The following is a 44,538-nucleotide window of genomic DNA, read 5'->3' on the forward strand; positions in this document are numbered from 1 at the left end:
CCGCGGCCACGTCGTCACCGAGTTGGAGGGTACGCATCCAGCGGCCCATGCCGAGGGTGACCGGCAGGAGCACGGCCAGGGCGAGGGCCAGCGTGTCCACCTGGTCCCAGGTGCGGCCGTTGAGGTTGCCGACCAGCCAGCCGACGGCCTCCTCCGCCTGGAACCGGCTGCCGCGCGCCACGAGGAAGTCGGTGGCGCTCGTGCAGATCCAGGACACGCCGATGCCGACGAGGATGATGCGGTACCCGGTGGTCCCGCCCTTCCACGCCAGCGCGTAGACGAGCAGCGCGGTCCCCAGGGCGCCCAGCAGTCCCAGCGTCGACAGCCCGAGACCGCCGGTCCAGCCGAGAACCACCGCCGCCACCACGGCCGTTCCGGCACCCTCGGTCAGTCCGATCATGTCGGGGCTGGCCAGCGCGTTGCGGGTCATCGTCTGGAACACGGCCCCCGAGACGCCGAACGCGATGCCGACCAGCAGCCCGGTCAGGGCGCGCGGCAGCCGCAGATCCTGGACGACGACGACCGTGCCGGGCTCGCCCGCGCCGCCCAGCGCCCTGACGACGTCCATGAGGGCCACGGGGTAGTCCCCGAGGGTGAGACCCCAGCAGAACAGCAGGAACGCGCCGGCGGCGACGAGCACCCCGGTCAGCACCAGACGCGGGCGCAGCATGCCGGACACCGGGGGGAAGGCCAGCCGGAACGGCCGGCCGTGCAGCGCGCGGTGCGGGGGAGCGGCGGGGAACGCCTGGGCGTCCGGGGGCCGTTCACCGTCCGGGGACCGGGTCGTGTCGTGCGGGGACCGGGTTGTTCCGTCCGGGGACTGTGCTGTGTCCGAAGATCGTGCGGGCACGCTCACACCTCCGCGAGCTTACGGCGGCGGACCAGGGCGATGAAGAACGGGCCGCCGAGGAAGGCGACGAGGACGCCGGCCTGGATCTCGGTGGGCCGGGCCAGCGTCCGGCCCAGGATGTCGGCGGACAGCAGCAGCACGGGCGCGAGCGCGGCGGACAGCGGCAGCAGCCAGCGGTGGTCGGGGCCGATCCCGGCGTACTGGGCGAGCACCCGCGCGATGTGCGGCACGACCAGACCGAGGAAGACCACGGGACCGATGACGGCGACCGACGCGCCGGTCAGCAGCATCACCGCGGTCACTCCCTGGAGGCGGACCAGGCCGAGCCGCCGGCCGAGCGAGGCGGCCACGTCGTCGCCGAGGGCCATGCTGTTCAGGGCGGGTGCGCAGGACAGGGCGAGGGCGGCGCCGACGGCGAGGAAGGGCAGGATGCGCAGCAGTTCGCCGGAGCCCTGGTCGGCCAGTGAGCCGGCCGACCAGAAGCGGTAGCGGTCCAGGGCGTCCTGGTCGGTCAGCACCACGGCACTGGTCAGCGACGACAGCAGCGAGGTGACGGCGACCCCGGCGAGCGCCAGCTTCACGGGCGTGGCCCCGGAGCGGCCGAGCCGCCCCAGGTAGAAGACCAGGACGCTCGCGGCGAGCGCACCGCCGAACGCGAACCACACGTAACCGTAGAGGGATCCGACGCCGAACACCGCGACCGCCAGCACGATCGCGAAGGACGCCCCGGCGCTGACCCCGAGGATGCCCGGGTCCGCGAGCGGGTTGCGGGTGAGGGCCTGCATCAGCGCGCCGGACAGACCGAGCGCGGCGCCCGTCGTCAGGCCCAACAGGGTGCGGGGCACCCGCACCGACCAGACGACGTTGTCGACGAGGCGGCTGGGCGGATCGCCCAGGACCGCGCGGACGACCTGGCCGAGCGGGACGTTCAGCGCGCCCAGTGCCACGGAGAGCAGGGACAGGGTGATGAGGAGGGCGACGACGAGTGTCACCAGTACCGCGGTGCGAAGCCTTCTGCCTGAAGCCACTTGCCGGTCTCCCTGTCGCGGTCCGGGGTCTCACCGGGGTGCCGTCGGGTCATCGCCCCTCGCGCGGACCCCTGTTGGCGGACCACCGGACGATCCTGTCAGCAGGTTAGGTGAGCATAACCTCAGCCACTGTGGCGTGGACCCGTGGTTCCAGAAGGGGTCTATCAAGTAAGGCAATGCTTACCTTACTATTCGAGCGGTCGCGGCTCCGCTGAGCCGTTCACACCGCACTGGGAGGCACGGGCAGCTGTGTCGGGCAACACGCGTTCTTCTGCACAGGCGACGGCGGCGGACCACTGGCGGCGGCGGTTCGCCGCACCGGTCCCGCAGCCCGCACTGCCGCTGGACTTTCCGCACCCGCCCCGCCAGGACGGGCCGGCGCCGCGCGCGCGGCGCACCGCCCCGCTGGGGGCGACCGCGAGCCGGACGGCCGGACTCGCCGCCCTCGTTGCCCTGTTGCACCGCTACGGCGGCGCGGCGGCGACCGGGACGGCGGTGGCGCACGAAGGGCTGCCGCTGCGCGTGGCGGTCGACGCCGACACCTCCTTCGCCGAACTCTGCGAACGAGTCGCGCGGACGTACGCCGAGGCCGCGGCCCACCGCCTGCCGACCGCCGACCTGTTGACACTCCTCGCCCCCGAACCCTTCCGCGGCGGCGGGCTGTTGTGCGCCACGGGCTTCGGCGGCGCGTCCTGGGACGAGGGCGGCCCGCTGGACCTGGCGCTGACCGTGACCGACGGACAGGTGTCGGCGGACTACCGGACCGACCTCTTCGAACCCGCCACCGTCGACCGGATCCTCGGCCACTACCGCACCCTCCTCACCGACGCCCTCGCCCGCCCGGCGACCCCGATAGCCGATCTGGACCTCCTCGACGAGGCCGAACGGCACCGGATCCTGCACGACTGGAACGACACCGCCCACGACGTGCCCGCGCTCACCTGGCCGCGGATGTTCGCCGACCAGGTCGCCGCCCGCCCGCACGAGGTGGCCCTCGTCCACGAGGACGTCCGCCTCACCTACGCCGAACTCGACGCCCGCGCGGCGCGGCTGGCGCACGCCCTGGTGGCCCGGGGCGCCGGTCCGGAGAGCGTGGTCGCCCTCGCCGTACCCCGCTCGGCCGACATGATCGTCGCGGAGGTCGCCGTCCTGAAGGCGGGCGCGGCCTATCTGCCCGTCGACACCGACTACCCGGCCGACCGCATCGCCTACATGCTCGACGACGCCCGGCCGGTCTGCCTCGTCACGACCGCCGAGGTCCTGCCCGACCTGCCCCCGGGCCTCGACCCGCTGGTCCTCGACGCCCCCGACACGATCGCCGAACTCGCCGCCCTCCCCGAGCGGGGTCCGTCGGCCGCCGACGGGCTGACGGCCGCGCACGCGGCCTACGTGATCTACACCTCCGGCTCCACCGGACGCCCCAAGGGCACCGTGCTCTCCCACGCGGGCGTGGCCAAACTGGTCGCCACCCAGCGCGAACGCTTCGGCATCGGCCCGCACAGCCGGGTCCTCCAGTTCGCCTCGCCCAGCTTCGACGTGGCGTTCTGGGACCTGTGCCTCGGACTGCTGTCCGGCGGGCGGCTGGTCGTCGTGCCCGCCGACCGCCGGGTGCCCGGCGCGGCGCTCGCCGACTACGCGAACGAGCACGGCGTCACCTTCATGATCCTGCCGCCCGCCCTGCTCGCCGCCCTGCCGGACGACGTACGGCTCCCGCCCCGGGCCACGCTGCTGGCCGGTACGGAGCGGGTCTCGCCCGAACTGGTCGGCCGGTACGCGCGCGGCCGGATGATGTTCAACGCCTACGGCCCGACCGAGGCCACCACCAACTCCACGCTGGGCCTGTGCGATCCGGACACCCCGCCCGGCACCATCGTGCCGATCGGCGTGCCCGACCCCGGGACCCGCGCCTACGTCCTCGACGACCGGCTGCGGCCGGTCCCCGCCGGCGTCACGGGAGAGCTCTACCTCGCCGGCGCCGGACTGGCCCGCGGCTACCTCGGCCGCCCCGCGCTGACCGCCGAACGCTTCGTCGCCGCTCCCACCGGCCTCGCCGCCGCCCCCGGCGAACGGCTCTACCGCACCGGCGACCTGGTGCGCTGGAAGGCGGACGGACGCCTGGAGTTCCACGGCCGGGTGGACAGCCAGGTCAAGATCCGCGGTTTCCGCGTCGAGCCCGGCGAGATCGAGTCCGTCCTGCGCTCCCACCCGGCCGTCGACCAGGCCGCGGTCGTCGTCCGCGAGGACCGACCCGGCGAACGGCGGCTCGCCGCCTACGTGGTGCCCTCGCTGGACGCCGGCCCGGAGGCCGACGCCGACGCCGGCGTCGCCGACTGGAAGGACCTGCACGAACTGCTGTACTCCGCGGCGGGTTCGGAGGGCTTCGAGGAGAACTTCGCGGGCTGGAACAGCATGTACGACGGGCTGCCCATCCCCCTCGCCGACATGCGCGAGTGGCGGGAGGCGACCCTCGACCGCATCCGCGCCCTGCGGCCCCGGCGCGTCCTGGAGATCGGCGTCGGCTCCGGCCTGCTGCTGTCCCGGCTCGCCCCGGACTGCGAGGCGTACGTGGGCACCGACCTGTCCGAGGAAGCCGTACGGGCCCTGGAGGCCCAGGTGTCGGCCACCCCCGGCCTCGCCGACCGGGTGACCCTGCTGGCCCGGCCCGCGCACGACCTCGGCGGACTGCCCGAGGGCCACTTCGACACGATCGTCGTCAACTCCGTCGTCCAGTACTTCCCCGGCGGCGACTACCTCACCGGCGTGCTGCGCGCCGCCGCCGCGCTGCTCGCGCCCGGCGGCGCCCTCTTCGTCGGCGACGTGCGCAACCTGCGGCTGCTGCGCACCCTGAGCGCCGCCGTCGAGAGCGGGCGGGTCCGGGACGAGGGCGACGCCGGGGAGACGGACAAGGAGGCCCTGCGCGCCGCCGTGGACCGGGCGCTCGCCTGGGAGGGCGAACTCCTGGTCGACCCCGACTACTTCACCACCCTGGACGGCCTCACCGCGGACGTCCGGATCAAACGCGGCACCCACCACAACGAACTCACCCGGTACCGCTACGACGTGGTGCTGCGGCCGGGGACCGACGCGCCCGCGGAGGTGCCCGAGTCGCCCTGGACCGCGCTCGGTTCGCTGCACGCCCTCGACCTGCTGCTCGCCGGGCACCCGGACCGGCTGCGGATCACCGGCATCCCCAACGCCCGGCTCGCCGGCGACCTGGCCGCGCTCGACGCCCTCGGGGACAGCAGCAGACCGGCCGGCGCGACCTACGGAGTGGACCCCGAGTCGCTCCACGAGAGCGCCGCCCGGCACGGCTACGAGGCGGTGCTCACCTGGCACGGGGACGCCGAGGACGGCAGCCTGGACGCCGTGTTCGCGCCCGCCGGGCACAGCCCCGCCGTCCCGTACCGACCCGGTGGCCGGCACCCGCTCACCAACCGCCCGGCTCCCTTCCGCAACGTCACCGCGCTGATGACGGCCCTGCGCCGGCACGCCGCCGCGTCCCTGCCCGACTACATGGTCCCGGCCGCCTTCGTCCCGCTGGACCGGCTGCCCGTCACGCCCAGCGGCAAGCTCGACGCCGCCGCCCTGCCCGTGCCGGACCTCACCAGGACCGGCGCCGGACGGGCCCCCGGCACGGACCGCGAACGGCTGCTGTGCGAGCTGTACGCACGGGCGCTGAAGGTGCCCTCGGTGGGCGTCGACGACGACTTCTTCGCCCTCGGCGGCGACAGCATCGTCGCCGTCCAGTTGCTCATCCTGGCCCGCCGGGCCGGCCTGGAGCTGACCCCGCGCGACGTCTTCCGCCACCGTACGGTCGCGGAGCTGGCCGGTGCCGCGCGCACCGCGGCGGCCGGCCCCGCCGACGACACCTCGTGGCAGCTCGGCGAGGGCGAACTCGCCTTCCTCCAGGGGGAGTCGGCCCTCACGATCGAGGAGGCGCTGCCCCTCGGCCCGCTCCAGGAGGGCTTCTTCTTCCACGCCCTGATGGACGGCGCCGAACACGACACGTATGTCGTGCAGCAGGTCGTCGAGCTGTCCGGACCGGTGGACGGCGCCCTGCTGCGCCGTGCGGCGCAGCGGCTCCTCGACCGGCACGCCCCGCTGCGGGCCTGCTTCCGGCAGACGTCCGACGGCCGTCCCGTCCAGCTCGTCGCCGCCGGTCTCGAACTGCCCTGGCGCGAGGTCGACCTGGCCGCGCGGGACGACCTCGCGGTCCGGCGCGCCCTCGCCGATGCCGTCGCCGCCGACGAACGGGCCCACCGCTTCGACCTCGCCCGGCCGCCGCTGGTCCGCTGCGCGCTGATCCGCTTCGGGGACGAGCGCAGCCGACTCGTCCTGACGTTCCATCACATCGTGGCGGACGGCTGGTCCCTGCCGGTCCTGCACCGCGAACTGCTCGCCCTGTACGGCGACGACCCGGCGCCGCTGCCCGAGGTCGCCCCCTACCGCGGCTACCTCCGCCGGATCGCGGGCGCCGACCGCGACGCCGCCCGGGCCGCCTGGCGGGCCGCCCTCGCCGGGGTCGAGGAGCCCACCCGGCTCATCGAGACCCCGGCGCCCGCCGGACCGGTGGAACCCGCGCAGATCCGGGTGGAGCTGTCCGAGCGGGTCACCGCCCGGCTCGCCGCCCGGGCCCGGGAGCGCGGGGTGACCCTCGGCACCCTCGTCCAGGGCGCCTGGGGCCTGCTCGTCAGTCGTATGACGGGACGTCAGGACGTGCTGTTCGGCACCACCGTGGCCGGACGGGACGCCGCCGTCGAGGGCATCGAGTCGATGATCGGGCTGTTCATCAACACGCTGCCCACCCGGCTGCGCTGGACCCCGGGCGACACCCTCGGCGGGCTGCTGGAGCGGCTCCAGGAGGAGCAGAGCGCCCTGCTCGACCACCAGCACCTCGGCCTCGCCGACATCCAGCGGGCCGCGGGGCACACCGGCGGCGGCGAACTCTTCGACACGCTCGTCGTGTTCGAGAACTACCCGGGCGGTGAGGGCGCCCCGGACATCACCGACCCCACCGGCACCGTCACCGTCGCCGGGCACGCCTTCCACGACGCCGTCCACTACCCCCTGGCCCTCGTCGTCAAGCCCGGCCGCCGTCTCGACCTGCGGCTCAAGCACCACGTCCGGCGCCTGGACGCCGAGGCGGCGCAGGCCCTCGCCGACCGGCTCACCCTCGTCCTGAACGCCCTGGCCGACGACCTGGACGCCCGGGTCGCCGACCTCGACCTCCTCACCCCGCGCGAGCGGGCCGGCGCCCACCCGGCGGGGGAGTCCCGGCAGGTCCCGTCCACCACGCTGGCCGCCGCGTTCGCCGCGCAGGCCGCCCACACCCCGGACGCCACCGCCGTCGTCCTCGACGGCGCGGCCGGCCTCACCTACGCCGAACTGGACGCACGGGCCGAGCGGTTGGCCGCTCTCCTGCGGGCCCGGGGCGCGGGCCGCGAGCGGTTCGTCGCGGTCGCCGTACCGCGCTCGGCCGAGCTGATGGTGGCGCTGCTGGGCGTCCTGAAGTCGGGCGCCGCCTACCTGCCCCTGGACCTGGACTACCCGGCCGAGCGGCTCGCGTACATGCTGGCCGACTCCGGGGCCACCACGGTGGTCACGACGGCCCCGGACGCGGGACGGCTGCCGTCGGTCGAGGGCCTCGACGTGATCGACGTGAGCGACGCGGGCGAGGGGAGAGCCACGACCGGCACGGACCAGGCCGCGGACGGCGCCCGGCCGCCCGGCCCCGCGGACCCGGCCCGCCCCGACGACCCCGCCTACCTGATCTACACCTCCGGCTCCACCGGCCGCCCCAAGGGCGTCGTCGTCACCCACCGCGCCATCACCAACCGGCTTGCCTGGATGCAGGGCGCCCACGGCCTCACCGCCGACGACCGGGTGCTCCAGAAGACGCCGTCCGGCTTCGACGTGAGCGTCTGGGAGTTCTTCTGGGCGCTGCGCGAGGGCGCCGCCGTCGTCCTCGCCGCGCCGGACGGACACCGCGACCCCGCCTATCTGGCCCGCCTGATCCGGGCCGAGGGCGTGACGACGATGCACTTCGTGCCGTCCATGCTGGAGGCGTTCCTCGCCTCCGACGAGGTCACCGCGGACCCCTCGTGGGCGGGCGGCCTGCGCCGGGTGTTCAGCAGCGGCGAGGTTCTGTCCGGGGCCGCGGCCCGCCGCTGGCACGACCTGACCGGCGTACCCCTGCACAACCTGTACGGCCCCACCGAGGCCGCCGTCGACGTGACGTACCACGCCTACGACGGCGCCCGCGACACCACCGTGCCCATCGGCCGGCCCGTGTGGAACACCGGCCTGCGCGTGCTCGACGCCCTCCTGCGCCCGGTCCCCGACGGAGTGCCCGGCGAGCTGTACCTCACCGGCGTCCAGTTGGCGCGCGGCTACCACCGGCGCCCCGCGCTGACCGCCGACCGGTTCGTCGCCGACCCGTACGCCGACGAGCCCGGCGCCCGCATGTACCGCACCGGTGACCTGGTGCGCCGCCGGTCCGACGGCACCCTCGACTACCTCGGCCGCACCGACCGGCAGGTCAAGCTGCGCGGCAACCGGGTCGAACTCGGCGAGATCGAGGCCGCGCTGACCCGTCACCCGGCCGTCGCCCGGGGCGCGGTCGTCGTCCGCGACCAGCGCCTGGTCGCCTACGCGGTCCCGGCCGCCGGATCCGCCGTCGACACCGCCGAACTGCGCTCCGCCCTCGCCGAGGCGCTGCCCGCGCCCCTGGTCCCGGAGGCGTACGTCGTCCTCGCCGACCTCCCGCTCACCCCCAGCGGCAAGCTCGACCAGGCCGCGCTGCCCGCCCCCGAAGCCGAGCGCGCCGCCCGCCGGGAGCCCGCGGGACCCCTGGAGCGGCGGCTCACCGAGATCTTCGCGGCCGTCCTCGGCATCGAGGACGCGGGCCCCGACGACGACTTCTTCCGGCTCGGCGGCGACAGCATCAGCTCCATCGGCGTCGCCGGCCGGGCCCGCGCGGCCGGCCTGGACCTCAGCCCGCGCGACGTGTTCACCCACCGCACCCCCGCCGCCCTGGCGACGGCGGCCGCGGCGGCGACCGCGGCGGCGACCGCGGTCCCGGCCCCCGCACAGGCCCCCGCGGCCCCCTTCACCCTCGGCGACGCCGAACAGGCCCGCGTCCGTGCCCTGGCCGCCCCGGCGGCGGTCGCCGACGTGTGGCCGCTGGCCCCCCTCCAGGAAGGCCTGTTCTTCCACTCGGCGTACGACGAGGGCGCCCTGGACGTCTACACCGTCCACGAGACCTTCGACTTCGCGACCCGGCTCGACACCGGACGGCTGCGCGCCGCCGTCCGCACCCTCCTCGCCCGCAACCCGGGCCTGCGGGCCGGCTTCACCAGCGAGGGCCTCGACCAGCCGGTCCAGTTCATCGTCGAGGACCCGGAGATCCCTCTCGAAGAGGTCGACCTCTCCCATCTCCCCACCGCCGAACAGGACCTGCGGCTGCGGGAGGCGACCGACGCCGAACGCGACCGCCGGTTCGACCTCTCGGCGCCCCCGCTGTTCCGGCTGCTGCTGCTGCGCCTCGGCGCGGAGCGCGGCGACCGGCTGGTCATCGGCCGGCACCTGATCCTCTGGGACGGCTGGTCGGCCTGGCTGTTCCTCGACGAACTGTTCGCGCTCTACGAGACGGGCGGGGACGCCGCCGGCCTGCCGTCCCCCGGCAGCTACCGCGACTACCTGAGCTGGCTGGAGCGGCAGGACGACACGGCCGCCACCGCCGCCTGGCGCACCGCCCTGGCGGGTCTCGACGAACCCACACTGCTGGCCCCGGCCGCCGCCGACGGCCTCGAACCGGTCATCCCCGACCGGCTCGACCTCCGGCTGTCCGCCGAGCTCGGCGACCGGCTGCGAGCGGCGGGCCGCGACCACGGCCTGACCCTCAACACCCTCCTCAACGCGGCCTGGGGGCTCACCCTCGCCTCCGCCACCGGGCGCCCCGACGTGGTGTTCGGCACCACCGTGGCCGGCCGTCCCAGCGAGGTCCCGGACGTCGGCGACATCATCGGGCTGTTCCTCAACACGGTCCCCACCCGCATCGCCTTCGACCCCGCCGAGCCGGTCCTCGCCCTGCTCCGCCGCATCCAGGGCGAACGCCTCGACCTCATGCCGTACGAACACCTCAGCCTCGGCGTGCTCCAGGCCGAGACCGGACACCGCAAGCTCTTCGACACCCTGTTCGTGCTGCGCAACAACGACACCGAGGAACGGCTGGCGGACCTGCGCACCCGGCACGGCGCCACCGCCGTCGCCAACGTCGACGCCACCCACTACCCGGCCAACCTCGTCATCACCCCGGGCCGCCGGATCGCCGTCACCCTCACGCACCGCCCCGACCTCGTGCCCGCCGACCGGGCACAGGCCCTGCTCGACCGGTTCGCGCTGCTCCTCGACCGCCTGAGCGCCGACCTCACGGCGCCCGTCGGCTCCCTCGACCCGCTGCTGCCCGCCGAACACGAGGCGCTGCGGCGGGAGTCGGCGGTGAGCCGGGTACCCGACCCCGAGGACACCGTCGCCGACCTGCTGGCCGCCCAGGCCCGACGCACACCGGACGAACGGGCCCTCGTCTTCGGCGAACGCACCCTGACGTACGCCGAACTCGACGCGGCCGTCAACCGTATGGCCCGGCTGCTGACCGACCGGGGCGCCGGCCCCGAGCGCGTCGTCGCCCTCGGCCTGCCGCGCTCCCTGGACATGGTCGTCGCGCTCTTCGCGGTACTGCGCACCGGCGCCGCCTACCTGCCTCTGGAACTGGACCATCCGGCCGACCGGCTGTCCCTGATGCTGGCCGACGCCCGCCCGCTCCTGCTGCTCACCACCACCGCCGTCTCCGCCACGCTGGACGGCGAGATGACCCGGGTCCTGCTCGACGCCCCGGACACCAGGAGCGAGCTGTCCCGGCGGTCCGACGCCCCGGTCCGGCTGCGGTTCAGCCTCGAACACCCCGCCTACGTCATCTACACCTCCGGCTCCACCGGCCGCCCCAAGGGCGTCGTCACCCCCTACCGGGGCCTGACGAACATGCAGCTCAACCACCAGAAGGAGATCTTCGAACCGGCCATCGCCGCGGCCGGCGGGCGGCGGCTGCGCATCGCGCACACCGTGTCCTTCGCCTTCGACATGTCGTGGGAGGAACTGCTCTGGCTGGTCGAGGGCCACGAGGTGCACGTCTGCGACGAGGAGTTGCGCCGTGACGCCGAGGCGCTGGTCGCCTACTGCGAGCGGCACCGCGTCGACGTCGTCAACGTCACCCCCACCTACGCCCGGCTGCTGATCGAGCAGGGCCTGCTGACCGGCCACGTGCCGCCGCTGGTACTGCTGGGCGGTGAGGCCGTCCCGGAGACGGTGTGGACGGCGCTGCGCGACACCGAGGGGACGTACGGCTACAACCTGTACGGGCCGACCGAGTACACCATCAACACCCTCGGCGGCGGCACCCTCGACAGCGACACCCCCACCGTCGGCCGCCCCATCCGGGGCACCCGCGCCCACCTCCTCGACGCCTGGCTGCGCCCGGTGCCCGACGGTGTGCCCGGTGAGCTCTACATCGCCGGCATCGGCCTGGCCCGCGGCTACCTCGGCCGGCCCGGACTGACCGCGGAACGCTTCGTCGCCGACCCGTTCGGGCGGCCCGGCGAGCGCATGTACCGCACCGGCGACCTGGTGCGCCGCAACCCCGACGGCAACCTCGACTTCCTCGGCCGCACCGACGACCAGGTCAAGATCCGCGGCTACCGCGTCGAACCCGGCGAGATCGAGACCGCCCTCAGCCGTCACCCGCTGGTCGCCCAGGCCGCCGTCGTGGTCCGCGACGAACGCCTCGTCGGCTATGTCGTGCCCTCCGGCACCGGCTCCGAGGAGCGCTCGGCGGCCGAGGCCGCGCAGGTCGGGGAGTGGCAGGAGATCTACTCCGACGAGTACGAGGAGATCGGCACCGCCGTCTTCACCGAGCGCTACGACGGCTGGGACAGCTCCTACGACGGCCGGCCCATCCCCTTCGAGGAGATGCATGAGTGGCGGGAGGCCACCCTCGCCCGGATCGGCGCCCTGCGCCCCCGCCGCATCCTCGAGATCGGCGTCGGCTCGGGCCTGTTGCTGTCGAGGCTCGCCCCGGACGCGGAGGCCTACTGGGCGACCGACTTCGCCGCCCCCGTCATCCGCAAGATCGGTGAGGAGGTGCGGCGCGACCCGGCGCTCGCCGCCAAGGTCGAACTGCGCTGCCGGCCGGCCGAGGACCTCGGCGGCCTGCCGACCGGCTACTTCGACACGATCGTCATCAACTCCGTCGTCCAGTACTTCCCGAGCATCGACCACCTCACCGCCGTCCTGCGCGGCGCCATGGACCTGCTCGCGCCCGGCGGCGCCCTGTTCGTCGGCGACGTCCGCAACCTGCGGCTGGCCCGCGCCTTCCACACCGAGATCCAGCGCGCCCGCGGCACCGACGAGGCCGACCTGGCGGCGGCGGTGGAGCGCGGCCTGCGGCTGGAGAAGGAACTCCTCGTCGACCCCGACTTCTTCACCACCCTCGGCTACGGCGCCGACCTGCGCACCAAGCGCGGCCACCACCACAACGAACTGACCCGGCACCGCTACGACGTCGTCCTGTACGCAGACGAACCGGACGTACGGCTGGACGAGGTGCCGGTGGTCGACTGGGCCACGGCCGACACCATCGGCGAGCTCGTGCGCGGGGACTGGTCCGGCGCCGCGAGCATCGGCGCCCTGCTCGGCGGCAACTGGTCCTCGACCGGCGGCACCGGCCGGCACCCGCGCGGCGAACGGCCCGCGGGCCTGCGCCTGACCGGGGTGCCGGACGGCCGTACCGCCGAGGCGGGCGTCGACCCCGAGCAGCTGCACGAACTCGGCGCGGCCGCCGGATACCGGGTGCTGACCACCTGGTCGGCGACGCCCGGCACGTTCGACGCGGTGTTCCTCGCCGCCGACGCCCCCGAACCGCGCCTCACCGGCGGCCTGTTCCGTACAGGCGGCGGCACCCGTCCCTACGCCAACGACCCCACCGCCGCCCGCGAGGCGAGCGCACTGGTCCGCCGGCTGCGCGAGGACCTGGGCCGTGAGCTGCCCGACTACATGGTCCCGGCTGCCTTCGTCACCGTCGACGGCCTGCCGATGAACGCCAACGGCAAGCTCGATGTGCGGGCCCTGCCCGACGCCGAGCCCGCCGTCGCCCTCGGAGGCGGACGCGGCCCGCGCACCCCGCGCGAGGAGGTGCTGTGCCGGCTGTTCGCGGAGGTGCTGGGGCTGCCCGAGGTCGGCGCCGAGGACAACTTCTTCGACCTGGGCGGCCACTCGCTGCTCGCCACCCGGCTGGTCAGCCGCGCCCGCACCGAACTGGGCGCCGAACTCGCCATCCGCGACCTCTTCGAGGCGCCCACCCCGGCGCTGCTCGCGGGCCGCGCGGACCTCGGCAAGCCCGCCCGCCCGCCGCTCACGGCCATCGGGCAGCGGCCCGCGCGCATCCCGCTGTCGGCCGCCCAGCGACGGCTGTGGCTGGCGGAACGCCTCACCGGTTCCCCGGCCGGGGATCACGGCGGCGGAGCGGCCTACAACTTCCCGCTCGTCCTGCGGCTGCGCGGACGCCTCGACGTGCCCGCGCTGCGCGCCGCGCTGCGCGACGTGACCGCCCGGCACGAGTCGCTGCGCACCCTGGTCGCCGAGCACGACGGCGTGCCGTTCCAGCGCATCCTGCCCGCCCACGAGGCCGAGCCCCCGTGCACGGTGACCGACTGCGCCGAGGACGACCTGCCCGCGCTGATCACGTCCGCCCAGCGCCGCCCATTCGACCTGGCGCGGGAACTCCCGGTGCGCGCCGAGGTGTTCCGGCTCTCGGCCGAGGAGCACGTGGTCGCGATCGTGCTGCACCACATCACCACCGACGAGTGGTCCGACCGGCCGTTCCTGGCCGACCTGAACACCGCGTACGCGGCCCGCGCGGCGGGTACCGTTCCCGACCTGGCCCCGCCGCCCGTGCAGTACGCCGACTACACCCTGTGGCAGGAGAGCCTCCTCGACCAGCTCGGCGAGCGGCAACTCGCCTACTGGAAGGAGGCGTTGCGCGGACTGCCGCAGGAGCTGGCACTCCCCCTGGACCGCACGCGCCCCGCGGAGCCCACCGGACGCGGCGGCACCGTCCGCCGTACCGTCCCCGGGGAGACCGGCCGGGCCCTGCGCGAGCTGTCCGCCGCCACCAGCACCAGCATGTTCATGCTGCTCCAGGCCGCCACCGCGGCACTGCTGCACCGGCTGGGCGCGGGCGACGACATCCCGCTCGGCGCCCCCATCGCGGGCCGCACCGACAGCGGACTCGACGACCTGGTCGGCTTCTTCGTCAACACCCTGGTCCTGCGCACCGACCTGTCCGGCCCGGACGGCACCGAACTCACCTTCCGCCAGCTCCTCGCCCGTGTACGGGAGTCGTCGCTGGCCGCGTTCGAGCACCAGGACATCCCCTTCGACCGGGTGGTGGAGGCCGTCAATCCGCCCCGGGCGGCCGGCCGCAACCCCCTCTTCCAGGTCATGCTCGGCTACCACCACCGCCCCGACGGCGACCCGGACACCCTGCTCGGCCTGCCCGCCGACTGGTACGACATGGACACCGGCACGGCCAAGTTCGACCTCGACTTCACCTTCGTCGACGAGTCCGACGCCTCCGGGCGCATCACGCTCCTGCTGGAGTACGCCACCGACCTGGCCGACCCCGGCACCGCGGCCCTGCTCGCCGAACGCCTCGCCCTCCTCCTGGAGCGGGCCGTCGGCGCCCCGGACGCCCCGCTCGCGGGCCTCGACATCCTGACGCCGGCCGAGCGGGCGCACGTGCTCGGCGCCTGGAACGACACCGCCCACCCGATCGAGACCCGCTCCGTCCCCGAGATCCTCGCCGACACGGCCCGCCGTCACCCCGAACGCACCGCCCTGGTCACCGGCCCGGCCGCTGCCCCGCGCCGGACCACCTTCCGCGGACTTCGGGCCCGGGTGGACGAACTGGCCGCGCGGCTGCGCGCCCACGGCGTCACACCCGGCGCGGTCGTGGGGCTCGCGCTGCCCCGGGACGAGATGGTGCCCGCCCTGCTCGGCGTCCTCGCCTCCGGCGCCGCCTACCTGCCCCTGGACCCGGCACTCCCGGCCGAACGGCTGCGGTTCACGCTCACCGACGCGGCACCCGTCTGCCTGCTCACCACCACCGCGCTCGCCGACCGGATCCCCGACTCCCCGGCCGTGCCGAGGCTGCTGCTCGACGCCCCGTGGCCGGCGGCCGCGCGGACCGCGGACGGCCCGCCGCCGCACCCCCGGCAGGCGGCCTACGTCATCTACACCTCCGGTTCCACCGGCCGCCCCAAGGGCGTCATCGGCACCCACCGCGGCCTGAGCAACCTCTACGGCTCCCATCTGCGCGACCTGATCGAACCGGCCGTCCGCGACACCGGACGCGACGCGCTGCGCGCCCTGCACGCGGCCTCCTTCACCTTCGACGGCTCCTGGGAACCGCTGCTGTGGCTGCTGGCCGGCCACGAACTGCACGTCGTCGACGAGGCGACCGTGACCGACCCGGCCGCCCTGCTGAACCGGCTCACCGACTCGGCGATCGACTTCGTCGACCTGACCCCCACCTATCTGCGCGAACTGCTCCACCACGGCTTCCTGGCCGCCGACGGCCCGCACGCCGTCCCGGCCGTCATCGCCGTCGGCGGCGAGGCCACCCCGCCCGCCCTGTGGCAGCGCCTCACCACCCTGCCCGGCACGTCCGCGCACGACCTGTACGGCCCCACCGAGTGCGCCGTCGACGCCTACGGCTGGCACCACGGCGACACCGACCGGGCCGCCCCGCTGGACAACATCCGCGCCCACGTCCTCGACGAGCGTCTGCGGCCCACCCCGGTCGGCGTGCCCGGCGAGCTGTACCTCGCGGGCGAGGGCCTGGCCCGCGGCTATCTGGGCCGCCCGGCGCTGACCGCGGAGCGCTTCGTCGCCGACCCGTTCGGGGCGCCCGGCGAGCGCATGTACCGCACCGGGGACCTGGCGCGCCGCCGGGGCGACGGCACACTCGTCTTCCTCGGCCGCGTCGACGACCAGGTCAAACTGCGCGGTTTCCGTATCGAGCCCGGTGAGATCGAGGCCGCGCTGACCGGCCACCCCACCGTCTCCGCCGCCGCCGTCGTGGTCCGCGAGGACCGGCCCGGCGCACCGCGACTGGTCGCGTACGTCGTCGCGGACCGCGCGAGCGCCGCGGAGCCCGACCCGGCCGCGCTGCGCGCGCACGCCGCGGCCGCGCTCCCGGAGCACATGGTGCCCGCCGCCTTCGTCGCCCTCGAGGCGCTGCCCCGTACCGTGAACGGCAAGCTCGACACGGCCGCGCTGCCCGCCCCCGACCCCACGGCGGCCGCCCCGACCACCGGCCGGCCGCCCCGCACCCCGCGCGAGGAACTGGTGTGCGCGCAGTTCGCCGCCGTCCTCGGCGTCGAACGCGTCGGACCCGACGACGACTTCTTCGCCCTCGGCGGCCACTCGCTCGTCGCGATGCGGCTGGTCAGCCGGATCCGTAAGGTCCTCGGCGCCGCCGGGGGCGGGGTGTCCCTGCGCACGGTGTTCGACGCGCCGACGCCGGCCCGGCTCGCCGCCCGCCTCGACGCGGACCGCGCCGAGATCCGGCCCGCGCTCCACGCCGGGCGCCCGCACCCCGAGCGGCTGCCGCTGTCCTTCGCCCAGCGGCGGCTGTGGCTGCTGCACCAGGTGGAGGGCCCGAACCCGGCCTACACCATCCCGTCCGTCTGGCGGCTCACCGGCGCCCTGGACCGGGCCGCCCTGGAAGCCGCCCTGAACGACGTCGTCGCCCGGCACGCGCCCCTGCGCACCGTGTTCCCGGCGGTGGACGGAGTGCCGTACCAGCACGTCCTGGATCCGGCTCGGGCCCGCGTCCGGCTCGTCACCGCACCCCTCGGGGAGCTCGCCGCGCAGGCCGCCCATCCCTTCGACCTCGCCGCCGAACTCCCGCTGCGCGCGGTGCTGTTCGAGGCGCCGACACGGACGCCGGGTGACGCCGTCGGTGTGGCGGGATCCGAGGAGCACGTCCTGCTCCTCCTGCTGCATCACATCGCCACCGACGAGTGGTCCGACCGGCCGCTGCTCGCCGACCTGGGCACCGCCTACGCGGCCCGCACGGCCGGCCGGGCCCCCGACTGGGCACCGCTGCCCGCGAGTTACGCCGACTACACCCTCTGGCAGAGGGACCTGCTGGCGCGGACCGGCGACGGCCTGCTCGCCCACTGGACCGAAGCCCTCCGCGGTCTCCCGGCCGAACTGACCCTGCCCACCGACCGGCCGCGGCCCGCCGAGTCCAGCGGACGCGGCGGCACCGTCGGCTTCACCGTCCCGCCCCGCCTGGAACGCGCCCTGCGGACCCTCGCCCGCGACCACGGCGTCAGCATGTTCATGGTCGCCCAGGCGGCCGTGGCCGCGCTGCTGCACCGGCTCGGGGCGGGCGACGACCTCCCGCTCGGCGCCCCGGTGTCAGGACGCGACGACGCGGCCCTCGAGGACCTCGTCGGCTTCTTCGTCAACTCCCTGGTCCTGCGCACCGACCTGTCCGGCGACCCCACCTTCGCCGACCTGCTCGCCCGGGTCCGGGAGACCGACCTGGCCGCCTACGAACACCAGGACCTCCCCTTCGAACGGCTGGTGGAGGCGCTCAACCCCGAACGTTCCCTGGCCCGTCACCCGTTGTTCCAGGTGATGGTCGTCCACCTCGCGGGCCGGGGCGACGGCCCCGCCCTGCCCGGACTGACGGCCCGCCGGGAGGACGTGGGCCAGGACACCGCCAAGTTCGACCTCAGCTTCGACTTCGTCGAGCAGGGCGACGGCGCCGGTATCCAGGGCTGGATCGAGTACAGCGCCGACCTCTTCGACGAGTCCACCGCCGAACTCCTCGCCCGGCGGCTCGAATCGCTCCTGGAGCAGGTCGCCGCCGACCCCGGCCGCCGCGTCGGCACCCTCGACGTCCTGCACGCCGACGAACACGCGCTCGTCCTCGACACGTGGAACGACACCGCACGGCCCGTCCCCGCTCTCACCCTGCCCGAACTGTTCCGCGCCCAGGCCGCCCGCACCCCCGGGGCCACCGCCGTCGTCTTCGAGGACACCGCCCTCACGTACGCCGAACTCGACCTGCGGGTGGAGCGGCTCGCCCACACCCTCGCCGCGCACGGGGCACGCGCCGAGGCCACCGTGGCCGTCGCGCTGCCGCGGTCCCTCGCCCTCGTGACGGCGCTGCTCGCGGTCCACCGCGCGGGCGCCGCCTACCTGCCCCTCGACACCGGCTACCCCGCCGACCGGCTCGCGTACACGCTCACCGACGCCCGCCCGGTCTGCCTGCTCACCACCGACGGCGTCACCCTCCCGGACACCGGCGTGCCCACCCTCACAGTGGACGCCGACGGGGCCCCCGACCGCCCGGCGCACGCGCCGCTGCCCACCGCCCACGACCCCCGCCACCCCGCCTACGTCATCTACACCTCCGGCTCCACCGGCCGCCCCAAGGGCGTCACGGTACCCCACGAGGGCATCACCAACCGGCTCCTGTGGATGCAGGACACCTACCGGCTCGACGCCGCCGACCGGGTCCTCCAGAAGACCCCGGCCGGGTTCGACGTCTCGGTCTGGGAGTTCTTCTGGCCGCTCGTCGCCGGCGCCGCCCTGGTCCTCGCCCGACCCGAGGGCCACCAGGACCCCGCCTACCTCGCCGCACTGATCCAGCGGCAGCACATCACCACGGCCCACTTCGTGCCGTCGATGCTGCGTGCCTTCCTGGACGAACCCGCCGCCGCCGGATGCACCGGGCTGCGCCGGGTGATGTGCAGCGGCGAGGCCCTGCCCGCCCCGCTGGCCGCCCGCTTCCACCGGGTGCTGCCGGGCAGCCGTCTGCACAACCTGTACGGCCCGACGGAGGCGTCCGTCGACGTCACCGCGCACGAGGTGCCCGCCGACCCGGTCACCGTGCCCATCGGCCGCCCGGTGTGGAACACCCGCACCTACGTCCTGGACGCCGCGCTGCGCCCCGTCCCGCCCGGTGTGGCCGGCGAACTGTACCTGGCGGGCGTCCAGTTGGCCCGCGGCTACCTGGGCCGCCCCGGCCTGACCGCCGAGCGGTTCGTCGCCGACCCGTACGCCGGCGGACCCGGCGTCCGGATGTACCGCACCGGCGACCTGGCCCGCTGGACCCGGGACGGCACACTGGAGTACCTCGGCCGCGCCGACGACCAGATCAAGCTGCGCGGTTTCCGGATCGAGCTCGGCGAGATCGAGACCGTCCTCGCGGACCATCCGTCCGTCGGCCACGCCACCGTCGTCCTGCGCGACACCCACCTCGTCGCGTACGTCGTCCCCGCCGGGGACGGAGCTCCGGCGGACGCGGCCGTGCTGCGCGCCCACGCCGCGGAGGTGCTGCCGGACCACATGGTCCCGGCCGCCGTGGTCACCCTCGACGCCCTCCCGCTCACCCCCAACGGCAAGCTGGACCGCCGGGCGCTGCCCGCCCCCGACTTCGCCGCCGAGGTGACCGGCACCCGGCCGCGCACGCCGTTGGAGGAGACCCTCGGCGCCCTCGTCGCGGACGTTCTCGGCCTCCAACGGGTCGGAGTCGAGGACGACTTCTTCTCCCTGGGCGGCGACAGCATCGTCGCCATGCAGCTGGTCGCCCGGGCCCGCGCCGCCGGGCTGGCGTTCAGCCCGCGTGACGTGTTCCGGCACAAGTCCGTGGCGGGCCTGGCCCGCGTGGCCACCACCACCGGCCCGGCCGGGGCCGACGGGGACCACGACGGCGTCCCGCTGCCCGGGCTCACCGACGACGAGCGCGCCGAACTCGCCGCCCTGCCCGCCGGAACGGAGGTCCTGCCCGTCTCCCCGCTCCAGGCCGGGCTGCTCTTCCACGCGGCCCTCGACTCCGGCGAGGAGGGCCCCGACGTGTACACCGTCCAGGTCTCCTACGACCTGGAAGGCCCCCTGGACGCCGACCGGTTGCGGGCCGCCGGACAGGCGGTGCTCGACGCGCACGAGAACCTGCGCAGCGGCTTCCGGCACCTGTCCTCCGGCCGGCCCGTCGCCGTCGTACCGCGCACCGCCGTACTGCCCTGGCGGCAGCTCGACCTCACCGGCCCGGACGCAGGCCCGGACACCGGCCCGGACGCAGGCCCCGACACCGGCCACGGCACCGGCCGGGCCGACGAACCCGACACCTGGACGCGGCTGCTCGGTCAGGAGCGGCGCCGCTTCGATCCCGAACGCCCGCCGCTGCTGAGGCTGTTGCTGGCGCGAGTCGGCCCGGACCGGCACCGGCTCGTGCTCTCGCACCAGCACCTCCTGCTGGACGGCTGGTCGCTGCCGCTGCTCACCGCCGAACTGTGGGCTCGCTACGAGGGCCGCACCCCGGCCGCCCCGGCCCCGTACCGCGCGCATCTGCGGCTGCTGGCCGCCCAGGACCCGGCCGCCTCGGCCGCCGCGTGGGCCGAGGCCCTCGGCACGCTCGCCGAGCCCACCCGGCTCGCGCCCGCCGACGCCGACCGCGCCGCCGCCGTGCCGCACACCCACACCGTCGAACTGGACGCCGAGCGCACGGCGGAGCTGGAGGCGTTCGCCCGGAGCCGGGGCGTCACCCTCAACACCCTCGTCCAGGCCGCCTGGGGTGTCCTGCTGGGCCGGCTCACCGGACGCGAGGACGTGGTGTTCGGCGCGACCGTCGCCGGCCGCTCGCCCGAACTGCCGGGGGCCGAGTCGATGATCGGCCTGTTCATCAACACCGTGCCCGTCCGGGTGCGGGTCCGCCCGCAGGAGAGCACGGCAGGCCTGCTGGACCGGCTCCAGGACGAGCAGTCCCGGCTCATCGCCCACCAGCACCTCGGCCTCGCCGACATCCAACGGGCCACCGGACTCGGCGAACTCTTCGACACCCTGGTGGTGTTCGAGTCCTACCCGGTGGCCGGGACGGAGGGCGAGGGGGGCGGCGCCCGGCCGCGGGTCACGGTCCGCGACCACGAGGACTCCACCCACTATCCGTTCGCGTGGGCCGTCGAGCCGGCCGAACGGCTGCGGCTGACCGCCGAGTTCCGACCCGAGCTGTTCACGCGGGCCACCGTACGGCGGATCACGACCGCCCTCACCTCCCTGCTCGCCGGTATGGCCGCCGACCCCGACCGTCCGGTCGGGCGCCTCGACCTGCTCGGCCCCGCCGACCGGGACACCGTCCTGCGGACCTGGAACGACACCACGCTGCCCGCCCCGGCGGACGAGCGGCCGGGCACCGTACCCACGCTGTTCGCCGCCCAGGTCGCCGCGTCCCCGGACGAGGTCGCCGTCACCGACTCCTCCGTGACCTGGACGTTCGCCGAACTCGACGCCCGCACGGACCGGTTGGCCCGGATCCTCGCCGGGCACGGCGCCGGCCCCGAGCGGATCGTGGCGCTCGCCCTGCCCCGCACCGCCGTCCACATCGCCGCGATCCTGGCGGTGATGAAGGCGGGCGCCGCCTATCTGCCGCTCGACCCCGACCTGCCCGGATCCCGGCTCACCGGCATGCTCGACGACGCCCGCCCGGTCCTGCTCCTCGCCACCGCGGATGCCGCCGCCGCGCTGCCCGCGACCGACGTCCCGACGCTGCTCCTCGACGCCGCGACACTCGCCGCCACGCAGGCCGCCACGCACGCCGACGCGCACGTCCCCGCCGCTGCCGGTGGCTTGCCGGAGGCGGAACCCACCGCACCCGCCCCCGACCACCCCGCCTACGTCATCTACACCTCCGGCTCGACCGGCCGCCCCAAGGGCGTCGTCGTCACCCAGCGCGGCATCGCCAACCTCTTCCACAGCCACCGCCACGACCTGCACGAAGTGGCCCGGCGCCGCACCGGACGCCGTCACCTGCGCGTCGGACACGCCTGGTCCTTCTCCTTCGACGCCTCCTGGCAGCCGCAGCTGTGGCTGCTGGACGGACACGCCCTGCACATCGCGGACGACGAGACCCGCCGCGACCCCGAACTCCTCACCGCCTTCGTCCGGGACCGGCGCATCGACTTCATCGAGGTCACCCCGTCGCTGCTGGCCCGGATGGCGGACAGCGGGCTGATCACCCCCGAGGGCGACTGCCCGCTCGCCGTGGTCGGCTTCGGCGGCGAGGCCGTACCCCAGGCGCTGTGGGCGCGGCTGGCCGCGCTGCCGGACACCGAGGCCTTCAACCTGTACGGCCCGACCGAGGCGACCGTCGACGCCCTCGTCGGCCGGGTCCGGGACAGCGCGGACCCGGTCGTCGGCCGCCCCGTCCACCACTCCCGCGCCTATGTGCTCGACACCGCGCTGCGCCCGGTACCGCCCGGCGTCACCGGCGAGCTGTACCTGTCGGGACCGGGCCTGGCCCGCGGCTACCTCGGCCGCCCGGAGCTGACCGCCGAGCGCTTCGTGGCCGACCCGTTCGGCGCCCCCGGCGCGCGCATGTACCGCACCGGCGACCTGGCCCGCTGGACGGAGGACGGCCTGCTGGAGTTCGCCGGCCGTACCGACGACCAGGTCAAGATCCGCGGTTACCGGGTCGAACTCGCCGAGATCGAGGCCGCGCTGGACACCCACCCGGCCGTCGCGCAGACGGTCGTCGTGGCCCGCGAACACCGGCCGGGCGTACGGCAACTCATCGCGTACGCCGTCGTCGCGGACGGCACCGAGGACCCGGCCGCCCTGCGCGCCCACGCCGCCGCCGCGCTGCCCGACTACATGGTCCCGGCCGCCGTTGTCGTCCTGGAGCGGCTGCCGCTGCTCGCCAACGGCAAGCTCGACCGGGCCGCCCTGCCCGCCCCGGACTTCACCGCCGCGGGCGGCGGCCGGGCCCCGGAGAACGAGGCCGAACGCACCCTGCGCGACCTGTTCGCGGACGCCCTCGGGCTGCCCGCCGAGGCGGTCGGCACGGACGACGACTTCTTCGCCTTCGGCGGCGACAGCATCGTCGCCATGCAGCTCGTCGCGCGGGCCAGGGCAGGCGGCCTGCGGGTCACCCCCCGTCAGGTCTTCCGGCACCGCACCGTCGCCGCGCTGGCCGCCGTCGCGGTCCCGCTCGGCGCCGGGGAACGGCACGCCGTCCACGACGACGGCACCGGCACCGTTCCGCTCACCCCGATCATGCGCGCCCTGCTCGAACGCGGCGGCCCGATCGCCGCCTACCACCAGGCGGCCCTGGTCCGCACCCCGGCCGACCTGACCGAACCCGGACTGCTGACCGTGCTCACGGCGCTCGCCGCCCGGCACGACCTGCTCCGCGCCCGCCTGGTCCGCGACCCCGAGGGCGCCCTCCTGGTACCCCCGGCGGGGGACACCGACGTCAGCTCCTGGCTCACCCGGGCCGACGTGCGCGGCGCGGACGAGGCCGGACTGCGCGCCGCCGTCTCCGCGCACGCCGGTACGGCCCGGGCCGGGCTGGACCCGGACGGCGGGGCGATGGTGCGGGCGGTCTGGTTCGACGCCGGACCCGGACACCCCGGACGGCTGCTGATCCTCGTCCACCACCTGGTGATCGACGGCGTCTCCTGGCGGGTCCTGCTGCCCGACCTCGCGACCGCCTGGGCCGCCGTCCGCACCGGCCGCCCCGCCGAACCGGCGCCCGTGGAGCTGTCGTTCGCCCGCTGGTCGAGGCTGCTCGGGACCCGGGCCTGCGATCCGGCCACGGAGGACGAGCTGCCGTGGTGGACCTCCACCCTGGCCGAGGGCGCCGACCTCCCGCTGGCGCGCCCGCTGGACCCCGCCCGGGACACGGTCGCCACCACCCGCTATCTCTCCCTGACCCTGCCCGCCGACCTGACCGGCCCCCTGCTGAGCCGCGTCCCTGCCGCCCTCGGCGCCACCGTCAACGACGTCCTGCTCACCGCTTTCGCCCTCGCGGTCGGCGACTGGCGGTCCCGGATCCCGGGCGCGCGGGGGCCGGGCGGACCCGTCCTGGTCGACCTGGAGGGCCATGGCCGTGAGGAGGAACTCGCGGGCGACGCCGACCTGTCACGCACGGTCGGCTGGTTCACCAGCGTGGTCCCGGTACGGCTCGACCCGGGCGACGCGGACCCGGCGGACGCCTTCGCGGGCGGCCCCGCGCTGGACACGGCCCTGGCCCGGATCCGCGCCCACCTCGCCGCGCTGCCCGCCTCCGGCATCGGGCACGGCCTGCTGCGCCACCTCAACCCCACGACCGGCCCCCGGCTCGCCCGGCTCGGGGAGCCGCAGATCGAGTTCAACTACATGGGCCGCTTCGAGCACCCCGAGGCCGCCGACTGGTCCTACGCCCCCGAGGACGACGCCGCCGACCTGGACGCGGATCCGGGCATGCCGATGTCCCACGCCCTCACCCTCAACGCCCTCACCGAGGACCGTCCCGGGGGGCCGGAGCTGAGCGCCCACTGGGCGTACGCGGCCGAACTCCTCACCGAGGACGCCGTACAGGACCTGGCACGGACCTGGTTCCGGGCACTGGAGGCGCTGGTCCACCGCGCGGCCGCGTCCCGCCCCTGACCACGACCCGACCCCTGACCACGACGCGACCCCCGACCAAGCCGACACCGACCGCGACCACCACGACCGGACCACGACCGCGACCACCGCGACCACCGCGACGACCACGATCACGACCACTGATCAGACCGGAAAGACAGGGACCCCGACATGAGCAACCCGTTCGAGAACCCCGACGGCGTCTACTCCGCCCTCGTCAACGACGAGGGCCAGTACAGCCTGTGGCCCGACTTCGTGGACGTCCCGGCCGGCTGGACGGTCGCGCACGGCCCGGCCGCCCGCCAGGAGTGCCTGGACCACATCGAGGCCAACTGGACGGACCTGCGGCCCAGGAGCCTCGTCGACGGCGCCTGAGCCAGGCGGGACACGACGGAGGGGGTGGCCCGCGCGGGCCACCCCCTCCGTCGTGCCGCGGGACCGGTCAGGACGCCGGCTGCTCCACCTTCGTCGCGGTCTTGCCGTCCACCGCCGCCGCGAGCTGCGGCACCATGCGGTCGATGACGTAGGGCAGGCTCAGCACGGTCGACAGCGACACCGCGTTGCCGTAGTCGCCGCTCTCCTGGATGAACACCTCACGGCCCTCCTTCACCACGTTCAGGTCGGAGTAGATCTTGTCGCTGTGCAGCTTGGTGACCGCCGTGGTGAGGTCCGGCACGATCCAGACGTCGACGTCCTGGTCGAGCAGGTCGAAGCGCTCCTTGCTGATGTTGGCGCCGAAGGTGTCCCCGATCACCTTGTCGAGGTCCTTCGGCAGCGAGAAGCCGAGGTCGGACAGGATCCGGGAGCGGGTGTCCTGGGTGCCGTAGACGAACGTGCCCTCGTACGGGGTCGCCATGACGGCCGTGGCCCCGGCGAAGGCCGGGTTGGCCTTCTTGGCCGCCGCGAACTCGCCCTCGACGCCCGACACCAGCGTCCTGGCCTCGGCCTCCTTGCCGAGCGCCTTGCCGATCTCCTCGGTCTGCTGCTGCCACGGCACGCCGTAGTCGTTGTACGCCTTCGGCTGGGCGACCACCGGCGCGAACTTCGACAGGCTCTCGTACTGGGCCTTGGTCAGTCCCGAGTACACGGCGAGGATGAGATCGGGCTTCAGGGCGGCGATCTTCTCCACCTGGGGGCCGGTGCCGGTGTCGGTGAGCACGGTGGGCGCCGCCGCGCCGCCCAGCTCGTCCTCGGCCCAGGGGCCGATGGCGCCCTTGTAGCCGCCGAGCCACTCGGTCGTGCCGACCGGCACCTTGCCCAGCGCGAGCACGGCGTCCTGGTCGGTGAGACCGACGGTGACGATCCGCCGCGGCTCGGACTTGATCGTCGTACTGCCGAACTTGTGGTCGAGGGTCACGGGGAAGGCGCCGGCGGCGGACGACGAGTCCGCCCCCTTCGCGCCGGCGGACGAGGAACCGGAGTCGGAGCCGGAGTCGCCGCAGCCGACCGCCGCGACGGCGAGCAGGACTACGGAGGCGAGCAGGCCGGACAGCCGTGAGGCTCTGGAGGCGCGGGGCATCGGATGATCCTTCTGTTCGTCGCGGTGCGGTCGGCGGGGGGTGGCGGGGTCCGGAGCGGGAGGAGGGCGGGCAGGGTCTCGTCAGGGGCCGTCCGGGGCGGGGGAGCGGCTGCCCGACCAGGCCTGCCACAGGGTGGCGTACGCGCCGTCGACGGTGAGCAGTTCCTCGTGGGTGCCGCTCTCCACGACCCGGCCGTCGCTCAGGACGACCACCCGGTCGGCGGTGGCGGCCTGGCTGAGCCGGTGCGCGACGACCAGCGCCGTACGGCCCCGCAGGGCCCGTTCGGCGGCCTCGTCGAGCTGGCGGGCACCCGAACTGCCCGCCTCCGCGGTCGCCTCGTCGAGGACCACGACCGGCGGGTCCGCCAACAGGAGCCGGGCCAGCGCCAGTTGCTGGGCACGGTCGGCGGTGAGCCGGTGTCCGCCGTCGCCGACGACCGTCTCCAGGCCCTCCGGGAGCGCCTCCGCCCAGCCGAGGGCGCCCACGGTGGCCAGCGCCTCCCGCAGCTCCTCGTCGTCCGCCTGCGGACGGGCCAGCCGCAGGTCGTCGGCGAGCGGCCCGGCGAAGACGTGCACCTCCTGGGTGACGAGCCCCACCAGGCGGCTGGACTCGTCCGGTTCGAGGCCGCCGATGTCGATGCGGCCGCTCTCCGGCCGGTGCAGCCCCGCCACCAGCTTCGCGAGCGTCGTCTTGCCCGCCCCGGTCGTACCGACCAGCGCGACGCGTTCCTTGGGCCGGATCTCCAGGTCGACGCCGTGCAGCACCGGACGGCCGGGCACATAGGCGTGGGAGACGGCGGTCAGCGTCACGGACGGGGCACCGGTGGCGGTCGGACGGTCGTCCGCGTGCTCGGCGGACGCGGGCACCGGTTCGTCCACCACCCCGACCAGCCGGGCCAGTCCCGCGGTCGCCGACTGGGCGTCGTCGAGCAGCACGAGCGCGGTGTTCACCGGCCCGAACAGGCTGTGGAAGTACAGCGCGGCGGCCGTGGCGGTGCCGACCGAGGCCGAGCCGGAGCGCACCAGCAGGAACCCGGTGACCAGGACGGCGCTGAGGCCCGCGTACTCGGCGATGTGCAGCCGGCTGTAGAAGCGCAGCACCAGCTGCACCCCGCGCATCGTCAGTTCCACCGACGCCCGCGAGCGGTCGGTGACCCGCCGGGTGTGGCCGGCCTGGAGCCGGTACGCCCGCACGGTCCGCGCCCCGCCGATGGTGTCCAGCAACTGCTGCTGCTGGGCCCCGGTGGCGATGCGCTCCTTGGCGTACAGGGGAACGGCGTTGCGCACGTACCACCGCGCTGTGTGCGCCTGGACGGGCAGGGCGACGAGCGCGGCCAGCAGGAACCGCCAGTCCAGCACGGCGAGCGCGCCCAGGGTCAGCACGATGGACAGCGCGGAGCGCGCCAGCTCGGGCAGGGCCCCGCGCACCGCGTCGGCGACCCGGGACACGTCCCGGGTGACCCGGGCGTTGAGGTCGCCGGAGCCCGCCTTCTCCAGCCGCTCCAGGGGCAGGGCGAGCGCCCGTTCCACGAACAGCTCGCGCAGCCGGGCGAGCACGGTCTCGCCGAGCCGGGACACCAGCGACATGCCCAGGGCGGTCGTGACGCCCTGCACCACGGCGACCCCGGTCAGCGCGAGGACCGGCAGGGTGAGCGCGTCGGGGGAGCGCCGCTCGGTGACCACGTCGACGATGTGACCGAGCAGCGGCTGGGTGAGCAGGCCGACGGAGGTGGCGAGCACCATCAGCCCGAACCCGGCCCAGGCCAGCCCTCGGTGCGGCCGCAGCAGCTCACGCACCGCGGCCCGGGTACGAGCGGGACTCGCCGTCGGCAACAGGGCGCGACCGGCCTCCACCCGGTTCCCCTCCGCCTGCCCGGCCACCTGCTCGGCCTGCGCCTGCCCGGACTCGACCTGGGTGGCTTGCGTCTGCCCCGCCCCCGGCCGTTCGGGCAGAGGGTGGCCGGGTCGGGAGCGCTCGGGTTCCGGCCGCTCGGGTTCCGGCCGCTCGGGTTCAGTGGTCACGCCAGCACCGCCGTCCGGTAGTTCGCGTCGGCCTGTACGAGGTCGGCGTGTGTGCCCTCGGCGCCGACCCGGCCGCCGCCGTCGAGGAGGACGACCCGGTCGGCGACGGCGAGCAGCGCCGGGCTGTTGGTCACCACGACCGTGGTGCGGCCGCGCCGGATCTCCCGCAGCCCCTCGGCGATGCGTGCCTCGGTCACCGCGTCGACGGCGGTCGTCGGGTCGTGCACGACCAGGACGGGCGGCTCGGCGCGCAGGGCGCGCGCCAGCAGCACCCGCTGGCGCTGACCGCCCGACAGGGACCGGCCGCCCTCTCCGACGCCGGTGGCGGCGCCGCGCGGCAGGGAACCGGCCACCTGGTCGGCGTGGGCGGCGGCCATGGCGCGCTCGGTCCGCGGATCCGCCGCTGCCTCGGGCCCGTCGTCCGTCGCGCCGTCGCCCGACTCCGCCTGCGGAGCCACGTTCGCGGCCAGTGAGCCGTCGAAGAGCACGGCGTCGTGGGCGGCCACCAGCACCGCCGCCCGCAGCCCCGCCGGATCGAGCCGGGTCAGCGGCACCCCGTCCAGCTCGACCGAACCCGACTCCGGGTCGGTCTCCCGGCCCAGACAGCGCAACAGGGCCTCGGCGGAGGCCGGATCCGTCACGGCGATGCCGGTCAGCCGGCCGGCCGGAACGTCGAGGTCGACGCCGTCCGGCCCGCCCAGCCGTACGCCGCGCAGCCGCAGTTCGCCGCGCACCGGTTCCGGCACCGGGTCCTCCCCGCCCAGCACGGCGGGATCGGCGCCGAGGACCTCCGCGACGCGGGCGGCCGAGGCCCGCCCCTGCGCCAGTTCGGCGTTGACCCAGGCGAAGGTCTCCAACGGCCCCAGCAGGAACAGCGCGAGACCCACCGCGGACACCAACTGTCCGAGCGTGAGCGAGCCGTCGAGCGCCAGCCGCCCGCCGACCAGCGCTATCAGCGCGATGAACCCGCCGGTCAGGGCCAGGACGAGCCCGGTCTGCCAGGACTCGGCACGGGCCGCGCGCAGGGTGGCCGCGAGGGAGGCGCGGCTGGTCCGGCGGTACCGCTCGACGGCTGCCTGCTGGGCGCCGAGCCCCTTCAGCACCCGGAGCCCTGCCACCAGGTCGGCGGCCACTCCCGAGGCGTGCGCGGCCCGGTCCTGCTCGGCCTCGCTGCGGCGCTCCAGCGGCTTGCTCAGCAGGTGCCCCAGCCACAGCAGCACCGGTGTGCCCAGCAGCACGATCAGCCCGAGCGGCACGGACGTCAGCAGCAGCCACACGGCGCTGACGGTGATGCCCGCGACCGCCCATGTCCCGCTCATCAGAGCCATGTTGACCGCGCCGACGCGCTTGGCGTCCTCGGTGGCGACATTGGCCAGCTCGCCGGGCAGCCGGCCGTCCTCGGCGCCGCCGCGGGCGTCGAGCACCCGGCGCACGATCGCCAGCCGAAGGGTGTGCGCGGCCTCTTCGGCACCGCGCTCACCGGCCCGCGCGCCCAGCCGGAAACTCCACGACAGCGCCACGTACATCACGGCCAGGACGACCAGCCAGAGAGCGAGCCGCCCGGCGTCCTGCCCGGCCACGGCCTGGTCGATGACGACGCCGATGAGCACCGGCACCAGGGCTTCCCCCAGTTGGTGCACACAGCCGAGCGCCGCACCGAGACCGACGCGCCGCGCCTGCCCCCGGACCGAGCGCGTCAGGACGTCCCGCCCCGACTGCTTCCCTGATCTCACCAGCCACCCTCCGGAGCCCCGGCCAACTTAGGCAAGGCTACTCTAAGTGAACGCGGCCGAGTCAATGGCCTGTCGGGCCCACCGCACCACGCCGCACCGCACCACGCCGCACCGCACCACGCCGCATCCCACCGCATCCCATCGCGCCACGCCGCACCGCGCCACGCCAAGCCACGCCGCACCGCCCGGAGCGCGCCCGCGCGCGACGCCGACGCGGCCCGGCCGGCACCGGTGTGCTTCAGTGGGGCGCCGTGACCGTCCCCGGCCGCGCCGCTCGCTCTTCGCTCTCCGGAAGGGACCGGACCCCGTGCACGTACTGATCCTGGGCGGGACAGCCGAGGCCCGTCGCCTCGCCGAACTGCTGGCGGCCGACGCCCTGCCCGGCCTGCGGGTGACGACCTCGCTGGCCGGACGGGTGACCGCGCCCCGGCTGCCGCCCGGCGAGGTACGCCTCGGCGGCTTCGGCGGGGCCGAGGGACTGGCCGCGTGGCTGGTCGAGCACGCGGTCGACGCGCTCGTGGACGCCACCCACCCCTTCGCCGCGGACATCAGCCGCAACGCGGCGAAGGCCGCGGACGGCACCGGCGTGCCGCTGCTGGCGCTGCGCCGCCCTGGCTGGGTCCCGGTGGCGGGCGACAGCTGGCACGAGGCCGGTTCCCTGGCGGAGGCCGCCGCACTGCTGCCCGCACTCGGCCGGCGGGTGTTCCTCACCACCGGGCGGACGGGGCTCGCCGCCTTCGCCGACCTGGACCACCTCTGGTTCCTCGTACGGTCCGTCGAAGCGCCCGGGACGCCGGCCCCCTCCCGCATCGAGGTGCTGCTCGACCGCGGCCCCTTCACGCTCGCCGGGGAGCGCGAACTGCTGGACCGTCACCGGATCGACGTCCTCGTGACCAAGGACAGCGGAGGGGCGGCCACCGCCCCGAAGCTGACGGCGGCCCGCGCGGCGGGGCTGCCCGTGGTCGTGGTGCGCCGGCCGCCGGTCCCGGCGGGCGTCCGGATCGTGGCGGACCCGGAACAGGCCCTGGTGCGGCTGAGGGCCCTGGGAGGCCGACGAGCGTTCCCGGACGCGGGCCGGGCGTGACGTGGGCCGGCGTGACGCGGGCCCACGTCACGGGGCCCGCTCGCCACCGCTGCCCCGGGCCCTCCCGGGCGGCGGCTCCGGCACCCGCGACGCCCGTCCGGCCTGGTTACCATGCTTCTTCGGACCTGACCGGACCGGTGAGGTCCGGCGCGACCGGACGGGCAGAGGGGAGAGAGTCATGCTGACCGAGGTCACCGCGACCCGCTACCTCGCTCCGCTGCGCGCGGGCGGCTCCGTGCCCGCCGTCGTCGAGGCCGACGACCTGGGCACCTACGTCGTGAAGTTGTCCACCCCGGGGAGCTGACCTGCGGCGATGCGGCTATCCCCATGGCTGACCTGCGAAGATGAATCTTTCAGCTTCTTTCACGGGCTTACCGTGTTATGCGCTCGATTCTCCCCACGCGCTCCCCAGCAGCGCGGATACCCCCCAGATTCTCCCCAAGGAGGTCGTCGCCACGGGCGGCGGTGACAAGTGGAATCACCGCCGCCCTGGGCACGCTGAGTGACTCCTGTTGGGCAGGGCGGTGCACCGAGTCAGCTTCCTGCGGGTCAGTTGTCCCGGAAGAGACCAGCGAGTGCGGTACTTCACTGCGCCGACGAGATCGCTGAGGAACCGTTCCCAGGCGGCCGCTGCCGCAAGGACGGTGAACGGGTTCAGAGTGGCACGCGGCTGCCGCCCACTGACCTCCCGTTCCGAGTGGATGCAGATCAGGTCCAGAGGACGCCTCACGTGCCACCTGGTCTCGGCGCAACCAGCGGCGAAACGCTCAACGGTCAGCATGAGAGATCACCGTAGGCGTGATCACGGCGGGGTGCGGGCAATTGAAGGAGATCGCTTGCCCGGCCCTGGCAGGCCACCTACGCTGACCATCTCCTTCCTCTGCGGAACGGCCCCCAAGATCTGACTCGTACTCCGCCCGGGGCGATGCCACAGCTGGGAAAGGGTAGTGAAGGCAAGGCATCCGGGGGGTCGGTTGTGAACGTTGGTGGGACGCTCCTCGGCGAGAAGATCACCAAGCGATACCCCCGTCGGGGCGATCTGCAGCTGGTCCGGTTGGCAGCGGCTGCGTCCTTCACCTGTTCGCGGTGCAGCAGAGCGAAGACAGCAAGCCTCGTTGCCGTGCAGGCCAACGCCCTGCTGTGCAATGGCTGTTACGGGCGTCTGATGGCGGAGCCCCCCTCACATGACCACAACCCACTTGGGAGGGCTGACCAGCCATCGCTCAATTCCGGGCCATCGTCGGCAGGAAGGGAAGTTGAGCCGCCTGCTGCTGGAGCGGAAGACGTCACCCGGATCAGGGTTGAAGACCCCGACGGCTGGCTGCCTCACACGGTTGTGGACACCGGCCTGACTTTGCAATGGACGTTTCATGTGCGCGCAGAGCATCTACTGAACGGCACCTGCCCCGTTCCGGCCGAGATGGCCAGCAGAGCCTCGCAGGCATCACTCGATATCGCCTTCGTGCATGTTGCCCGTCACCACAGTAGGGCGCTTGGCGAGCAGCAGACAGTCAAACTTCAGCGTCACAGCAAGCAGCCACTCCTTACGGGCATCTCTTGGCAATCCGTCATCCTTCCCGGGACGCGGGTCTCGGCGCGCTGGGACCGGTGGAAGAAGCTCCGTCTCGCCTACACCTCGCTGGGTCGCCCTGTTGTCGTCGCCGGCACCATGGTGCGTTACGCATACGATCCGCGGATCATGACCCGCGACCTCGCTGCCTTCGGTGCGCACGTGGATGGGATCGAGGAGCTGGTCTTGATTACGCTCCGTGAGCTTGGATACCTCGACGAGCAGGGCTGCGCCCTCCTTCCGCACCAAGCGTTGATCCGGAACACCATCGAGCGTCGGGCGCCAGAACAACCGTCAAAGAAGGAGATCCTTCGGGCGATCGAGCGGCTCCTGTCACGCGGGATCCTCACCTGGCAGCAGGGCAGCCTTGGTCGAGGCGGAATGCTCCACTATCCAACGCGTCGCGGCGAGAAGCCGGTCCAACTGCTCTGCTACGCCCCCACGCTGCGTGTGGCGGAACGCGAGGATCTTCGGGCTGTGGACGGACACGGCACGTACAGCGCGAGCGCTCATCGCGTTGCAGGACATCTGATGCGCATCGGTCACCTCGGGAAGGATGCGAGCGCGGAAGCGCGGGCTGCCTACCGGCAAGACCACCAGAGAGCCGGCCTTGCCGGTCCTCATGAGCTCCCGCGCGGCTACACCTACGTACGGGAGCATGAACGGGGAATGTAGGCCGCCGTGTCCGGTCACCTTCGCTTGTCAGTGAGCGTCTGGTTCACAGCACGAGCCAGCCTTCCACCGAGGGCGCTCCGGCCGGACGCGCCCCGCAGCACCCGGACGCGGCCTGATCGTTTCGGGATGACAAAGCCATCGGCGCCGACTTGTTCAGGTAATGGCTCTGCCGTTGGTGCTGCGAACCAGCCGAGCCCGGCGGCGGTTCGGCTCCTGTGCGAGGGAGGGCCTTTGTCAGAGGTCGTCCGTAGCATATGGGTACCCGGAGGAGGTGTTGTGGCCGTACCTGTCGCGCAGCAACGCAAATTGACCCAGCGTTCCGGCAATATCTGCGCCTTTCCCGAATGCGGCTTGCTGCTGACGGCTCAGGGGACGCCGGAGGACCCCGTTGTGGTGCTCGGCGAGATGGCCCACATCGTGGCGGAGAGCCCGAACGGTCCGCGGGGCGATTCGCCGCTGACGCCGGAGGAGCGCAATCGGTACGAGAATCTGATCTTGCTGTGCAATCAGCATCACCAGCTGATCGACTCCGAGGGTGCGCTAGCGAAGTACACGGTGGAGCGTCTGCACGCCATGAAGGAGACTCACGAACAGCGGATCGAGCGCAGGCTCGGGGGGCGTTCCAACGTGCCGTCGGAGCTGCCTCCGATGGTCAACGACACCGTGTACAGCAACGTGCTGCCGGTCACGCAGATGCCGCGCTACATCTACGGAGCCCCTTGCTCTGCCAGCCGGGATAGCGAGGTCCGGCCGGCCGCGACGTCTGCCGGGACGATGACGCCGTTCATCCTGCGTGATGGGCGGTTGTGGGCATTCCAGGACTTGCGTGACACCAGCAACCCTTTCTCTGACGTCGTGGCGTGCACGGAGACCGAGCGCTTCTCCACCAAGGAATGGTGGACGGATCCCGACCGGCTGGGGTGGTACGTCGCGCTGCTGAACCGGTCGCTGAACAAACTCACCGGACGTCTCGGACTACGGCTCGACCACGACCATCACCGCTACTACTTCGAACCGGAGGCTGCCGGCGTTGAACGCTCCGTGCCGTACCGGCCGTTGAATGCCAGCAGGGCGACCCGGAGCGTCGTATGGCAGCCCAAGAAGCGAGCGACCGGAGAGGCTCGCAACTACTGGCTTCATCGTGCTGTTTCGCTGCGCTTCTTCCTCATCGGTGACAACCAGTGGTGCCTGAGCGTCAGACCCGAGCTGCGTGTCACCTCCGACGGCTTCGAATCCATACAGGCCAAGTACATCGGGCGGCAGGTGACCCGGAAGAAGTCCCGCCTGTTCAACCACGACCTCCTGGGCGAAGTCCAGTTCTGGCGTGACTTCCTCGGCAGGAGCACTCCGCGGATCTTCTTCCCCTTCGGCACGGACAGGCAGAACCTGATCGTCTCGACATCGCTGAGCAGCGGGCAGGTGCGATGGCCGGGCATTCCCGCCGAGCACGACATGCCCTTCAAGAACGTCGAGTACGTGGACGACCTCTTCACCTGGGCCGAGGCAGAGGGCCTGAGCGAGGACGACGATCCCGACGACGAGGACGCGGAGGAAACGCTGCGATGACGGCACGCCCTGCTCCACCGAGTGTCTCGCCCACTGGCTCCCCGTCCCTCATCGCGAGCACCTACTTTCCCGAGCCGCTGCTGCACTTCGCCGACGACGGCCTGCACATCGACCCCAAGGCCGGCATCGCACGCTACGGACCCCGTTCCTGGACAGCATCAGGCCGCCACCCCACCCGGCTGCGCGTGGGGATGATCGGTACCGCCGAACTCGTCGAGGCCGCCCGTACCTGGATGAGCAGTCGCGCCGAGGGCGTACGCGGAGACGTGAACAACCCGGAGTTCCCCGGGTGGATGCCCGACCGCGGATTCTTCTCGTCGCTGGAGTTCGACGATGCGTGGAATGAAGAACTCGGGCAGACCGAACTGCGGCAGGTACTGGAGATCAAGTCGCAGAAGGACCGCTTCCACGCTGCCCTTGCCCTGTTCGAGACCAAGTTCCGGCAGTTGGCAGAGCGTGACAGCGTCCCCGACTACGTCGTCATCGCGCTGTCCGACCAGATCGTGACGCGCTGCGGCACGGCCGACTACACCAGCAAAGACACCGGCGCGGTCCATCGCGACCTGCGCCGCGCCCTCAAGGCGAGCGCCATGAAGTTCCGCATACCGACGCAGATCGTCCGCGCGCCCACGCTCGACGGGCGCGACCGGACACCACCCTCGCGCATCGCGTGGAACTTCTTCACCGCGATGTACTGCAAGGCGGGAGGCTATCCGTGGAGTCCGTACGGCCTCACGCCCGGGACCTGCTACGTCGGCATCGGCTTCTACCGGCCGCTGGGCAGCGCGGCTGCGACGATGCAGACCAGCCTCGTGCAGGCGTTTGACGAGCGAGGGGAAGGACTGGTTCTCCGGGGACACGAATTCGAATGGGATCCGCACAAGACCGGGAGCCGTTCGCCTCACCTGACGGCTGACGGCGCGCACCAGCTGATGGCCCTGGTACTCGACCGGTACGAAGCAGTCATGAAGCAGACCCCGGCTCGCATCGTGGTCCACAAGACCTCGCGCTACTGGCCGGACGAACGCGACGGCTTCCGCGCGGCGATCGAGTCCCGTGTGCGGCGCTACGACCTGATGGCGCTCGAGGTGCAGAGCCGGGTTCGCCTCATCACCACCTCGAAGTATCCCCCGCTGCGCGGAACCCGTTTCAGCTTCGGCGACTTGGACTACCTGTACACGACGGGTTACATATCCGCCCTCAACGAGTTCCACGGGATGCACGTTCCGGCGCCGCTCCAGGTCGCCGATCACGTGGGGCAGGACTCTTCGCGAGACGCTCTGCTGAGGGAAGTCCTCGCGCTCACCAAGCTCAACTGGAACTCAGCCGCATTGGGCGGACTCCTGCCGATCACGATCAAGTTCTCCGGGCTCGTCGGCGAGATCATGAGGGAGATCCCCGCTGACCGGGAGCCACTGCCTCAATTCAAGTTCTACATCTGAATGCACAGCTGCGGGTCTCCGGCAACGCCACCACCCACTCTCGTCAGCACTCTGCTCGCGAAGCGGCCGTACGACCTGCGGCATTCGGTGCTGTTCACCTGGCTGTGCGCGGACGCGACCCGGCCGGGGCCCCTGAGGGCGTCGCGGGCTGCGCGTCGTCGCCGAGGGCATCGGCGTGCACGCGAACTCCGCGCAGATCGCCGCCGCCGAGGGGGGACAGCGGCGTGGTTCTCCTGTCCCTGGACGCATGTGTCCTGTGGCCGGCGTGGCTCAGCAGTCAGTATTGCTCGGTCTCCACGAAACCCGCGTCCGCGTCGTCGTCCGCACCGAAGGCGGCGGCGGGCGGGTTGAATCCGGGCGGGCTGTCCTTCAGGGCCACGCCCATGCCGGCCAGCTTCGCCTTGACCTCGTCGATGGACTTCGCGCCGAAGTTGCGGATGTCCAGGAGGTCGGCCTCGGAGCGCGAGAGCAGTTCGCCCACGGAGTGGATGCCCTCGCGCTTGAGGCAGTTGTAGGAGCGGACCGTGAGCTTCAGCTCCTCGATCGGCAGCGCGATGCCGGCGGCAAGGGCGGCGTCCGTGGGGGACGGGCCCATGTCGATGCCCTCGGCGTCGATGTTGAGATCGCGGGCGAGACCGAACAGCTCGACCAGGGTCTTGCCGACAGAGGCCATGGCGTCACGGGGACGCATGGCCTGCTTCGTCTCGACGTCGACGATGAGCTTGTCGAAGTCGGTGCGCTGCTCGACACGCGTGGCCTCGACCTTGTACGTGACCTTGAGCACGGGGCTGTAGATGGAGTCGACCGGGATACGGCTGATCTCCTGGCCGACCTGCTTGTTCTGCACGGCGGAGACGTAGCCGCGGCCACGCTCGACGGTCAGCTCCATCTCCAGCTTGCCCTTGCTGTTGAGCGTGGCGAGGACGAGGTCGGGGTTGTGCACCTCGACACCGGCCGGGGGCGCGATGTCGGCGGCGGTGACCAGACCCAGGCCCTGCTTGCGCAGGTACATCACGACCGGCTCGTTGTGCTCCGAGGAGACGACCAGCTGCTTGATGTTGAGGATCAGGTCGGTGACGTCCTCCTTGACGCCCGGCACGGTGGTGAACTCGTGCAGGATGCCGTCGATGCGGATGGACGTGACCGCCGCACCCGGGATCGAGGACAGGAGGGCTGGCGGAGGGAGTTGCCGAGGGTGTAGCCGAAGCCCGGCTCCAGCGGCTCGATCACGAACCGGGAGCGGAACTCGTCGACGACCTCTTCGGTCAGGGACGGCCGCTGAGCAATCAGCACGAGGGGTCGCCTCCAGCGGTTTGGCGCCCGCTATGTGACGCCGTAGACCCCACGAAGGGTACGGGCGATACGGCCTGTCGGCTCGGGAACCCGTCCTGCGGAATGTGCAGCCGCAGCACGTCACCATGGCCGGTGAACCCAGTTCACCTTGTGCGCTGAGGAAGACTCGAGGGTGACAGCCTTGAAGGGGATCCATTGTGAAATAGGATGTCCTTCAATGTGGCTGTCTGGTCGCACCCGACGCCGATTGCTGCCCGAGGGAGCTTGACCAGTGCCACGACGAGTGACCGAAGACGAAGCCGTCCAGGCAATGCTTGACCGGGGAACACGTCCGCTGGAACCCTTCCCCGGCACTCAACTTCCCTGGAAATGCCGCTGCCTGACCTGCGGTGAGGTCAGTTCACCGCGCTACAACGACGTCGTCAACAAGGGGACCGGCGTCTGCGGCAAAACGTGCCGGTCACGCAAGATCGCGGCCCAACTCACCCGTGATGGGGCGACGGCTGCTGCTGTCATGCTCGATTGGGGCTGGGATGCACTGGAGGACTACCCGGGTGCCGGGAAACAGTGGGCCGCCAGGTGCGTCCACTGCGGCGTCATCAAGCCGAAGAAGCTGGCGCACGTCCAACGAGGCCGCGGCGGCTGCACCAGTTGCGCCGGACGCGACATCACCGACGAAGCGGCGCGACAGTTGATGGCCAAAGCGGACCTGCAGCCACTCGTCGACTATCCCGGCTCATTGCAGCCCTGGTTGTGCCGTTGTCTGCGCTGCGGACACATCGGAACCCCCACCTACGCCAAGGTCCGCACCCGCGGCCACCAATGCTGGTCGTGCCGCTCGGAAAAGATCGCCGATGCCCTGCGGCTCGACGAGGAGCAAGCCATCGCCAGCATGCTCGAGAAGGCACTCGACCCGCTCGTGGCCTATCCCGGCAGCACGGAACTCCCCTGGAAAGCCCGTTGCATGACCTGCGAAACGGTCCTCGACCCCGGGCCGACGCTGCACAACATCCGTGGCACGCAGGGTGGCTGCCCCACGTGTGCCGAGCGCGGCATCAATCCCGCCAAACCCGGCTACCTCTACCTTGTCGTCCACCACACCTACCAAGCCCTGAAGTGGGGTATCGCCAACACCGAACAACGCCTGTCCCAGCACCTCTCCCAGGGCTGGGAGTTGCACGCACGTTGGGACTTCGACCTCACCGGAGACGCGTGGGCCTTCGAGCGCCAGGTGAAAGCCTGGGTCCGAGGTCAAGGGATCCCGAGAGCACTGAAAGCCGACGAGATGAAATACCGAGGGCATACAGAGACCGCCTTCCTCTCCGATATCAGCCTTCAACTCGTCCAGAAATACATCGAGTCCTTGATAGGCCGCAGCCCAGACGTGCCGCCAAAGGCATAGCTCACTCACCGGCGCCATCCGCTGCGCCAGTACGCCATGCCTTGTAAGCCCTCCCGGATAGCGTGCCGATGGGCAGCCGCCGACCACCTCCATCAGATATCGAGCCCGCTCAGACGAGCCCGCCGCATTCTGGCCCGTTGGTAACCCGCCCCTGCGGAAATCCTCGGACGAACCGGTGCGGCGGCCGACCATGCCGCACTCGCCACCGAGCGCGCGGCGGCCGGCGGGGCATACGGATGCCCGGCACATGGACTACGTCGCGCCAGGGGTCGGGAGCCTGCCCGTTGCCCATGGGTAGGACGCCCATCCCTGACCGAGGACCGGGTTGCGGGCGCCTTCGTGTCCGTTGAGGCATTCGTTGAGAGCCCAGGTGGAGCGCTGGGGGTCGGCCGCCCGTTTGAGGAGCAGAGAGCTGGGTGTGGTGTCGGTGAGGGTCACCAGGCGTTCGAGTTCGTGGGCCGCGACGACCGTGGTCGGGATGTCGGCGGTGGGCAGGTCGAGGTGGGGCAGGTTGGCGTTGGCGACGGGGAACGGTTCAAGGGTGACGATCAGTGCCTGGCGTGGGCGGTCGGTCGGAATGCCAGCGAATGCCGGATGGTGCTGGTCGATCTGGGACGAGGTGGCGTTGACCTGGCGGAAGGCGCGGGTGAGTTTGCTGTCGGTCTCGGCGACTCCGAGTTCCAGGCCGAGACGTGCGTTCTCGGTCGGCATCATGGACTTGACCTCCACGAGCAGCACCAGGTCGTCGAAGACGACGATCCAGTCGACGCTTTGCAGTTCGTTGCGCTTGACCCGGTACGTGATCTCCGGGAGAACATCGGCGTCCGGTATCAGGCGGAGCTGGCGGCCGACGTATTCCTCGAAGAGGTAGCCGGTCTCCTGCAGGAAGTCGGGTCCGAAGTGCTCGCGTCCTGTGTGGTAGATGCCGGGCGGCGTCGCTTTGCGCCAGACCAGCTGGGGTGAGGGGCACAGCAGGCCGGGTCCGAAGCCGGTGACCGCGGGTCGGCCGAGCAGCGGGTTGTAGGTGAAGCGCCGCAGCTGGGCAGCTTTGCCGCCGGCCACCCTCGCGAGGTTCTGCGTGGTCCGTTTCTCGGCCGCTTTGACGGAGGCCACGTCGGTGGCGAAGTGCCGTTCGACGACACGCAGCACCGTCTCCCGGCCGACGACACGGTTGAACGTCTCCCCTTCCGAGCTGTCGAAGATCGCGGGATCGAAACGCCCGGCGTTGAACAGTGCACATCCCCACAGCAGCTGAGCGGTGCCGACGTAGTCGGGCAGCGGGCAGCCGAAGACTTCGGTGTCCCAGCCGGGGACCATGCAGCGGGGTTGCCGGTGCGCGGGGAATGGTGTGTGCAGGTACAGCGCGGCGGCACGGGCGAGAGTGGCGAACTCCGGGGCCTGGAAGGGCATCTGCTCGCCGCCCAGGCGCATCATGAAGTCCCGCAAGCGGATCGGATCCTCGTCGGTGCCGTGCAGGGTGGGTTCCTTCAGGCTGGAGTACGCGGCCAGGATCTCCAGCAGATCGCGCTCGGTGGCTTCGGAGCGCAGGTGCTCGGTGCCGTAGGCCAGGCTGACGCGGGCCGCGTCAGCCAGCGCCCAGGGTGTGTACTTCAGAGAGGGACTTTCCAGCCAGGGCTGTGGCCGCTCGGGCGTGCTGTAGCGTGCCGCCGCCGCGGCGATCAGGGGCAGCAGCGAGCTGGGACGATGACGCCGGATGCGCTGACGGTATTCGTCCTCCGTCACCAGCCGGTCATACAGGTACGCAGCCATCCCGCCATGATCCTCGCCGCAGATAGATTGTTCGAGCGGTTTCTCCTGGTCGGTACTGAACGCACGTATGTTCCGGGCAGCATCCGACTGACGCGGATTGCCCGCTCTCGCGCCCGGCGCAAGTCAGGCTGCCGTCGGCCCTCAGAGTTTTCTCTCGGACTGGGCGCCAGCGGGTGATCCTGGCCGTTCCTCTTGCCAGTCCTTGTCTCTGTGGGCCGCTCAGCGAAGGTCGGCTACTTGTCCGGCCGGGGGCCAGCACTGGCGTGGTAGAAGGCTCGCGCTTGCTTGACGCGGTCCCGGAAGGTGCCATGCTGCGCTCCCTCGACGTTCAGCGGGGGGTGCAGTTGGGAGATCAGTTCCTTCTCCAGCGGGACGGGGTCCGGGTGCTCGGTCCAAGTGAGGGTGAGGTGGTTGTGCATCCAGTGGGAAAGGCGCTGTTCGTCCTTGGGAACCAGGACGACGCGATCGGTCCAGGTGGTGCGGTAGCTCTCAACGGCCATGAGGAGTCCGGCCAGGGTTCGACGCAGGGTGGACCGTCCGGAGTCCTTCAGGTGGTTGGAGACTACGCGGGACCGCAGCCGGCGGGCCTTGCCCAGGTAGAGCAGCCGCAGTCCGGCATCGCCGGTATTGACCGGTCCGGGGAAGAAGTCAAGGACCTCGGGCGGCGCCCACCAGGCGTACACCCCTGCGCTCCTGGGCAGGGCGACGGCCGCGCGACCGAGGGGCTGAGGTGCGGAGAGTAGTTCGGCTGTGGCCCGCTGAACGGTCGCGTCGTCAAGCATGGGCGCACCCTAGACGCGGCTAAGCGGATCTGTCACCGCCTGCGGCATCACCCCGCAGCTTGATCAGGCAGGCGGCTCAGAGGGCATGCGAGTTCATTTCTTCGGCGCGGATAGCCGGCGTGGGGCGCCACAGGATCGTCCGCCGCCAGGGCCTGCACGGCGCGTCCGGAACCGGCGGGGACACGTGGCACAGGCCGGCCATGTGCGCAGTCCGCGGCGGTGGGAGGCCACGCCTCGCCGCCGCCCTGTGCAGAAGAAGCCTTTCGGGGGCAGCGCCCGCGGTGAACAGGTCCAGCAGGGCGGGCCAGTGACCGTCGGCGGCCCCGGCACGGGCACCATGTTGGTGGTGCCGGAAACCTACGTGATCACCATCGCCGCTTCTCACAGGCGATCCAGCCCTTCGTCCGGGCCAGTTGCTGGCGCGTTATCGCTAGCGGCTCCCGCCACCTCGTTATAGCGTTGTGAGTCAGCAGTCCGTGGTTCCGAAGTTCCGTTCGCCCGTGATCGCCATCACGGGCGTTCTTGCTGTTCAGCGCCTCTCCGGACCAGGGCGATCACCTCCCGTGCGTGCAAGGTGCACGCACGGTTTCCCTCGAAGGAGATAGTCATGGCCAAGGGCACTGTGAAGTGGTTCAACAGCGAGAAGGGCTTCGGTTTCATCGAGCAGGAGGGCGGCGGCCCCGATGTCTTCGCCCACTACTCCAACATCGCCGCCCAGGGTTTCCGTGAGCTGCAGGAGGGCCAGAAAGTCGAGTTCGACGTCACGCAGGGCCAGAAGGGCCCGCAGGCGGAGAACATCCGCCCCGTCTGATCGCGCCTCGGTAAGGGCCCGGCATCCCGGCTTCGGGACGCCGGGCCTTACCGTCTGTCGGAGTGGTCAGCGGGCGGGAGCCGATCGGCGTCTCGGATGGGTCCCCATGGAAATAAATTCGACAGCCCCTGCTGTTGAGTGTCGGCCACACTGGCTGCACGGGAGGGGCGGTGCCGGACCTGAAGCTCTACAACACGAACGGCGGCGTGACGGAGGTCGCGCCGCGTCTTGCTGATGCCGAAGCCGATGTGCAGAGCATCGTCGAGGGCAACATGGAGAAGTTCCTCGGGGTCCGGTTCCTGGCAAGCGAGTACAGCACCGGCCCGGTCCACGGTGGCCGGATCGACTCGCTGGGCCTCGACGAGAACGGGGCTCCCGTGGTCGTCGAGTACAAGCGCGGTGTGGACTCCGGCGTGATCAACCAGGGGCTGTTCTATCTCGGCTGGCTGATGGATCACCGGGCCGAGTTCCAGCACCTGGTCCGCGACCGACTCGGGGCCACGACCGCGGCCCAGGTGCTGTGGAGTGCACCCAGGTTGATCTGCGTCGCCGGCGACTTCACCCGCTACGACGTGCACGCCGTACGCGAGCACCGCCGCAGCATCGACCTGGTCCGCTACCGATTCTTCGGCAAGGACCTGATTGGTCTTGAGACCGTGGCTTCCGTCACCGGGCGCACGCCGGCCCCCAAGCAGGTTCGCCAGCGCGCGGCTGGGCTGCCGCCGGTACGCGCGCACAGTGGGGTGCTGGCGGAGCTGGCGGAGGCGGTCGACGAGGTCTTGCTCGGCCTTGGGGACGGCGTCAGCCGGGTGCAGCGCAAGCAGTACCGCGCGTATCAGCGCCTGCGGAACTTCGCCTGTGTCTGCCCGCCGCAGAAGACCAAGCTCCTCGTCTAACTAAAGGCCGATCCGAGGGATGTGGGCCTCGTGTCCGGTTTCACCCGGGACGTGACGGGGCTCGGTCACCACGGTACGGGCGACCTGGAGGTGCAGTTGCGGTCCGAGCGGGACGTGGAGCGGGCTGTGGACCTCTTCCGCGCGAGCTACGCGGCGGCGTAGCCGCCTCGTGCAGCTGTGACGCGGATGCTCGCGGGACTGCGCGGCTGTGGATGTTGTGGTGGCGGTGCCTTCCGACGTAGGGCAGGTAGTGGCGGTGGACCATCAATGATGCGGAGGATCGCCGGTTTGGCCAACCGGCGATCCTCGGCTATGTTGCGCCCCTCGGCCGCCGCAATTGATGCCCGGGCGTGAGCGACATGGCTGCTGAGCTTGAACTCGTGGTGTCGCGTGAGCTCGACGGCTGTCTGGCAGAAGCCAGACTCGGCCTCCAGCTCAGATGGTCACCGGTCCCAGCAGCCCTGGGGCAGGCACAGCACAACTCCCGCTCACTGGCAGAGTTCGGCTACTGACGCTGAAGCCACCACGCGCAGCCGACCACCAGGGCGCTACCCACCGCAGTGGCGGCGCCACGAATCAGCGAGAACAGGGCTGCCTTTCCGAGCCGCTGTGCTGTCTTCCTTGTCCTCATGTCGTTCCCCCTCCTGCGTACCGCCGGGCCGTCCTGGCGGTACGTCGAGCATCACCGCCTGTTTCGGGGCGCTGGACGGGTAGACGTCACCCCTGAACATGTCCGGATGAGTCCTTCCAACTTCGGCCGCGATGCCATGCTGTTGGACGGTTCTGGACGGCTTTGGACGAGGAGCGGATGTGGGGCGACCGGGAGTTCTGCGTAAACCCACACTGAGTGGTCGGGAGCACCGGGAGCTCAACGACGCTCTACACCGACTGCACCTCCAAGCGGGTCGTCCGAGTCTTACGACTATGGCCCAGGAGTTACGCGATGCGGGGGTATCGCGAAGTTCGATACACGATGCCTTCTGTAGCCCTCGGCTTCCACAATGGCATGTCGTGGACGCTCTCCTGGAGATCCTGGCGTCGCGCGCGCCGAGTCTTACGGCTGAGCAGCAGCTGGAGGCAATACACGCCTTGTGGCTCCGCGCTGCCGAGGCGGAGCAGTCCGCGCTCACATCCAGCAATCCTGTGGAGGGACGACAGGCGAAAGGGTGGGCCCTACTGCTCGACGTTGAGAGATTCGCTTCTCACAGCGACGCCGTACAGATGCAAATTCGGCAAGCGGTCTACGACTTCAGCGATGCCGTGTTGGCATCTGCTGGTGTCGACAAGGCGCACCGGCATCGAACGGATCGCGGGGATTCGCTGCTCGAACTGATCGATGGCAACTTTCCCTTGGTGCCAGTCCTGCGATCGCTGCTGCTTCGGGGTCCCATCCAGTTGCACGAGACCAACCGCATAATGCCAACTTCCATGCTCGTCAGGCTGCGAATCGTAGTTGCCATGGTGCGCTTCGAGATCGACTCGGTGACGGCGCACGGCTGGCCGAGCCAAGAACTGAACGATGCGACACGACTGCTGGACTCGTACTCCTTCCGCCAGGCTAT

18 protein-coding genes and 3 pseudogenes (1 of these 21 running past the window's edge) are annotated in these 44,538 nt (G+C 72.4%); 13 read left to right on the forward strand and 8 right to left on the reverse strand.

All coding sequences use genetic code 11. The features are described from left to right. Together AOQ37_RS30435 and AOQ37_RS30440 are read right to left on the reverse strand one after the other, a co-directional pair. Nucleotides 1-670, reverse strand: the 5' portion of a protein-coding gene (locus AOQ37_RS30435; RefSeq protein ID WP_234437051.1) for a FecCD family ABC transporter permease. It extends 326 nt beyond the left edge of the window; 670 of the gene's 996 nt are visible here — the first part of the coding sequence; its start codon is at nucleotides 668-670; its stop codon lies off the left edge, out of view. Nucleotides 671-852: 182 nt separating this feature from the next. Further along, nucleotides 853-1,878 (reverse strand): FecCD family ABC transporter permease, encoded by a 1,026-nt coding sequence (locus AOQ37_RS30440; protein ID WP_199825103.1) that lies wholly within the window; start codon nucleotides 1,876-1,878, stop codon nucleotides 853-855. Nucleotides 1,879-2,127: 249 nt separating this feature from the next. Between AOQ37_RS30440 and AOQ37_RS30445 the strand changes: the two genes are divergently transcribed. Beyond that, entirely contained in the window at nucleotides 2,128-24,432 is a 22,305-nt protein-coding gene (locus AOQ37_RS30445) for a non-ribosomal peptide synthetase (protein WP_062648989.1), read from the forward strand. A gap of 150 nt (nucleotides 24,433-24,582) precedes the next feature. After that, nucleotides 24,583-24,786 carry an MbtH family protein gene (locus AOQ37_RS30450; protein ID WP_062648991.1) on the forward strand — a complete coding sequence of 68 codons (204 nt, stop codon included), beginning with the start codon at nucleotides 24,583-24,585 and terminating at the stop codon, nucleotides 24,784-24,786. Nucleotides 24,787-24,853: 67 nt separating this feature from the next. Here AOQ37_RS30450 and AOQ37_RS30455 read toward each other — a convergent pair whose 3' ends face one another. From AOQ37_RS30455 to AOQ37_RS30465, 3 genes are all read right to left on the reverse strand, one after another. Next, nucleotides 24,854-25,930, reverse strand: a complete 1,077-nt coding sequence (locus AOQ37_RS30455; protein WP_062648993.1) for an iron-siderophore ABC transporter substrate-binding protein — start codon at nucleotides 25,928-25,930, stop codon at nucleotides 24,854-24,856. Nucleotides 25,931-26,011: 81 nt separating this feature from the next. Continuing rightward, on the reverse strand, nucleotides 26,012-27,811 hold the full coding sequence (locus AOQ37_RS30460) for an ABC transporter ATP-binding protein (protein ID WP_062649054.1): 1,800 nt from the start codon (nucleotides 27,809-27,811) through the stop codon (nucleotides 26,012-26,014). Between the two features lie 137 nt (nucleotides 27,812-27,948). Then, a complete protein-coding gene (locus AOQ37_RS30465; RefSeq protein ID WP_062648995.1) occupies nucleotides 27,949-29,685 on the reverse strand; it encodes an ABC transporter ATP-binding protein in 1,737 nt (578 codons plus the stop codon). Nucleotides 29,686-29,992: 307 nt separating this feature from the next. On the opposite strand from AOQ37_RS30465, the gene AOQ37_RS30470 reads away from it, so the two are divergent. The 5 genes and pseudogenes from AOQ37_RS30470 to AOQ37_RS30485 all read left to right on the forward strand — a co-directional run bounded on the left by AOQ37_RS30470 (nucleotide 29,993) and on the right by AOQ37_RS30485 (nucleotide 36,022). After that, on the forward strand, nucleotides 29,993-30,769 hold the full coding sequence (locus tag AOQ37_RS30470; RefSeq protein WP_062648997.1) for a cobalt-precorrin-6A reductase: 777 nt from the start codon (nucleotides 29,993-29,995) through the stop codon (nucleotides 30,767-30,769). Between the two features lie 178 nt (nucleotides 30,770-30,947). Further along, nucleotides 30,948-31,058, forward strand: a pseudogene (locus AOQ37_RS41895) (HipA family kinase); the annotation flags it as partial. Nucleotides 31,059-31,889: 831 nt separating this feature from the next. Beyond that, nucleotides 31,890-33,014 (forward strand): hypothetical protein, encoded by a 1,125-nt coding sequence (locus AOQ37_RS30475; RefSeq protein ID WP_159401384.1) that lies wholly within the window; start codon nucleotides 31,890-31,892, stop codon nucleotides 33,012-33,014. A 276-nt stretch (nucleotides 33,015-33,290) separates the two neighbouring features. Beyond that, complete coding sequence (locus AOQ37_RS30480) at nucleotides 33,291-34,580, forward strand: HNH endonuclease (protein ID WP_159401385.1); 1,290 nt, start codon at nucleotides 33,291-33,293, stop codon at nucleotides 34,578-34,580. Beyond that, the gene (locus AOQ37_RS30485; RefSeq protein ID WP_062649003.1) at nucleotides 34,577-36,022 is read left to right on the forward strand and encodes an argonaute/piwi family protein; all 1,446 of its coding nucleotides are present in this window, start codon (nucleotides 34,577-34,579) and stop codon (nucleotides 36,020-36,022) included. The genes AOQ37_RS30480 and AOQ37_RS30485 overlap by 4 nt, the downstream gene beginning before the upstream one ends. A 277-nt stretch (nucleotides 36,023-36,299) precedes the next feature. Here the strand turns inward: AOQ37_RS30485 and AOQ37_RS30490 are convergent. Next, nucleotides 36,300-37,315 (reverse strand): annotated as a pseudogene (locus tag AOQ37_RS30490) (DNA-directed RNA polymerase subunit alpha). Nucleotides 37,316-37,598: 283 nt separating this feature from the next. Here AOQ37_RS30490 and AOQ37_RS30495 point away from each other — a divergent pair. Beyond that, nucleotides 37,599-38,717, forward strand: a complete 1,119-nt coding sequence (locus AOQ37_RS30495) for a hypothetical protein (RefSeq protein ID WP_159401387.1) — start codon at nucleotides 37,599-37,601, stop codon at nucleotides 38,715-38,717. Nucleotides 38,718-38,969: 252 nt separating this feature from the next. Here AOQ37_RS30495 and AOQ37_RS30500 read toward each other — a convergent pair whose 3' ends face one another. Together AOQ37_RS30500 and AOQ37_RS30505 are read right to left on the reverse strand one after the other, a co-directional pair. Then, nucleotides 38,970-40,487: a hypothetical protein gene (locus AOQ37_RS30500; RefSeq protein WP_062649007.1), complete on the reverse strand. Its 1,518-nt coding sequence runs from the start codon at nucleotides 40,485-40,487 to the stop codon at nucleotides 38,970-38,972. A gap of 233 nt (nucleotides 40,488-40,720) precedes the next feature. Beyond that, complete coding sequence (locus AOQ37_RS30505; RefSeq protein WP_062649009.1) at nucleotides 40,721-41,269, reverse strand: GIY-YIG nuclease family protein; 549 nt, start codon at nucleotides 41,267-41,269, stop codon at nucleotides 40,721-40,723. 607 nt (nucleotides 41,270-41,876) lie between these two features. Here AOQ37_RS30505 and AOQ37_RS30510 point away from each other — a divergent pair. The 5 genes and pseudogenes from AOQ37_RS30510 to AOQ37_RS30520 form a co-directional block, all read left to right on the forward strand. Continuing rightward, nucleotides 41,877-42,080 (forward strand): cold-shock protein, encoded by a 204-nt coding sequence (locus AOQ37_RS30510; protein WP_020120296.1) that lies wholly within the window; start codon nucleotides 41,877-41,879, stop codon nucleotides 42,078-42,080. Nucleotides 42,081-42,250: 170 nt separating this feature from the next. Then, nucleotides 42,251-42,976, forward strand: a complete 726-nt coding sequence (locus AOQ37_RS30515; RefSeq protein WP_374701552.1) for a transporter — start codon at nucleotides 42,251-42,253, stop codon at nucleotides 42,974-42,976. A gap of 30 nt (nucleotides 42,977-43,006) precedes the next feature. After that, nucleotides 43,007-43,138, forward strand: coding sequence for a hypothetical protein (locus AOQ37_RS42205; RefSeq protein WP_374701553.1), 132 nt, complete (start codon nucleotides 43,007-43,009; stop codon nucleotides 43,136-43,138). Nucleotides 43,139-43,335: 197 nt separating this feature from the next. Continuing rightward, nucleotides 43,336-43,488 (forward strand): hypothetical protein, encoded by a 153-nt coding sequence (locus tag AOQ37_RS40550; protein WP_159401388.1) that lies wholly within the window; start codon nucleotides 43,336-43,338, stop codon nucleotides 43,486-43,488. A gap of 499 nt (nucleotides 43,489-43,987) precedes the next feature. After that, nucleotides 43,988-44,538, forward strand: a pseudogene (locus AOQ37_RS30520) (hypothetical protein); the annotation flags it as partial.

It is taken from the genome of Streptomyces maremycinicus (genome assembly GCF_001184025.1).
In the GTDB taxonomy this organism is placed as follows: Bacteria; Actinomycetota; Actinomycetes; order Streptomycetales; family Streptomycetaceae; genus Streptomyces; species Streptomyces maremycinicus.

Coding starts and splice junctions, on each gene's coding strand:
- AOQ37_RS30505 (WP_062649009.1), bottom strand. CDS start 41,269: ATGCTTGACGACGCGACCGTTCAGCGGGCCACAGCCGAACTACTCTCC.
- AOQ37_RS40550 (WP_159401388.1), top strand. CDS start 43,336: ATGGCTGCTGAGCTTGAACTCGTGGTGTCGCGTGAGCTCGACGGCTGT.
- AOQ37_RS30455 (WP_062648993.1), bottom strand. CDS start 25,930: ATGCCCCGCGCCTCCAGAGCCTCACGGCTGTCCGGCCTGCTCGCCTCC.
- AOQ37_RS30500 (WP_062649007.1), bottom strand. CDS start 40,487: ATGGCTGCGTACCTGTATGACCGGCTGGTGACGGAGGACGAATACCGT.
- AOQ37_RS30450 (WP_062648991.1), top strand. CDS start 24,583: ATGAGCAACCCGTTCGAGAACCCCGACGGCGTCTACTCCGCCCTCGTC.
- AOQ37_RS30510 (WP_020120296.1), top strand. CDS start 41,877: ATGGCCAAGGGCACTGTGAAGTGGTTCAACAGCGAGAAGGGCTTCGGT.
- AOQ37_RS30485 (WP_062649003.1), top strand. CDS start 34,577: ATGACGGCACGCCCTGCTCCACCGAGTGTCTCGCCCACTGGCTCCCCG.